Genomic DNA, 52,050 nt, shown 5'->3' with positions numbered 1-52,050 from the left:
CTCGTCGCCGTGACTGTGCTGTCCCTCAGGCTCACGCCGCGCAGCGTGCACCAGGCCAATGAATTCGGCTGGGGGCCGATGCAGGAAGTGGCCAAGCTGTTCGCGGGCATCTTCCTGACCATCATTCCCGTGATCGCCATGCTCAAGGCGGGAACGGCCGGACCCTTCGGCGCCATCGTGGGGGCCGTGACGCGCGCCGACGGCACGCCCGATCCGCTGATGTATTTCTGGGCCACGGGCCTGCTGTCCTCGTTCCTGGACAACGCGCCGACCTACCTGGTGTTCTTCAATACGGCGGGCGGAGACGCCGCTCAGATGATGACGGCCATGGCCTCGACGCTGGCCGCCATCTCGGCGGGCGCGGTGTTCATGGGCGCCAACACCTATATCGGCAATGCGCCCAACCTGATGGTCAAGGCCATTGCCGAGGAGCGCGGCGTGAAGATGCCCAGCTTCTTCGGCTACATGGCCTGGTCGCTGTGCATTCTGGTGCCGCTGTTCGTATTGATGAGCTTCATCTGGTTCCGCTGAAGAACCGCCTAACGCCAAGACAAGGAAAGAGACAGACATGGCAAGCAAACCCCGCATCCTGATCGCCCGTGCCATCCCGCCCGAAGTGGTGCGCAAGCTGGAGCAGCACTTCGAGGTCGAGTCCAACCAGGATGACGTGGTCTGGAGCCCGCAGGAACTGGCCCGGCATCTGCAGGACAAGGACGGAGTGCTGACCACGGGCTCGCAGACCATCGATGCGGCGCTGCTGGCCGCCTGCCCGCGCCTGAAGGTGGTGGCCAACATGGCCGTGGGCTACAACAACTTCGACGTGCCTGCGATGACGGCTGCAGGTGTGCAGGGCACGAATGCCCCCGACGTGCTGACCGAGACCACGGCCGATTTCGGCTTTGCCCTGCTGATGGCCACGGCCCGCCGCGTGACAGAGAGCGAGCACTACCTGCGCGCAGGAAAGTGGAACTCCTGGCGCTACGACCTGTTTGCCGGCTCGGAAGTGCACGGCAGCACGCTGGGCATCATCGGCATGGGCCGCATCGGCCAGGGCATCGCCAAACGCGGGGCGCATGGCTTCGGCATGAAGGTGGTCTATCACAACCGCTCGCGCCTGTCGCCCGAGCTGGAGGCCGAATGCAAGGCCGGCTACGTGGGCAAGGATGAACTGCTGGCCATGGCCGACCATGTGGTGCTGGTGCTGCCCTACACCAAGGAAAACCACCACACCATAGGCGCGGCCGAGATCGCCCGGATGAAACCCACGGCCACGCTGATCAACATCGCGCGCGGCGGCATCGTCGATGACGCGGCGCTGGCCAGGGCACTGCGCGACAGGACCATTGCTGCAGCAGGCCTGGACGTGTTCGAGGGCGAGCCCTCGGTCCATCCCGACCTGCTGACCGTGCCCAACGTGGTGCTGACCCCGCACATCGCCAGCGCCACCATGGGCACGCGCAGCGCCATGGCCGAGCTGGCGGCCGACAACCTGATCGACTTCCTGTCCGGCAAGGTCCCGCGCACGCCCGTGAACCAGCCCGAAGCGGCGGCCGCCGGCGCGCGCGCCAAGGCCTGAACACCGTGTTGTGACAATCGCGGGAAGGCTGGCCGTGGCCGCTTCCCGCTGCATGGAGCGCAAGCAAAATCTTGACCCAGATATCCGGAGTGTGGTGGGCGGCCTGGGCCGTGCTGCTGTTGGGGCAGGCGGCCGTGATCTGGCTGCTGTGGAGGCGCTCGGCGCAGCGCGAGGACGGGGTGGCGCCCCAGCAGGTGCTGCAGGCGCTGCAGATGCTGGACGTGCGGCTGCAGCAGCTCGAGCGCGGTGCCCAGGCCACGCAGATGGCCGTGGCCAAGAGCGATGGCGGGCTGGACCGCGTGTCGCAGCAGCTGCAGGCCCATCTGGCCCAGGCCCAGCTCGATGCCCAGGCGGCGCGGCGCGAGCAGGGCGAGGCGCTGGCAGCCTTTCGCATGGAACTGGGCCGGCTCACCGTGCGCCTGGCCGCCGACAGCGCCCAGGCCCGCGAGGCCCAGGGCGAAAGCACGCAGCGCTTCAACGCCCATGTGCAGGAGCGCTTCGAGGCGCTGGCGCAGACCACGCGCAGCACGCTGGACTCCCTCAAGAATGACATCCAGCAGCAGCTGGGCGGACTGGCGCAATCCAGCCAGGTCCATGCCGAGCAGCTGCGCGGCACGCTCAACGAGCGGCTGGCCACCATCCAGTCGGACAACGCGGCGCGGCTGGAGGAGATGCGGCGCACGGTGGACGAGAAGCTGCATGCCACGCTGGAGCAGCGCCTGGGCGAATCGTTCAAGCTGGTCAGCGACCGGCTGGAGCAGGTGCACAAGGGCCTGGGCGAGATGCAGACGCTGGCCGGCAGCGTGGGCGATCTCAAGCGCGTGATGACCAATGTGAAGACGCGCGGCACCTGGGGCGAACTGCAGCTGGGCGCCATCATCGAGAACGTGCTCACGCCCGAGCAGTACGCGCGCAACGTCAAGACCGTGCCCGGCAGCGACGACATGGTGGAGTTCGCCATCCGCCTGCCCGGACGCAGCGACGAGACGCCGGTCTGGCTGCCCATTGACGCCAAGTACCCGGTGGAGCAGTACCAGCGCCTGCTCGACGCCCAGGATGCGGCGGACAAGGCGGCCATTGTCTCGGCAGGCAATGCCTTCGAGGCATCGATCAAGTTCGAGGCGCGCAAGATCCACGGCAAGTACGTGAGCCCGCCGCACACCACGGACTTTGCCGTGCTCTACCTGCCCACCGAAGGCCTGTTTGCCGAGGTCATGCGCCGCCCCGGCCTGGTCGAGGCCGTGCAGAACGGCTGCCGCGTGATGGTCACCGGCCCGGCCAACCTGGCCGCCATGCTCAGCAGCCTGCAGATGGGCTTCAAGACGCTGGCCATCGAAAAGCGCTCGTCCGAGGTCTGGGCGGTGCTCGGCCAGGTCAAGACCGAGTTCGCCAAGTTCGGCGAAGTGGTGGATGCCACGCGCAAGTCCATAGACGCGGCGGCCAAGCGCTTCGAGCAGGTGGGTGTGCGCACGCGCGCCATCCAGCGCCAGCTGCGCGACGTGCAGGAGTTGCCCGCGCCGACCTCTAGTGCAGCGCGGCCCGGCCTGCCGGATGACAAGGACGCAGCGGCCGGAATGGAGCCGGGATCGGAGCAGGATTGAGATGAACCTGGCCCTGTTCAAGGTCATCATGGCGCAGGTCAGCGTGCATGCCACCATGGCCGGCATGCGGCTGGCAGCGCCTTTGCTGGCGCTGCAGCAGGGCTATAGCGCGGCGGCCGTGGGCATCTTGCTGGCGCTGTTCGCGCTGACCCAGGTGTTCCTGGCGCTGCCGGCCGGGCGCTTCGCGGACAAGCATGGTTTTCGAAAGCCGTTTTTCCTGTCCATGCTGGCGGCCAGCGGGGGCTGCGCGCTGGCGCTGGCATTGCCGCTGTATCCGGTGCTATGCCTTGCGGCGTTGTTGTCGGGCGGAGCCAGCGGCGCCGTGGTGATTGCCGTGCAGCGCCATGCGGGCCGTGTCACCCACGATGCGGTGGCGCTCAAGAAGGTGTTCAGCTGGTTGGCCATAGGCCCGGCCATCTCCAACTTCATCGGGCCCTTCAGCACCGGGCTGCTGATCGATCACGCGAATTTTGGCGGCGAGGGCAGCACCATGGGCTACCGCGTCGCCTTCGGCCTGCTGGCCCTGGTGCCCGTGCTGGCCTGGAGCTGGGTGCGCCACACGCAGGAGCTGCCGCCCGTGCGTGCGCCCATAGGCGGCCCCAGGCAGCATGCCTGGGACCTGCTGCGCGACCGCAATTTCCGCAACCTGCTGCTGGTCAACTGGCTGCAGTCCGCATGCTGGGACGTGCACACCTTCGTGCTGCCGCTGCTGGGCCATGAGAAGGGCCTGAGTGCCTCGGTCATCGGAACGCTGCTGGGCATTTTTGCCGTGGCGGCCGCCGCCATCCGCCTGGCCATGCCGCTGGTGGCCGAGCGCTTGCGCGAAGGCGCCGTGATCTCCGGTGCCATGGCCATCACCGCCTTCGTCTTTGCGCTGTACCCCTTCATGGACTCGGCGCTGACCATGGGCATGTGTTCAGTGATGCTGGGTTTTTCACTGGGATCTGTGCAGCCCATGGTCATGAGCATGCTGCACCAGATCACGCCCGAGCACCGCCATGGCGAGGCACTGGGCCTGCGGCTCATGGCCATCAATGCCTCCAGCGTGGCCATGCCCGTGCTGTTCGGCTCGGCGGGGGCATTGATCGGCGTGTCTGCGCTGTTCTGGGTGGTGGGCGCGGCCGTGGCCTCGGGCATCCGCACGGCCTGGTTCATGGGGCTGACGCCGCGCAAGCCGGAATGAAAAAAAGCGACCTGCGCCTTGGTGCGCAGATCGCCTTGCGATGCGGTGGCGGCCTGCCGGCCGCTGCGGCTCACCAGCCGCCAGCGTGGAACTGCTTGATCAGCGCCCAGGCCTCGACCGGATCATCGGTATAGCGGAACAGCTGCAGGTCCTTGGGCGAGATCGTGCCTTCCTCGATCATCAGGTCGATGTTGAGCAGGCGCTTCCAGAACTCGGTGCCAAAAAGGATCACGGGCACCGAATGCGTCTTGCCGGTCTGCATCAGGGTCAGCACCTCGAACAGCTCGTCCAGCGTGCCGAAGCCGCCGGGGAAGGCCACCAGGGCCTTGGCGCGCATCATGAAATGCATCTTGCGCAGGGCGAAGTAGTGGAACTTGAAGCTCAGGTCCGGCGAGATGAAGCGGTTGCCGTTTTGCTCGTGCGGCAGCTCGATGTTCAGGCCGATGCTGGGCGCGCCCACGTCATGGGCGCCTCGGTTGGCCGCCTCCATGATGCCGGGGCCGCCGCCGGTGCAGATGTAGAGGCGCTCCTCGGGCGGCTGGTTCAGGCTGTCGGCGGCCACGATGCGCGTGAAGGCGCGGGCCTGTTCATAGCGGTGCGCATTGCGCACGGCGCGCTCGGCCAAGGCAACGCGCTGGGGATCGCCGCTGGCCTGTGCGTCGGCCAATTGCTGCTCGGCCTGCTCCAGGTCCACGAAGCGGGCGCTGCCATAGACCACGACGGTGTGCTCGATGCCGCGCTCGATCTGGGCCAGGTCCGGCTTGAGCAGCTCCAGCTGCATGCGGATGCCGCGGGTTTCGCGGCGGAACATGAATTCCGGGTCCGCGAAGGCCAGGCGATTGGAGTTCTGCTGCAATGCCATGCCGTTGTGTGCCTGGTTGTGAAGGGCCGACCAGCCGTTGGCCAGATCGGTATCGGTCAGGGGGGAAGAGATTTGCATGAACCCTCGTACACAGGAAAAACCAGGGCGGCCACGCCTGTGGCCGTTCCATCAAATACGTTGCCAGCGCAGATGATGACTGCACTATACGCTCACAAACTCATAGCCGCGGGGCTCGCGCACCGGGTGCTTTGGCGCATTGACGCAGCCGTGGGCGAATTCGTATGCTGGACAGTTGGCAGTAGGGCTTTTGCCTGCCGCTGCCTGCCGCATCGGCGGGTATTTTCAGGCCCGATTGCGCTTCAGACGTCCGGGTGTTCGGCCGGCTCGTTGCGCACGACGCTGCTCAGCGGCGGCGGCACGTCCTGGCCCGCACGGCGTGCGCGGAACAGGGCTGCACGCATCAGGAAGATGGTCGTGATGGGAACGGTCACCGAGATGAACACCGCAATCAGCAGCGCATGCACGGCCAGGCTCTGGCCGCTGACGGAAAAGTAGATCCAGGTGGCATGCATGATCAGCCAGCAGCCCATGGTGGCGATGATGGAAGGCGCATGCACGCGCTCGAAATAGCTGTCCAGGCGCCACAGGCCCATGGAGCCCAGAAAGGCGATGATGGCGCCGCCCAGCGCCAGCGCAGCCACCAGGATCTGGCACCACAGCGGCAGCGTGGTGGTTTCCGGCATCATTCGATCACCTCGCCGCGCAGCAGGAACTTGGCCATGGCCGTGGAGCCCACGCAGCCGAACAGCGCAACCAGCAGGGCGGCCTCGAAATAGCTGGTGCTGTCATAGATGATGCCCATCAGCAGCATGGCCAGCATGCCGTTCAAATACATGCAGTCCAGCGCCAGCACGCGATCCTGGGCGTGCGGGCCCTTGAGCAGGCGCAGCACGGCGCAGCCCATGGCGGCGACCAGCAGGCCCAGCGCGAACATCAAAGTCCAGTGGAACCAGGGCATCATTCGAAAATCTCCATCAGGGGGCGCTCGTAGGAGCGCTTGACGTGCTGGACGATCTCTTCGGGATCATCGACCTCCAGCACATGCAGCATGAGTTGGGAGCGGTCGCGCGAGATCTCGGCCCAGGCCGTGCCGGGCGTGATGCACACGATCATGGCGAGCACGGCCAGGCCGTTGGGGTCGCGCAGTTCCAGCGGGATGCGCACGAAGTTGGCCGGGTGCTTGCGCATGCCCGGAAACAGCATGAACCGCACGACGTTGAAGTTGGACACCGAGGTGTCCCAGACCACGCGCAGCCCCAGGCGCACGATGGTCAGCGGATGGCGCACGCGCACGGGCAAGGGGCGCAGGCCGCGCAGCAGCAGCGGCAGCAACAGGCCCAGCAAGGCGCCCAGCAGGATCTGGCCGCTGCTGAACGAGCGGTTGAGCAGCAGCCACAGCAGGAACAGCGCCACCGACAGCAGCGGCGCGGGCAGCAGGGTTTTCATCATCGGGAATCCTCCTTGCCGGCCGTTGGGCCTGCATCGCCTATGCCTGCGGGCATGGGGGCGCCGCTGGCCTGGGCAGCGGCGCGCGCGGCGCCTTCGGGGCCGGCTTCCAGCCGCGCCTTCTTTTCTGCCGGGCTCGGCTCCGGCTGCGTGCCCATGACGGAGCGCACATAGACATCGGGCGCCAGCAGCGCATCGGCCGCACGCTGCGTGTAGCCCATCAGCTGGCCACCCTGCACGGTGAGCGTCACGCAGCAGGCCAGCAGCACGGCGATGGGCAGGCCTTCGGCCACACGCAACGAGGGCGAGTTCTGCTCCTCGGTCGCCCAGAAATGGCGTATGCCGGCGCGCACCAGCGACAGCAGGGCCAGCAGCCCGGTGATGATCATCAGCGCCACCAGCACCCAGCCGGCCCAGCCGGCCTGGAAGCCGCTGGAGTTGCCCAGGCCCAGCGGGTTGAGCAGGGCAGACAGCATGGCGAACTTGCCCACAAAGCCCGAAAGCGGGGGCAGGCCGGTGACCACCAGGGTGGCCAGCATGAAGCTCAGGCCGATGAAGGCGGCCGCTGCGGGAATGGCGCGGCCGATCAGCACCTCTTCGGATTCGTCGAGGTTGAAGCCCTCCGTGGGCAGCAGTTCGGCGTTGAGGAAGGGAGCCTCGTCATCCTCATAGGGCTCGCCCGCATCGTCATCCACGCGCCAGCGGTCCACCACGTCGGCGATCAGAAACAGGGCGCTCACGGCCAGGGTGGAGCTGGGCAGGTAGTACAGCAGCCCGGCCGTCAAGGCGTTCTGGCCAAAGCCCGTGGCGGCCAGCAAGGTGCCCGAAGAGAGAACGGCCGCAAAGCCCGCGATATGCGTCAGCCGCTGCGAGCCCAGCATGCCCAGGCCGCCGAAGGCCATGGTCAGCATGCCGCCGACGATCAGCCAGGTGCTGCCGAACAGGGCGGAGGCGCCGGCCTCGGAGCTGAACAGCAGCGTCCACAGCCGCAGCACCACGTAGACGCCCACCTTGGTCATGAGCGCGAACACGGCGCCCACGGGAGCGGTGGCTGCGCTGTAGGCCGGCACCAGCCAGAAGTTCAGCGGCCACATGGCTGCCTTGGTCAGGAACGCAATGCCCAGGATGGCAGCGGCCGAATGCAGCAGCCCGCGGTCGTCGCTGCTGACCTGGGGGATGGCACGTGCCAGGTCGGCCATGTTCAGCGTGCCGGTCAGGCCGTAGAGCATGGACACGCCGATCAGAAACAGCGACGAGGCTGCAAGATTGATGGCGATGTAGTGCAGGCCCGCCTGGATGCGTGTCCGCCCGGAACCATGCAGGACCAGTCCATAGGAGGCCGCGAGCATGATCTCGAAGAACACGAACAGGTTGAACAGGTCCGCCGTGAGGAAGGCGCCGCTCAGGCCCATCAGCTGAAACTGGAACAGCGAGTGAAAGTGCATCCCCGCGCGGTGCCAGCGGGCGCTGGAGAAGACCAGCGAGGCCAGGGCCACCGTATAGGTCAGCACCAGCATCATGCCGGTCAGGCGGTCCAGTGCCAGCGAGATGCCGAAGGGCATGGGCCAGTTGCCCGGCATGTAGACGCCCAGGTTGACGGGCGCGCCGGCCTGGTCGGTCCACAGCATCAGCATCACGGCCACGCCCAGCCCCATCAGGGTGGATACCAGTCCAAGAGCGAATTTGAGGCGCTGGCGCTCTTCGCGCAGCAACAGCATCAGCGCTGCCGAAAGCATGGGCAGCACGATGGGCGCCAGCATCAGGTGCGGCATGAGACGGGCGGTCAGCTCGTTCATGGCATCTCCTGCTCGGTGCGGGAATGGGCTCCGTCCACATGGTCGGTGCCCGTGGTGCCGCGCGAGGCCAGCAGCACCACCAGGAACAGTGCCGTCATGGCAAAGCCGATCACGATGGCCGTGAGCACCAGCGCCTGCGGCATGGGGTCCGCATAGTGCGCAAGATCCTGCGGCACGCCGGCGCGCAGCACGGGCTCCTTGTCGATGGCCAGGCCCTGGCGGCCCATGCTGAAGATGAACAGGTTGACTGCGTAAGACAGCAGGGCCAGGCCCATGATGACCTGGTAGGTGCGTGGGCGCAGCAGCAGCCACACGCCCGAGCCCGTCAGTACGCCGATGGCAATGGCAAGCACGACTTCCATCAGAAACCTCCTCGTGCAAGCGCTGCAGCGGTGGCCTGCTGCACGGCAGCTTCGGCCTCTTCGGCCTGTTGCTGCTGCTCCTCCAGCAGACGGGCGTGGTAGCGGTGGCTGCGCACCGATTGGTGGGCGATGGCCGTCAGAATGAGCATGGTCGCGCCGACCACCAGCGAGAACACACCGATGTCGAAGAACAGGGCGCTGGCGAGATGCACGTCGCCGACGACTGGCAGGGTCATATGGAAGGTGTGGCTGGTGAGAAAGGGATAGCCGGCCACGATGGAGCCCATGCCGGTACCCAGTGCGAACAGCAGGCCGACACCGATCCATCGGCGCGGGAAGATCGGCAGGTGGGCCTCGACCCACTGCGTGCCGGAGATGATGTACTGCATCAGCAAGGCGACCGAGAACACCAGGCCGGCCACGAAGCCGCCGCCGGGCTCGTTGTGGCCGCGCATGAAGATGTAGACGGAAACCAGGGCGGCAAACGGCAGCAGCAGCCGCACCAGCACGGCGGGCACCATCAGGTAGCCCACGGCCGTATCGCCTGCGTTGCGCGGATTGAACAGATCGGTCTGCAGGTCGCCAGGCATGTAGCGCTGCTGCTCGGGCAGGTCCAGCGTCTCGCGGGCCGGGCGAAAGCGCCTGAGCAGCGCATAGACGACCAGGGCCACGATGCCCAGCACCACGATCTCGCCGAAGGTGTCGAACCCCCGGAAGTCCACCAGCATGACGTTGACCACATTGGTGCCGCCGCCATCGCTGAGCGCATGTTCCAGGAAGAAGGTGGAGGCCCCGTCATAGAAGGGGCGGCTCATCATGGCGAAGGCCAGCCAGGCCATGCCGCCACCTGCAACCAGCGACAGCAGCAGGTCACGCATGCGGCGCGAGCGGGCGCGCAGCTCGGCGGACAGCACGGGAATGTGCAGGCTTTTGTCGCGCTTGGGCATCCAGCGCAGGCCCAGCAGCATCAGCACCGTGGTGGCGACCTCGACGACCAGCTGGGTCAGCGCCAGGTCAGGCGCCGAGAACCACAGGAAGGTCAGGCAGGTGCACAGGCCGGCGCCGCCCAGCATGATCAGCGCCGTCAGCCGGTGGTACTTGGCCTTCCAGGCCGTACCCAGGGCGCAGAGAATGCCCACGGCCCACAGCATCACGAAGGCGGGCGACAGCGGCAGCATGCTCCGGTCTCCCAGCTTGATGCCTTGCAGCCACAGCGGCAGAACGCCCGCCAGCACGGCGGTGCAGACCAGCCACAACATCTGCCACTGCAGGCGCATGGTGGACAGGCGCCGGCGCGACCAGCGGCCCAGCAGGGACAGGCGGGCCAGCAGGTTCTCGAAAACACGCTGGCCGCTGAGCGTGCCCACCAGCGGCGCGGTATCCATATGGCCGGCCTGGCGCTGCCAGCGCAGCAGCATGTACAGCAGGATGCCGCCAATCAACGCCACAAGGCTCATGATCAAGGGCATGTTCCAGCCGTGCCAGATGGCCAGGCTGTACTCGGGCAGGTCGCCGCCGACCACGGGCGTGGCGGCCGCTGCAAGGAAGCTGCCCACCGCCCACGCCGGCAGCATGCCCACCACCAGGCAGGCCAGCACCAGCAGCTCGACGGGCACGCGCATCCAGTGCGGAGGCTCGTGCGGGTCGTGCGGCAGGTCGGTGGCCTTGGGGCCGAAGAAGACGTCGATGGTGAAGCGCAGCGAATAGGCCACGCTGAACATGCCCGCCACCGTGGCTGCCACCGGCAAGGCCGTGCGCACCCAGGGAGCGGCATCCAGGTAGACGGTCTCGGCGAAGAACATCTCCTTGGACAGGAAGCCGTTGAGCAGCGGTACGCCCGCCATGGCCGCGCTGGCCACGCAGGCCAGCGTGGCCGTGATGGGCATCATGTGCCGCAGGCCCGAAAGCCGGCGGATGTCGCGCGTGCCGCTTTCATGGTCGACGATGCCCGCGGCCATGAACAGCGAGGCCTTGAAGGTCGCGTGGTTCATGATGTGGAACACCGCAGCCACGGCGGCCAGCTTGCTGTTCAGACCCAGCAGCAGCGTGATCAGGCCCAGGTGGGAAATCGTCGAATAGGCCAGCAATCCCTTGAGATCGTGCTGGAACATGGCCAGATAGCCGCCGATGAGCAGGGTTGCCGCGCCGGCTCCGCCCACCAGCCAGAACCAGGCATCGGTGTCACCGAGCACGGGCCACATGCGCGCCAGCAGGAACACGCCGGCCTTGACCATGGTGGCGGAGTGCAGATAGGCCGACACCGGCGTGGGCGCGGCCATGGCGTGCGGCAGCCAGAAGTGGAACGGGAACTGCGCACTCTTGGTCAGCGCGCCCAGCAGGATCAGCACCAGGGCGATCAGGTACAGCTGGTGGTCACGCACCTGCTGGCCGGCGATGAGCACGTTGTCCAGGTCATAGCTGCCCACGATGTGGCCCAGCACCAGCATGCCGGCCAGCATGGCCAGGCCGCCCGTGCCCGTCACCGTCAGCGCCATGCGCGCGCCGCGGCGTGCATCCTTGCGATGGTGCCAGTATCCGATCAGAAGAAAGGAGAAGAGGCTGGTCAGCTCCCAGAAGAAGGCAATCTGGATGATGTTGCCCGACAGCACCACGCCAGCCATCGCGCCCATGAAGGCCAGAAAGAACGAGAAAAAGCGCGGCACTGGATCGGCCGGCGACATGTAGTAGCGCGCATACAGCACGACCAGCGAGCCTATGCCCAGCACCAGCATGCAGAACATCCAGGCAAAGCCGTCCATGCGGATCACCAGGTTCAGCCCCAGTGCCGGCAGCCACTCGATCTCCTGGCGCAGCACTTCCCCATCGGCGATCTGTGGAAACAGCAATGCGGTCTGTATGGCACAGCCCAATGCGATCGCGCCGGCCAGAGTCGACTCTGTATTGCGCGCATTGGCGGGCAGCATTGCGGCAATCAGGCTGCCGATGAAGGGTAGGAGTATGAGGGTGATCAGGGGCATGGGCGGTCCATTTTACGGGCAAGGTTTTTTGCTTCGCTATGAAAACCTGAGCATGTTTCAGGCTATGGCCGCGCATACCCCGAGGGTCGTACGCATGAAAAACCCGCCGAAGCGGGTTGGATAGAGACAGTTCGCGTCTTCAGGAGGCCGAGCCGGCCTTGGCTGGAGTGGCCGGCTTTGCCGCCTGCTCCTTGGTCGGTTTGGCGCCCTGGGCGGCCGTGTCCTTGCCCCCCTTGGCCGCAGTGTCCTTGGCATCAGGCTTGGCGCTGTGGCCTTTGTAGCTGCTGCCGTTGACAGTCAGGCCTTCGCCCGAAAACTTGGTGGCTGTCGGTTCCGCCACACCCTTGACCCGTGCGATGAAGTCGGGCCAGTCCTTGAAGGGGGCTGATTTGCGTTCCTCGAGAATGCGTGCCGACATGGCCGGGCCTATGCCCTTGATGGATGTCAGTTCGGCTTCATTCGCCTTGTTGGCTTCCACAGCGGCCAAAGCCATCACGGACCACAGCAGCGCAATGAAGCCAGCCATCAATTTTCTGAACATACAAACCTCCTGATCCCTCAATGTTGAGGGCCGCAACATTGCGACCCAGAAGCATCTTATGCAGGCCTCTGGCGTGCCGCCAGGCAGTCGCGGGCTCCAGGAGGCCGGCGCAGGCACGGCCGCACGCGCCCAAAGCCAATGGCCACGCGCCCTCCAGGGCGGTTTCTAGGAATACTCTGAAAATACACTGGCCATGCCGTGTTTGCCAATGGGGGTGACGCGATGCCGGGGATAGGGCCGCCTTTCGCCACCCCGGCCCATCACAGCTCCTCGACGCGCCGGGCCGGGTAGCTGTCCCAGCTCTGGCAGCCGGGGCAGTGCCAGAAATGCTGGCGAGCCTCGAAGCCGCAGGCCGCGCAGCGATAGCGGGTCAGCGGTTTGGCGGCGTGGTCCAGCGCGCGTTGCACGGCTGGGTGGTATTGCTCCTCGGACAGTTTCTCGCCAGCCAGCCACTGCGCAGCAGCCACCAGGGAAGGTTCCCGGTCCAGATGCTGGACCAGGCGGGCGCGTCCCGGTGCCTTGGTTTCACCATCGGTGCTCTGTTCTTCAATTTGAGCGTCCAGCGCAACCAACGCCTGCAGCAGGTCCAGCGAAGGTGCCTGGGCGTATTGCTGGCTGAGCAGCTGGTGGACATGCTGGCGTTGGCCTGTGGCGGCTGCGATGTCCACCAGCAACTGGGCTGCCAGCGGCAGCGCGGCGGGGGACTGCTCGGCCAGGCTTTCCAGCGTTTGCAAGGCCTGGGCCGATTGCCCCATGCGATGCTGCAACTGGGCATGCTCCAGGCGCGGTCGCGCAGCCTGGGGTGCTGTGGTGATGGCTTGCTGCAGCCGCTGCAGCGCCTCGGCCTGCTGGCCCTGCGTGAGCAAGGACTGGGCGTCTTCGCACAGGTAGTGCGCCAGCCGGCCACTGAAGTCCCCCTGGTTGGCATCCTGCATGCGGCGAGCAATGGCGGCGGCCTGTGTCCAGTCGCGCGAGCGCTCGTAAATGGCCAGCAGGGCCAGGCGGGCCTCGGCCTCGAAGGCCGTGCCTTCCAGGCGGCGCAGCGCGTCCTCGGCGCGATCGAGCAGGCCTGCCTTCAGAAAGTCCTGGGCCAGCGCGTGCTGGGCGCGGTCGCGGTCCACGCGGCTGAGGTCGCCGCGCGACAGCAGGTGCTCATGCACGCGCACGGCGCGGTTGTATTCGCCGCGGCGGCGAAAGAGATTGCCCAGGGCGAAGTGCAACTCCGAGGTGTCGGGGTCGTTCTGCACGGCTTCGATGAAGGCGTCGATGGCCTTGTCCTGCTGCTCGTTGAGCAGGAAGTTCAGGCCCTTGAAATAGGCCTTGGGTGCCTGGCGGTTTTCGGCGCGAATCTGCCTCAGGTCCCAGCGCGAGGCCAGCCAGCCCAGCACGAAGGCCATGGGCAGGCCCAGCAGTATCCAGCTCAGATCAAATTCCATGCACGTCGCCCGGCAGGATGGGGGAGGGGGGCGCCTTGGGCGCCGTGGATGGCGCCGCTCCTTCGGCTGCAGGCGCGGGGACCTGGGTCGAGCGCGCGGCATTGCGGTGCTTGAGCCAGCGCGGCACCATGCCCAGCACGCCCACGATCAGGCCCAGGGCGAAGGCCGCCAGCACCACCAGTACCAGCGGCGCAGTCCAGGAGGTGCCGAAGAAGAAGTGCACCGTCGCGTCCTGCTGGTTGTTCAGTGCGAAGGCGAACAGCGTAAAAAAAATGGCCGCCTTGAGCAGCCACAGGAAGTACTTCATGTGTTCCCTTGTGTGACGGGAACGATTCTAGAGCCTGGCGGTGACGACGGCTGCAGTGCGCGCAGCCGGCAAGCCGGCTTTCAGGCGGCAGGGCCGGTGCCTGCGGAGCTGGCGGCAACCGTGTCGGGCGCCGCGCCGGGGCGCAGGTCCACGGCTTCGCGCAGGGCCTTGCCGGGCTTGAAGTGCGGCACGCGCTTGGACGGAATGTGGACGGCCTCGCCGCTGCGGGGATTGCGGCCCATGCGGGGCGGGCGGTGGTTGACCGAGAAACTTCCAAAGCCGCGGATTTCGATGCGATGGCCGCGCACCAGGGCATCGCTGACGGCGTCAAGAATCGTCTTGACGGCCTGCTCGGCGTCGCGCTGGCTCAGTTGGCCAAAGCGTGCTGCGAGTTCTTCGACGAGATCGGATCGGGTCATCAAGGATAGGAATCAGGGGTTGAAATGGCGACGGGCGCCCGGAGGCACCCGTCGCATCCGACCTTCAGCGGTCAGCAGACTGGCTGCTGATTACTTGTCGGAGTTGTCCAGCTTGGCGCGCAGCAGGGCGCCCAGGCTGGTCGTGCCGGCGTTTTCCTTGGCCGACTGGGCGGACAGGGAAGCCATGGCTTCTTGCTGGTCAACCTGGTCCTTGGCCTTGATCGACAGCTGGATGTTGCGGGTCTTGCGATCCACATTGACCACCACGGCGGTGATCTCGTCGCCTTCCTTCAGCACCGAGCGGGCATCTTCCACGCGGTCAACGGCGATTTCCGAAGCGCGCAGGTAGCCGACGATGTCTTCGCCCAGGTCGATTTCAGCACCGCGTGCGTCCACCGTCTTGACCTTGCCCGACACGATCTGGCCCTTGTCGTTCACGGTCACGAAGGTCGTGAAGGGATCGCTGTCCAGTTGCTTGATGCCCAGGGAGATGCGCTCGCGCTCGACGTCCACGGCCAGCACGATGGCTTCGACTTCCTGGCCCTTCTTGTAGTTGCGCACGGCAGCTTCGCCGGGCTCGTTCCAGGACAGGTCGGACAGGTGCACCAGGCCGTCGATGCCGGCAGCCAGACCCACGAACACGCCGAAGTCGGTGATCGACTTGATCGGGCCCTTGACGCGGTCGCCGCGCTTGGTGTTCTGCGCGAACTCTTGCCAGGGGTTGGCCTTGCACTGCTTCATGCCCAGCGAGATGCGACGCTTGTCTTCGTCGATCTCCAGCACCATGACTTCGACTTCGTCACCCAGGGTCACGAGCTTGGTCGGAGCAATGTTCTTGTTGGTCCAGTCCATTTCGGAGACGTGCACCAGGCCTTCGATGCCGGGTTCCAGCTCGACGAACGCGCCGTAGTCGGCAATGTTCGTGACCTTGCCGAACAGGCGGGTGCTCGAGGGGTAGCGGCGCGAAACGCCCATCCACGGGTCGTCGCCCATTTGCTTCAGACCCAGCGAGACACGGTTCTTCTCGGTGTCGAACTTGAGGATCTTGGCCGTGATTTCCTGGCCAGCCTGCACGACTTCCGAAGGATGACGCACGCGGCGCCATGCCATGTCGGTGATGTGCAGCAGGCCGTCGATGCCGCCCAGGTCCACGAACGCACCGTATTCGGTGATGTTCTTGACCACGCCTTGAACGATGGCGCCTTCCTTCAGCGTCTCCATCAGCTTGGCGCGCTCTTCGCCCATCGAGGCTTCGACCACGGCGCGGCGGCTCAGCACCACGTTGTTGCGCTTGCGGTCCAGCTTGATGACCTTGAACTCCATCGTCTTGTTTTCGTACGGAGTCAGGTCCTTGATCGGACGGGTGTCGATCAGCGAACCGGGCAGGAAGGCGCGGATGCCGTTGACCAGCACCGTCAGACCGCCCTTGACCTTGCCGGAGGTCGTGCCGGTCACGAATTCGCCCGATTCCAGGGCCTTTTCCAGAGCCAGCCACGAGGCCAGGCGCTTGGCGGTGTCGCGCGACAGGATGGTGTCGCCGTAGCCGTTTTCGATCGAGCCGATGGCGACCGACACAAAGTCGCCCACCTGGACTTCGATTTCTCCCTGGTCGTTCTTGAATTCGTCGATCGGCACATAGGCTTCCGACTTCAGGCCAGCGTTCACGACGACGAAGTTGTGCTCGACGCGCACGACTTCAGCGGTGATGACCTCGCCAGGACGCATTTCCGTGCGTTGCAGCGATTCTTCAAACAGGGAGGCAAAAGATTCAGACATGTATTTCCTTGCCCGCAAACAGGTTTCCGTTGGCACCATTGCCAAGCGTTTCTAGGACTGTTTGCGGAGGTGTTGTGGGTTCAACCACGGGGTTGGAGTCTATGAACCTCGGGCCGTACACGGGGCGGTGCCGCCATGTCTGGGCCCTGAGGGCGGGTTGCCGACCGTGCGGCGCAACTGGCAATCAGTCGCGGCCGAACGGCTGGCGTTCCTGCCACCATGAAAGCACCTGCTCTGCCACCTCTTCGATGGAAAGCTCGGAGCTGTCAAGCAGCATGGAATCCTGGGCGGGCTTGAGGGGTGCAACGCTGCGGTTCATGTCCCGCGCATCGCGTGCTTCAAGGTCTGCCCGAAGGGCGCTTATGTTAGCGGCAATTCCTTTGGAAATCAACTGCTTATGCCGGCGCTCGGCGCGACAGGCGGCGGAGGCCGACAAATAGACCTTGAGGGGAGCATGGGGAAAGATCACCGTGCCCATGTCGCGGCCGTCGGCGACCAGCCCCGGCAGCTGCTGGAAGGACAGTTGCAGGTCCACCAGTGCATCGCGCACGGCCGGCAGGGCCGAGACGCGCGAGGCGTTCATGCCCGACTCCTCGCTGCGCAGGATCAAGGTGACATCCTCGTCGCCCAGCCAGATGCGCTGCTCGGCATCAAAGCGCACGGGCAGCGCGCGCGCCAGCGCGGCAATCTGCGGGGCGTGGGATTCGTCCAGCACCATGCCGGCCCGCGACGCGGCCAGTCCTGTGAGGCGGTACAGCGCGCCTGAGTCCAGCAGGTGGTAGCCCAGGGCCTCGGCCACCTCGGCGGCGATGGTTCCTTTGCCGGAGGCGGTGGGGCCATCGATGCAGATCACGGGGATGCACGCACGGGCCGTCTCGCAGACCGAGAACAGGGCCTCGAAGTAGTCGGGGAAGGTCTTGGCGACGCACTTGGGGTCTTCGATGCGCACCGGCAGGGCGGCCGGGTTGAAGGCCGCCAGCGAGAAGCACATGGCCACCCGGTGATCGTCGTAGGTGTGGATGCTGGCCGCGCGCCATGCGGCGGTGGATGCGGGTGGTGTGACGCGGATGAAGTCCGCGCCTTCCTCGACTTCGGCGCCCAGCTTGCGCAGCTCCTTGGTCATGGCCGCGATGCGGTCGGTCTCCTTGACGCGCCAGCTTGCGATGTTGCGCAGCGTGGTCGTGCCATCGGCATACAGAGCCATGACGGCCAGCGTCATGGCGGCATCGGGGATGTGGTTGCAGTCCAGGTCGATGGCCTTGAGCGGCCAGGCGCCACGGCGGATGCGCAGCCAGTTCGGGCCTCCCTCCACCTCGGCGCCCATTGCGCGCGCGGCTTCGACAAAGCGGATATCGCCCTGGATGGAATCCAGTCCCACGCCGAGGATACGGATGCCTTCGGCGCTGTCCGAGGCGATGGCGCCCAGTGCGATGAAGTAGCTGGCCGACGAGGCGTCTGCCTCGACATGGATCTCGCCCGGCGAGCGGTAGCGACTGCCGGCCGGGATGGTGAAGCGCTGCCAGTTCTCGTTGTGCACGGCGATGCCGAAGCGGGCCAGCAACTCCAGCGTGATATGGATGTAGGGCTTGGAGATCAGCTCGCCCACGACTTCGATGGTGATGTCGCGCGTGGTGGCCAGCAGCGGCAGTGCCATCAACAGCGAGGTCAGGAACTGGCTGGAGACATCGCCACGCACCTGGATGGGGCTGTGCGGCAGCTGCGAGAAATCGGGCTGGCGGATGTGCAGCGGAGGAAAGCCCTCGTTGCCCAGGTAGTCGATGCGGCAGCCGAGCTGTCGCAGCGCATCGACCAGATCGCCGATGGGGCGCTCATGCATGCGCGGCACACCGCTGAGTTGGAAGTCGCCGCCCAGCACGGACAGGGCTGCCGTCAGCGGCCGCATGGCCGTGCCGGCGTTGCCCATGAACAGCTCGGCACTGGCGCCGGAGGGCAGGACGCCGCCCAGGCCGGTGATGCGCACAGGCTTGCCGAGGGTGATGGTCGCGGGCTCCACCGTGCAGCCCAGTTGCTGCAGGGCCTGGAGCATGACGCGCGTGTCGTCCGAGTCAAGCAGGTCGTGGACCACGGTCGTGCCCTGGCTCAGCGCTGCCAGCAGCAGCACGCGGTTCGAGATGCTCTTGGAGCCTGGCAGGCTCACCGTGCCCTGAGCGCGGGAAAGAGGGGGGATATCGAGGAAGGCGGTACTGAACATGGCAATTCGGAGGCAAACAGGCTGTCGGAAGGCATTGCGGCCGCGCTGGCCGCAATCCACAGATGCGCTCGGGGGCGCTTGGAGCGCGGCCGGCGTTGCGCGTCAGCGGCGCGGTACGCCCATGCGCCAGTGGGCACGCGCCGCGCTGGCCAGGGTCAGGTGGTCTTCCAGGCCTTGGCCGTCGCCGGCCTGGATCAGGCATTCGAGTTGCTGCAGCGCCTGCTGGAACTGGCGCGACTGCGCCAGCACCTGTTCGCTGTTGGCCAGCAGCACATCGCGCCACATCTTGGGGTCGCCTGCTGCAATGCGCGTGAAGTCACGGAAGCCGGGGCCGGCCAGGGACAGCACCTCATCGGAATCGGGCTGGGTGATCACGCTTTGCATCATGGCGAAGGCCAGCAGATGCGGCAGGTGGCTGACCGTGGCAAAGGCGCTGTCGTGGGCTTCTGGCGACATGGCGCGCACGCGGCAGCCCAGCAGCTCCCACAGGGACTGGGCCTTTTGCAGGTGCTCGGTCAGTGTGCGTTCCGTGGGCGTCAGGATGACCTGTGCGCCCTTGTACAGCTGGGGGTCGGAATGCTCGACGCCCGAGACTTCCTTGCCCGCAATGGGATGGGCCGGCACGAAGGAGCCGAGCTGGTCGCGCAATGCCGAGCGGGCGGCATGCACCACATCGACCTTGGTGGAGCCCACGTCCATGATCATCATCCCGGGCGTGACCAGGTGCTTGATGGACTTGAGCGTGGCCTCGGTGGCCGCCACGGGCACCGCCAGCAGCACCAGGTCTGCGCCGGCGGCGGCCAGCAGGGCCGAGGGTGCCTCCACATCGATGACGCCCATCTGGCGTGCGCGCTCGGTGGTAGACGGGGATTTGCTGTAGCCCACGACACGCTTGACCAGCCCGGCCTGCTTGAGCGCCAGCGCGAACGAGCCGCCCATGAGGCCGCAGCCGATCAACCCCAGTTGTTCGAACGGCTGCATCACTTGGAGACCGGATAGGTGCCCAGCACCTTGTAGAAGGCGCACAGCTCGCGCAGCTCCTGCAGCGCGCTGGCCACGTTGGGCTGGGCCGGGTGACCTTCGAGGTCGATGTAGAAGTAGTACTCCCACTGGCCGGTGCGTGCGGGGCGCGATTCGAAGCGCGTCATGGAGACGCCGTGCCGCTTGAGCGGTACCAGCAGGTCATGCACGGCGCCGGGACGGTTGGGCACGGAGATGATGATGCTGGTGCAATCCTGCCCGCTGGGTGCGGGCGTCGCCAGCGTATGCGGCAGGCAGATGACGGCGAAGCGCGTACGGTTGTAGGCATCGTCCTGAATGGCATGCGCCACCACGTGCAGGCCGAATTGCTGGGCCGCGCGTTCGCTGGCCAGGCCGGCGATGTCGGGGTGCAGCGCCGCCAGGCGGGCGCCTTCGGCGTTGCTGGACACCGGGCGGCGTTCGGCATGTGGCAGATGCTTGGACAGCCAGCCCTGACATTGGGCCAGGGCCTGGGGGTGAGCTGCAACCACCTTGATGCCTTCGGTCGTGTTGGTGCTGCGCAGCAGGTTGTGGCGCACCAGCAGGCTGACCTCTCCCACCACGTGGCAGGGCGTATGCAGGAACATGTCCAGCGAGCGCGTGACCACGCCTTCGTTGGAGTTCTCCACGCCCACCACTCCGTACTGCGCGCTGCCCGCGGCCGTGGCGTGGAAGACCTCGTCGAAGCTGTTGCAGTACATCAGGTCGGCCGCGCCGCCGAAATACTGGATGGCCGCTTCCTCGCAGAACGTGCCCGCCGGGCCCAGCACGGCCACGCGCTGGGGTGACTCCAGTGCCAGGCAGGCCGACATGATCTCGCGCCAGATGGCCGAGACATGGGCGTTCTTGAGCGGGCCGGGGTTGGCGGACTCGATCTTCTGGATGACCTGGGCCACGCGGTCAGGGCGGAAGAAGGGCGTGCCTTCCCGCTTCTTGACCTCGCCGACCTGCTCGGCCACGCGGGCGCGTCGGTTCAGCAGATCCAGCAGTTGCTGGTCGATATCGTCGATCTGCACGCGCAGATGCGCCAGATCGGGAGAGGCTTGGGGTGGGGTGCTCATGGAAGGGGGTGTGGTCGGTCAGGCGTTGCGCTGTTCGAATTCGCGCATGTACTCCACCAGCGCCTGCACGCCAGCGATGGGCATGGCGTTGTAGATGCTGGCACGCATGCCGCCGACGGACTTGTGGCCCTTGAGCTGCAGCAGGCCGCGTTCCCGGGCTCCGGCCAGGAAGGCGTCATTGCGCGACTCGTCGCGCAGGAAGAAAGGGATGTTCATGCGCGAGCGGCAATTGGCAGCGACCTTGTTCACGTAGAACGAGGACTGGTCCACGTACTGGTAGAACAGGTCGGCCTTGGCGATATTGCGCGCCTGCAGGGCCGCCACGCCGGTCAGGCCGCCTTCGGTCTGGCGCTTGATCCACTGGAAGGTCAGGCCCGCGATGTAGATGCCCCAGGTGGGCGGCGTGTTGTACATCGACTGGTTGTCGGCCACGGTCTTGTAGTCGAAAGCCGAAGGGCAGGCGGGCAGGGCGTGGCCCAGCAGGTCCTCACGCACGATGACCAGGGTCAGGCCGGCCGGGCCCAGGTTCTTTTGCGCACCGCCAAAGGCCAGGCCCACGCGGCTCCAATCGACGGGGCGCGAGGCCACGTGCGAGGAGAAATCCACCACCAGCGGAGCATCGCAGCCCAGCGCCTTCAGGTCGGGCAGTTCCTGGAACTCCACGCCATGGATGGTTTCGTTGCTGCAGATGTGCACGTAGCTGGCGCCACGGCTCAGTTGCCAGCTTTCGGGGGCGGGCAGGGTGGTGAATTGGCTGTCCTCGCCGCTGGCTGCGATGTGTGCATCGGCCACGTACTTGCGTGCTTCCTTGGCCGACTTCTGGCTCCAGCTGCCGCTGAGCACGAAGTCCACCGTGCCGGCGCGCGACAGGTTCAGCGGAACGATGGCGTTCTCGGCCAGGCCGCCGCCCTGCATGAACAGGATCTTGAATTCGGGCGGCACGGCCAGCAGCTCGCGCAGATCGGCCTCGGCCTGTTCGTAGATGGAGATGAACTCCTTGCCGCGGTGGCTCATCTCCATCACGCTCATGCCGGACCCGTGCCAGTCGAGCATTTCGGCGGCTGCCTGCTGCAGCACTTCGGCGGGAATGGCGGCAGGGCCGGCGGAGAAGTTGTAAGGGCGGTTCATGGAGTTCACTGTCAAGTCACGCGCAGGCGCCAGGTCGGGCAGGGCCTGCAACTGTCAAAAATCTGGGCCGCCGCTACGGCTGCGCTCCCGGTGTGGGAGGCAGCCCCAGCGGCGGCCGGGTCATCATGCGGGCTCGCCCGTGCCTTCGGCAGCGGCTTCGTCGCCGCCCGGGGCTTCCTCGCCCGTGGCCTCGCCCTCGACTTCGTTGGCATCGTTTTCGACGATGCGCTGCAGGCCGCCCAGCTTGGCGCCTTCGTCCAGCGAGATCAGCGTCACGCCCTGGGTGGCTCGGCCCAGCTCGCGGATTTCCGACACCCGGGTGCGCACCAGCACGCCAGTGTCGGTGATCAGCATGATTTCGTCATCGGCGTGGACCAGGGTGGCGGCGACCACCTTGCCGTTGCGCTCGGACTGCTGGATGGCGATCATGCCCTTGGTGCCTCGGCCATGGCGCGTGTACTCGACGATGGACGTGCGCTTGCCGTAGCCGTTTTCCGTGGCCGTGAGCACGCTTTGCGATTCGTCCTCGGCCACCAGCATCGCGATCACGCTCTGGCCCTCTTCCAGGGTCATGCCCTTGACGCCACGCGCATTGCGGCCCATGGGGCGCACGTCGTTTTCGTCGAATCGAACGGCCTTGCCGCCGTCGCTGAACAGCATTACGTCATGCTTGCCGTCGGTGAGGGCTGCGCCGATCAGGAAGTCGCCCTCGTCCAGGCCCACGGCGATGATGCCGGCCTTGCGCGGGTTGGAGAACTCGTCCAGCGCCGTCTTCTTCACGGTGCCCATGCTGGTGGACATGAACACATAGTGGTCGGCCGGGAAGCTGCGGTACTCGCCCGTCAGCGGCAGCACCACGTTGATCTTCTCGCCATCCTGCAGAGGGAACATGTTGACGATGGGGCGTCCGCGCGAGCCGCGCGAACCTGCGGGCACTTCCCAGACCTTGAGCCAGTACAGGCGGCCGCGGTTCGAGAAGCACAGCAGGTAGTCGTGCGTGTTGGCGATGAACAGCTGATCGATCCAGTCGTCTTCCTTGGTGGCCGTGGCCTGCTTGCCGCGGCCGCCGCGCTTTTGCGAGCGGTACTCGGACAGCGGCTGGCTCTTGATGTAGCCCGTGTGGCTGAGCGTGACCACCATGTCGGTGGGCGTGATCAGGTCCTCGGTGGACAGGTCCTGCGCGCTGTACTCGACCGTGCTGCGGCGGGCTCCGACCTTGCTCTGGCCGAACTCGGCCTTGATCTGCTTGAGTTCGTCGCCAATGATGGCCGACACGCGCTCGGGCTTGGACAGGATGTCCAGCAGGTCCTCGATGACGGACATCACGTCCTTGTACTCGGCGACGATCTTGTCCTGCTCCAGGCCGGTCAGGCGCTGCAGGCGCATCTGCAGGATTTCCTGGGCCTGGGTCTCGGACAGGCGGTACAGTCCATCTGCCTGCATGCCGAATTCGCGCTCCAGGCCATCGGGGCGGTAGTCGTCGGCATTGACCACGCCGCCGTCGGTACGGGTGCGCGTCAGCATCTCGCGCACCAGCTTGCTGTCCCAGTTGCGCGTCATCAGCTCGGCCTTGGCCACAGGTGGCGTGGGCGCGTTGCGGATGATGGCGATGAAGTCGTCGATGTTGGCCAGCGCGACCGCCAGGCCTTCCAGCACATGGCCGCGCTCGCGCGCCTTGCGCAGTTCATAGACCGTGCGGCGCGTGACCACTTCGCGGCGGTGCTGCAGGAAGACCTCGACCAGATCCTTCAGATTGCACAGCTTGGGCTGGCCATCGACCAGCGCCACCATGTTCATGCCGAAGGTGTCTTGCAGCTGGGTCAGCTTGTACAGGTTGTTGAGCACGACCTCGGGCACTTCGCCGCGCTTGAGCTCGATCACCAGGCGCATGCCCGACTTGTCGGACTCGTCCTGGATGTGGCTGATGCCCTCGATCTTCTTTTCGTGCACCAGCTCGGCCATGCGCTCCTGCAGCGTCTTCTTGTTGACCTGGTAGGGCAGCTCATCGACGATGATGGCCTGGCGCTGGCCGCGGTCGATGTCCTCGAAGTGGCACTTGGCACGCATCACCACGCGTCCGCGACCCGTGCGATAGCCCTCCTTGACACCGTTGATGCCATAGATGATGCCGGCCGTCGGGAAGTCGGGCGCGGGGATGATCTCCATCAGCTCGTCGATGGTGGCCTGGGGCGTCTGCAGCAGGTGCAGGCAGGCGTCCACCACCTCGTTGAGGTTGTGCGGTGGAATATTGGTGGCCATGCCCACGGCAATGCCCGAGGAACCGTTGACCAGCAGATTGGGCAGCCGCGCAGGCAGCACCAGCGGCTCGCGCTCGCTGCCGTCGTAGTTCGGGCCGTAATCGACCGTTTCCTTGTCGATATCGCCCAGCATTTCATGGGCAATCTTGGACAGGCGGATTTCGGTGTAACGCATCGCCGCCGCGCTGTCCCCGTCCACCGAACCGAAGTTGCCCTGACCGTCCACCAGCATGTGGCGCAGCGAGAAATCCTGCGCCATGCGCACGATGGTGTCGTACACCGCACTGTCGCCGTGCGGGTGGTATTTACCGATCACATCACCGACGATACGCGCCGACTTCTTGTACGGCCGGTTCCAGTCGTTGTTGAGCTCGTGCATGGCAAAAAGCACGCGCCGATGCACAGGCTTGAGACCATCTCGCGCATCGGGCAGCGCCCGGCCCACGATCACGCTCATTGCGTAATCGAGATAGCTGCGACGCATCTCCTCTTCGAGGCTGATGGGCAGGGTTTCTTTAGCAAACTGGGTCATGTGTGGCGATACTCTGACGGCGGGAAAAGGCCCATTTTAGGTCGAATGACGTGTAGCAGCCGAGCAACATAACCCTGGAATTCCGCCGCTGTCCTACTTGTTGGCCCCCGCTTGGCGGTCCGTCTGCATGTGACGTATGGCACAATCAATTCAACGTTTTTGGTGATGGTCACTGATGACGTCCACAGATTCGCAGCCCTGCTGCGGCTTTTTCCCCAAGAGGAGAACCATGAAGAAACTGAACAAAGTGGCGATGTTGTTTGCCTCTGCCGCCCTCGCAACGGCCGCTGGCGCACAAGTGAAGGCTGCTGACGGTGGCAAGACCATCGACAACTGGCAAAACGGCACCAGCGAACTGGTGTGGAAGAACGGCACGAACGAACTGTGCTGGCGCGATGCCAACTGGACGCCCGCCACTGCAGCTGCTGACTGCGACGGCGCTCTGAAGCCTGTGGCCGCCGCTGTGGCTCCCGCCGCAACGCCCGCTCCGGCAACTCCCGCACCCGCACCGGCACCCGCTCCGGCCGTGGCCTCCAAGGTGACCTTCTCTGCCGACGCTTTCTTCGACTTCGACAAGTCGGTTCTGAAGCCCGAAGGCAAGGCCAAGCTGGACGACCTGGCCTCCAAGGTCAAGGGCATCAACCTGGAAGTGGTCATCGCCGTGGGTCACACCGACTCCGTTGGCTCTGACGCCTACAACCAGAAGCTGTCGGTTCGCCGCGCTGAAGCCGTGAAGGCTTACCTGGTGTCCAAGGGCATCGAAAAGAACCGCGTCTACACCGAAGGCAAGGGCGAAAAGCAGCCTATCGCCGACAACAAGACCAAGGAAGGCCGCGCGAAGAACCGTCGCGTGGAAATCGAAGTGGTCGGCACCCGCGCCGCCCAGTAATCTTTCGATTGCTTCTCGCAAAAGCCCCGGCAACGGGGCTTTTTTTATGGCTGAACGGTCGCCGCAATCGCCGACAATCGACGCCATGAGCAACGCAATCAACCTCAACGCCGACCCGGCGGAGCTGGAGAAATTCTCCAGCCTGGCCCATCGCTGGTGGGACCCGGAAAGTGAGTTCAAACCCCTGCATCAGATCAATCCGCTGCGGCTGGACTGGATCGATGCGCAAGTTCCCTTGAAGGGGCGCAGAATTCTGGATGTCGGGTGTGGCGGCGGCATCCTTGCCGACTCCATGGCGCGCAAGGGTGCGCGCGAAGTGGTTGGCATCGATCTGGCCACCAAGGCATTGCGCGTGGCCCAGCTGCATGCACTGGAGACGGGTACGCCCAACATTCACTACCACGAAGTGAGTGTGGAGCGTCTGGCCCAGGAGCAGCCTGGTTCCTTTGATGTGGTGACCTGCATGGAGATGCTGGAGCATGTGCCCGATCCCGCCTCCGTGGTGTCGGCCTGTGCTGAGCTGGTCAAGCCTGGCGGCTGGGTGTTCTTCTCCACGATCAACCGCAGTGCAAAGGCCTTCGGTCTGGCCATCGTCGCGGCAGAATACCTGCTCAAGATGATTCCCAAGGGAACGCATGAGTACGCGAAACTGATCCAGCCCAGCGAACTCGCCATGTTCGCCCGTCAGGCTGGCCTTGATCTGCAGGCCAGCAAGGGCCTGCAGCACAACCCCATCACCGGGCGCTACTGGCTCAGTGCAGACACATCTGTGAACTACATGCTGGCCACGCGCCGGGCCGAAGGGTAAGCCGCATGTGGAAAGAAGTCCGAGCCGTGCTGTTCGATCTGGACGGCACCTTGATCGACAGTGCACCAGACCTGGTTGCAGCCGCAGACAGGATGCGTACGGATCGGGGGATGCCTTCAATTCCCTATGAGCGATATCGACCCATGGCGGGCGCGGGGGCGCGGGGCATGCTGGGGGTGGGGTTCGGGCTCACGCCCGACTCGCCCGAGTTTGCGCAGATGCGCGAGGAGTTCTTCCGCAACTACGAGCAATGCATGACAGAGCGCACCTATGCGTTCGAGGGTGTCGAGGAACTGATTGCACGACTCCAGGCTGTGTCCATGCCCTGGGGCGTGGTCACGAACAAGTCCATGCGCTTTACCGATCCGCTGACGCAACAGATGCCGCTGTTCGCAACTGCGTCAGCCGTCGTCAGCGGCGACACCACGCCCCACGCAAAGCCCCATCCTGCACCCTTGCTGGAGGCTGCCGCGCGTATCGGCCTTCCTCCCGAGAGTTTTGTCTATGTCGGTGACGACGAGCGCGACATCGTTGCAGGCAAGGCCGCAGGCATGAAGACCGTGGCGGCTTGCTACGGCTACCTTGGCGCAGCCGGCGATACGCTGCACTGGCAGGCGGATGCGCAAATCAATTCTCCGCTGGAGCTCTTGAAACTGCTGGAAAGAGGCTAAGATAGGAGCCTTGGGGCTGTCCTGGTTTCGACGTGGGTTCGGGACCGGTGTGGTGCATGTCGAGCTTGATTGACGCTCGTAAATCTCCATTCAAAAAACTAACTGCAAACGACGAACGTTTCGCACTCGCCGCTTAAATCCGGTGAGCCTTGCAACAGCACGCTGATGGGCTGGGCAAGGGGGTAGCAATACCTCCCGGCTGCAAGGGAATTCACATCAGCTGGCTGCGTGCTGGGCTTCTTAGTACGTGGCAAGATCCAAGGAAGCTGGCATCCCGGGTAGCGTGCGCCTGCGCGACTCGGGAGGCGAGACTCAAAACAGAACGCTAAACATGTAGATCTGCCCGGCGAAGGCTTGCGGACGCGGGTTCAATTCCCGCCAGCTCCACCATCCAAGACAACGCCACACAACGGAGAACCCGATGTGTGGCGTTTTTTCTTGCCCGCTCGTTGCCTTGTGTTGCCCTGAAATTCACACCGGAATCACACCGGATTCACACGGGCTCAGTTCACCGCCTGGAGCGTGGCCCGGGGCTTCTGGTAGTCCTCGCGGATGAACTTCCCGTAGGTGCGAAAGACCATCTCCACATCTTCGTGGCCCAGTTGCTGGGCGACATACCACGGGTTGGCACCGGCGGTCAGGATCGAAGAAGCGTAGGTATGCCGCACCTGATAGGGGTTCCGGTATGGGATGCCGGAACGCTGCATGATGGGCATCCATGCGGTCTTGCGCACCTGGGCATCAGTTGTCCACGGCTCGAGCGTCCGAGGGTTGAGCCAAACCCGTGCGCCGCGGAGCATGCTGTAGGCCTTCTGTGTTCGCAGGGCCTCCATGGCCTCGAAGTTCAGGTCCACGCTGCGGATGCCTGCGGCCGTCTTTGGTGCCTTGAGCACACCCACGACCTGGTTTTGCTCGATCCGGGCCGTTGCCTTCTCCCAGTCTATGTGTCTCCATTCGAGGGCCTGCAGTTCGCCCGGCCTCAGACCAGTGTTGAACCAGAACTGAACCATCGGCCGCTCATCGTCTCTGCACGCCAGCAGGATCTGCTCCCGCTCCGCCTGAGTGAAGGGCTGGATCACATAGTCGCTTGCCTTGCTCGTCTGGCGGATGAGCTTGGTGAGCGCGAGCCGATCGAAGGGATTGAACTCGACTAGTCCGTCGTTCAGCGCATCTTCAAACACGCTGCGCAAGGGAATCAGCATGTTCCGGATAGCCTTGCTGGTGCAGTCCATCCCGCTGATCCACTCCCGGAGGGCGGAAGGGGTGACTTCATGGAGCTTGAGACCATGCCATCGCCGCATGCGCTCCCCGCTGATGCTTTTTTCGTAGCCACGGAATGTGGCTGGCGACATCTTCCCGTTCTCGACCTGCTTGCGGTACAGCTCCAATTGCTTCACCAACATCTCTTCCATCAGGCAGGAAAGCGGATCTGGCGCGCGGGCCTTCGCACTGGCCGGGAAGTACTCGGCATACACAAACGTGCCATCTGTGATTTTGCGCCGGATCTCAGCGCGCAGGTTTGCTGCGTACTGGATGCTGCCCTTGTTGACCGGCCCAGGGGGTAGCAGTTCGCGGCATTGCTGCCCGTGCCACGAGAACGCGATCTGAATTCGAGCGCCCGTGGCCATTTCCCGGACTGTCACGCCTGCCGGAGTTGATGGAGCTGGTTTTTTATCCACTGATCTGCTTCCTTTACGTTTACATAGAGGTGTCTGCCCACGACGCCGCAATGCGTGCCATCCAGCCAAATGCCGGCGCGGCGGCGGTTATGGACGGTCATCGGCGTGATGCCAGTCATTTCCTTGTATTTCGTGGCAAGCACCCAATCCGCGCCCTGGGATGGCACGGTATTTCCTGGGGCGCAAGGTTCTGTAACTGTGTGTTTCATGTAATCCACCGAATTTGGGGCTCAAAACGGGTTCTTTCCGCGCACCCTGGGTTGATTTATCCAAGTGAAATGCGGCGGCGTACCGGCATTGAGGTATTGAGTCCAGAGCGTCTGTCCAGCGGGGCAACGTTCCTGCCGACCAGGCAGGAACCCAGCTGCGCAACACTCGGGACACGCGAAGTGATGGGCCAGGTAGGCCTTGTCAGCAGCCTCCCAAGCATTGACAGGCGTGGTCATGGCGCAGGGACACCATCCCAGGTGCGACCATCGAGTAGCCGGCCAGCGGCCTTCTTGCCGAGCTTGAACGTCTGCATCGCGCCAGTCCCCTGCAGGAATGTCATCGGCTCCGTGATGTCGTGCACAGATCCATCCAGATGAACGACTGTGTACGGGACCGTGCAGCTGCGGCCGTAGCAGTCATCCAGGTTGTCCTGGTTCTCGTGCGGCTTCGCTTGCACGTTGGACCTGTACAGAGCCCGGTGCTCGGGCTCTGCCATCTGGCTGATGGGCTTCCACTCGCCCCACTGCTTGAACAAGATGGGCACGCCGGCAGCGTTGCACTGGTCGCGCAGGCTGCTGGCCCAGTCTGGATGCATGGGCCGAGCGCCGGGGCCGCTCTCGCCGCCCACGATCACCCAATGGATTCCGCTCTGGATCAGCCAGGGCTGGCAGATCTTCGAGCCTCCGCCTTGGTCAAGGTCACGCCCGGGGCGAGGACGCTCCAGATTCACCGGCCCCAGCAGCGGCTCCATGCTCAGGAAGCGCACGCGCGCCGGCACTGCCAGCAGCTTCGGGATGTCGCGGTCGGCCTCGGCCTGGTTCACGATGGTGGCGCCCAGCCACACGTTGCTCGGCGGGGTGTCGTCTTCGGTCCAGTCCTGGAGCCACTGCGACAGCGGCTGCGCATCCACGGCCGGCCAGTTGTCCAGCACCCAGTTGTGGGCCTCCTGCAGACGCTGCCGCACGATGCCAACACGCTTGGTCAGCAGCAGCCAGTCGAGGTGCGGCGTGGTGCGCACCAGCTCGAGCAGGTCCACCAGCCATTCGATAGGCACTGAGTTGTCCGCCCAGTCGGCCAGCGATGCGCAGAACACGCGCTGGCGGCGGCCATGCTGCGCCATGAATACATCGGCCTGAGTGTTCCAGCGGCGCGGCATGGCCCAGGTGGCAGGGCTGGTGCGGCGGCGCGGTGCGCCTGGGCCCCAGTTCACGGCCTGGCCGCCGCCGAAGCGCGCATTGCGCGTCTCGGCATAGCAGTGGTCACAGCCTGGGCCCACCTTCTGGCAGCCTTCCCAGGGGTTGAACGTGTGGTCGGTCCATTCGATCTTGCTGTTCTCGGACATAGGGCCCTCCAGAAATGAAAAGCCCCGCGCAAGGGCGGGGCTGGGTGACGGGTGTTTTCGGCGGCGCTATGGCAGCCGGCAGTAGGGCGTGGTGCGCTGGATCGCCGCAAGGTCGGAGGACAGCCGCATTTCGGCCAGGTGCCGCGCGCACGCCGCCTCGATGGTGCTGGCCACAGCCGCGCGGGCCTCGCGCTCCAGGCGTGGGAGAAAGTCGGCGCGCTGTGCTTGCAGCAGGCGCAGCCCGGCCAGTAGGTCTGGATGCAGCGCCAGGCAATCGTCTGCAGGGTCCAGGATTTCGTTACGGTCCCAGCAGATCACGTAGCACATGCCGCCGATCACGCGGTTGGTGAAGCCAGGCGCGCGATCCAGGAGGCTGTCAAGCACGTCGTAGAGGCGGCGCAGGTGCTTGCGGTCATCAGGATCGAAGTAGGTGGCGTCCTCGCCCCCATCCCATGGGCAGTACCCGCTGGAGAGGTCGTTCAACAGGGAGAGCAGTTCCCCGGCCGCGTTGATGTCGCGTTCGCTGGGCCTGGCGATCTTCATGATGATCCTTCGACAACAGCTTGAGCGCCCTCCAGCACCCTGGACACGCGCAGCCACTCGGCTTCGACAATGGGGCCTTGGCTGCAGATGGTGGAATCGAGAAGCTTGCGCTGTTCGTGGTTGATAACTTGGAGCGCGTGGACCGCACGCGCCATCGTGGTCACTACATCCAGCAGGCCGAGCATGTCGCTCGGGTTGACGCAGACGCACTGCCCACTGCCTTCGGCGGCTATGGAGAGGTCGCGTAGGCGCTGCAGTTCCTCTTTGGTCATGACAATCCTCCGGTGATGCCGTGGGCGACCTCGCCGTGGCGAATGCCGTTGATGAAGTCCGCGCGGCTCTCGGCGGATGCACCCAAGTAGCCGGCCTCGGCCATCAGCTCATCCACGCGCGCGGGCGGCAGCGGCTTGCGCGCCTCCAGCTCTTCCTGCTCCTGGCGCTTGAGGATGCTGTTCTCGGAGGCGAGGTCCAGGGCGTCCATCTCCAGCTTGTGGACCTGGGCGAGCAGGCGGCGCAGTGCCTTGGCCACATCGAGCAGTTCCGGCACGCCCATGGCATCCCAGTCCTGCTCCAGCCACTGAGCCAGTTCTTCGGCCCGGGAGGGTGTTGGTGCTGTGGTCACGGGGTCTGTCCTTTCTCTGCGGACGGCGCGAGCTGCTGCAAGGCCTCACGCACCGCATTGCAGATTCGTTCCAGGTAGCCGTATTCCGGGTTCGACTCCGTGGCTTGCACGGCCATCATGGTGCCGTCAGGCCCGAAGATTTCCTCCAGCAGCTCGGCCTTGGACCAGCACTGGCTTTCGGTTTCGCAGTCGGCAAGCTCATCGACGCGCCTCATCAGCTCTTCGGCTTGCGCCTTCGTCAACGGGTCGTACTCGAATCTGCAGGCGGCCGTGCCCTTGCGACGCCCACGGATGGTCTTGCGTGCCAGGGTCACCAGCGCATCGGCGCTGTAGCGGCTGGCGTGCAGGTCCGGGGCGAGGTTGCTGATCAGGTAGTGGTTATCGCAGCTGGCGAAGAACTGCGCGATTCCCTGGTCGCCCATGGCGCCCCAGTACGACGCCCAGGCCTTGCCGTAGCACTCGATGGTGATTCGGCCGCGCCCTGGCTCAATGTCATCCAGCGTGACCCGTACGGGGTCCAGTCGGTGGGATTGCATGATGTCGCTGATCGTGAGGTGCACGACCGCGTTTGAACGCTCAACCTTCATGTGGTCCTTTCTGCTGCGCCTGGGCGCGCTCGAACTCCACGACCCAGACCCAAGGGTTCTTTGCCCATGCACCGGGCCCGTTGATCTGCTCCCAGAGGCGCTGGAACGATGCGCGGTAGGACCATTCGTGATCGCCGTCAGGCGGAGGCGCGTCAAGACCTTCCTCATATCCCGGAGCGCCTTCCGCCTTGGCATCCTCCTCGCTGATGTCCTGCAGGCGCTCCACGCGCACGGCCTTGATGTCCAACGTGATGCGGCTGGCGGCGCGCAGCATGTGTATGGATGGAATCCACCGCTCGCCCGGCTCCAGCTCGTATCCATCGGCTGCGAACGCGGCGACGTGCGAGAAGATGCGGGGTCCTTCCGGGTTTGCGGGGTCCAGCTTCCACCAGTTCATGTGCGTCTCTCGCACCCAGAGCCGGTCGCCAATCTCTCCTTGAGGGCAAGGCATCCACACGTCGTCGTCGCAGTCAGGATGCTCTGCCCATGGCCACAGGGTGCCGTCATCGCGCTCTTCGAAATCAAAGCCCCACTTGAGCTTCAGAATCCGGCGCGTCTGGGTCTTCGTCCCGGACAGGATGGCGCGGACCATCGGCCCGCTGAACAGGATCGGTCGTTCTTTCATGTGCTCTCCTTGTGCCCAGTGGGGCGCTGGAAAAGGGGTAGGGCGTGGGCCTCGGCACGCACTGCAGCGGCGGCCTCGGCGCCGTAGCCCCAGATGTCGCCGTTGGTAGGGTCGATCCGGCTCGGTGCGATGTACTCGGGGTGCAGCAGCTCGCCGCGCAGGACGTAGCCTCGCAGGGCCTCCACCAGCGAGCGCAGCGTGCCCCCATGGCTGAAGCCGCGCCAGCGGTGCGGATAGCCCATCACCTTGCCCGTGTAGACCCGCGAGCCCCGGTATTCGTCAATCCACCAGAGCCGGCCGCTAGCATCCAGCTCCAGGCGCGCGATGGCGCCGGATTCGCGGTTGCGGAAGAAGCGGCGGCCATGCCGGCTGATGATCTCGATCAGGGCATTGGCATGCCCCAGACGTTCGGTTTTGCTCACGATGCCGCCCCCCTTGGCTGCTGCCTGGGCTGCGATGGCCGCGTCAATGGCCGCCCGAGCGGTTTTAAACGCGCCCTCCTGATCCCTGGATTGTTCGTAGTCGAAGTCATTGATCCAGCAGACCCAAAAGCCCTTCGATCCCAGCCATACAACGCAGTTTTCCTTGATGAGCCAGTTCAGTCGGCTCGTATCGTTGGGTTGGCATTTCGGATTCCTGCTCATTGGTCACCGCCTTCCTTGGCCTGGGCTGCGAGAGCGGCGCGCAGGGCTTCACGCGGGGTGTTGCCGCTGGCGATGGGGTGCGCCTCCGCTTCATCGTTGAAGATCTCAGCGTCCCATGGACCCTCGAACTCGGGCACGAGCGCGATGCGGTGCCGCTGCATGGCATCCAGCAGGTCAGTGTCGCTGGCATCCACTGCAGGCGCAGCAGGTGCTGCCGGGGCGCCGCCGATCAGCGCGGACACCGCATTCCAGCGCGTGGTGTCGATCTTTGCGAAGGCCTCATCGCCCAGCACGTCGGACAGGTGGCCCATCAGTTCGCGCACGGGGCCCGCCCATGTCGAGGGCGCAGCAGGTGCCTGGGGCGCTGCCGCCAGCGCGGCGACATACAGAGTCGATGAACGGCGCAGTGGATCTGCGAGCCATGCTTTTTGGGCGGCGCCGAGCATTGCGTCTGTTGGCTTCGCGGGCACCAGCTTCCAGCCGGCAGGGGCTGCAGGCGCTTCCAGGGCGGGCGCGGCCGGGGCAGACTGGCGGCCTAGGTCGAAGTAGGCGCGCAACTGCTCAGAGGTGAAGAGTTCAGCGCCATGCACAATCCCGCGACCGTGCTTGAATCCGTAGTCAGTTGGCCGGCCGATGACCTCCCCACCGACCTGCTCGATGCACATCACCCCTTCGGGCAGCTGCGGGTACTCGCCCTGGGGCGCCACAGCGGCAGGAGCTGCCACGGCGTAGAGCGGCGTCCAGGCGCCAGAGGTCTTGCGTGCTTCGCAGATCTGGCTGTGCATGATCGGCCCCTCGGTGCTGCCATCGCTGCAAAACCGAATCCAGCATACGGGCTGGGCCGGCTCCTCGATCTGGGCCAGGCACTTCGAGTCGCGCGCCGCGGCACGGTCTGCCACCAGTTGCGTGTAGCGGTCCAGCTGATGCTTCTCGGCTTGCACGGCCGCCAGTGGCCGCGCCGGCAGATCGTCTTCAATCAGCGTCGAGTGCTCTATCCATATGCCGGCTTGGCGCATCAGCTCTTCTTGCGTCTGCGGGTCAATGCGTGCGGTTGTCGTGGTTGCTGTCATGAGGCTTCCTTGGTGATGCGCCAATGCGCTGCAGTGGTTTGGATGACGTGGCCTGCGCGCTGCAGCAGCTCGCAGGTCGGGGGTGGGGTCGGGGTCAAGCGGCGACTCCATAGATCAGCGCCTCGTGGGCGAAGTTGGCGCGCGCCAGGGCCTCGGCCAGCGGCGGGCAGACGCTGTTGCCGCACATGCGGACCTGTGCGGTGGTGCTCAGGTCGATGAGGGGCACGTCACGCGGGTCGGCGGCTTGCTTGCCACCTCGGAACAGCAGGGCCGGGTCGGGCACGCGCTCGAAGTGGTAGTCGCGCGGGAAGCCCTGGGCGCGGAACAGCTCGCGCGGCTTGAGCATGCGCAGCGTGATGTCAACAAGCACCCACCACTGGTCCGCGTGCCACATGAGCACCAGCTCGGCGGGGTTGGGGAAGTGCTCGGGCAGGTGCTTGTGCAGCAGTTCGGCGCACAGCCGGGCCCGCTCGGCGTGCTCGGGCGCCAGCGTTGCGGCCGGCACCTGGCAGGTATGCACCAAGCCCATGCGCGCCTTCGTTGGCACGGTGTGCATGGGCTCGCTGCAGGCGCTGTCCTGGCCGCCCTCGCTGTAGTACTTCACCAGGTAGGCCGTGATCAGGCGCTGCTGCGTGCCGCTGGAGGTGATGGTGGACATGGGGTCAGCCGCGCTGCGGCCGTCGCCGTCGTAGAACCCGCCGTTGGCTTGCTCCAGGCACGCAGCCACCATGGCCTGCTCTCCTCGGTTGGCGCCGGTGACGGTGCGCAGCGGTTCGCGCGGGTCGTTGCCGGTGCGTTCGCCGTGGTGCGTGAGGTGGGTCAGGTGGACGGCAGCCAGCGCGCTGGTGCCGCCGCTGGCGGTCACGGTGTTGAGCGGCACCTCCAGGCTGCGGATGCCGTGGCTGAAGCGCTTACCGCCAGCCGGTCCTTCTCCGTGGCCCATGTCCACCAGGTGTGCGGCCACCATTCCCATCTGGATGCCGGTGCTGGGCCGCTTCGGCGTGCCGCCGGCCGTCACTGTCGGCAGGGGCGCATCAATGGCGCTGCCCACGCTCCCCGTGTTGAACTTGGTGATGTGGGCCATGGCCAGGGCGCTTTTGATGCCCCCGGCCACCACGGTGCCCAACGGTGCATCGATGTCCTGCACGCGCGGTTGCTGGCCCTCGCGCTCGCCGTAGCCGATGGTGACCAGGTTGGCGCCCACCAGGGCGTGGTGTGTGCCGCTGGCCGCCACGGTGGATAGGGGAGCATCCACGGAATGGCCGACCAGGTGCTGCTCGGACGTGCCGCGCAGTGGGGCCAGCGTGGGCGCCACCACGCTGAAGTGCCCGCCCTTGACCTGGGCGCATATGGTGCGCAGCGGCGCGTCGGCGGGCATGGTGCGCTGGTTGCTGGCGTTCGCGTGCTCGTTGAGATAGGGCGCCTGGGCGCCGACGATGTACGGGTTGGCACTGGTGAGGACATGCTTCCAAAGGCCCTTCGCCACGCGGCGCATGGTGTTGTCCACCAGGGCACGCTTGCGGCCGAACACGCTCTCGGCATGCAGGTCAAAGTCGATGCACTCGGCGGCCGTGCGGTGCGCAGCCAGCTTGCCGGCGATCACTCGGCGGTCCGTGGGCTCGGCATGCGTCTGCTCGGGCCAGACAATCGGCAGCCCGTCGCGGCGGGCGACGAGGAACAGGCGCTTGCGGATCGTGGGCGTGCCGTGGTCGCTGGCGCGCAGCTCGCGCCAATCCACCTGGTAGCCGTGGGCCTTGAGCTGGCGCACGAACGACTGGAAGGTCTTGCCGCGGCGCGCGGGGTCCGGCCGGGCCTGGCCATCGGGGCCTACCAGGATCGGGCCCCAGGTCTGAAACTCCTCGACGTTCTCAAGCATCAGCACGCGGGGCTTGCACATCGCCACCCAGCGCATACCCACCCATGCCAAGCCCCGGATGTGCTTCGAGACGGGCGTGCCGCCCTTGGCCTTCGAGAAGTGCTTGCAGTCCGGCGACAGCCAGACCAGGGCCACGGGCTGGTTGCCGGTGACCTGGATGGGGTTCACATCCCACACGCTCTCGCACAGGTGCAGCGTATGCGGGTGGTTCGCGGCATGCATCGCCAAGGCTTCCGGGTCGTGGTTGATGGCAATGTCCACGGGCCGGCCGAAGGCGGCTTCCAGCCCGGTGGACGTGCCGCCGCCGCCGGCAAAATTGTCAATCACCAACTCATTGGGGAATGGCAGGGCCATGGAGAACTGGTCTCGCTTCATGTGCGTTCTTTCCTGGGTCTTTGGTGGCCGCGCCAAGGCTTGCCGCGGAGAAGGGGTTTGCTGACGGCGATGTCCATGGGGGCGCCCGCCTTGAGCCGCCGCCACAACGTTCCAACTGCCAGGCCGTAGCGCTCCGCCCAGGCCGCAATGGGCAGGGACTCGCCCCGGAACTCGATCAGGACGTTGTTCGATCGATTGCGGGCCTGCTGCTTCGGGGTTGCCCAGATGCAGTTGCTCAGGCAATACGGCTGGCTTCGGTCAAGGCGTTCGATAGACAGGCCCGGCGGGGCAGGGCCCATATCCGCCAGGAAGTTCTCGTAGCTTTCCCAGCGTGCGCAGACGCTCACGCCAGCGCCGCCGTAATTTGGATAGCTGATGTGCTTCGGGTTGCTGCACCGGGCACGCATCCCGCGCCAGATCGATCTGGTTCTGTCGCGCTTCATCGGTTGGAATTCCTTCGGGCGAAAAAAGAGCCACTCGCGGATTGGGGCCGGGTGGCTTCTGGGGTGTTGATTGGATGCGTTCCCCTCCATGGAGTGAGGGGGCTTGACAGCCATGGTTTAATTAAATCTCAAGCCGTTTGCGAGAAATCGTGAGCGGCTTTTTTCGTCAGCGTTCCGCTGGTTTACATAAACAATAAGAAAAAGGAATAAGAATGAAAAAGACATCCGACAAGAACAACGAGATAAGCAATGCAAACGAAAGTGTTGAAGGCGGTGCTAATAGTCGATCTAGTGCTTTCAAGTGGGGGCGCATCCTGCTTAGGGTCACAGTGCGAATTAATCGTATGGTTGATTGGTTTCGAACCAAGGATCATGAGCAAAGTGAAATACCGTCAAGCGACCTGTGGTCCGATTTCAGTTGGGCTGATTGGGAGTGGCCGCTATGACGCAGCAGGGCCAAATCGGCCCTGCATTTGAATCTGCCTCAAGCCGCTTGGACAATCAAGAAAGGCGTGCGGTCCTTCCCATTGATCCAGTTCGGTGGCTTGCCCCGGCCCGTCCACGTCGCGCCGGTGGCGGGGTCGCGGTACTTCGGGGTGCCCACGCTGCCTTTGGACTTCGCGGGCGGGAAGACATCGGCAGCGGTCAGGCCGTGCTCCTGGATCAGCGCGCGGGCCGCGGCGATGCCCTCGGCTTTGCGCTCGGCCTGGGCCTGGGCGATCTGGGCTTCGAGTTCGGCCTTGCGGGCCAGCAGGTTCTGGTAGTCGGTCATGTCAGGGGTTCCTTTCTTGGACGGGGTGGTCAGTGGCCGCAGGGCAGGGCATCGCCGCGGTGATGGTCTTCGGGCAGTTCGGCGCCACAGCCGAAGCAGTGCGTGGGCTTCTGCTCGTCCCACCAGATGGCGCGGGCACGTTCGGCGGCGCGGCGCGCGGCTGGCAGATCGCGCTCGGCGCGCGTGGGCTGGTGTTCGGTGTCTTGGTTCATGCTGTTGAGGCTGGGGCCGCCGGCCGCATCCAGATGCTGGCCAGCATGTCGGTGGCGCGCGGGCGGGAGGGGTTGCGGATGCGATAGCGGCGGTACTTGTCACATACGCAGGCGTTGCACTGGTCGGCCAGCCCGTCGGGGCTTTTGACCAGGGCGCGAAAGAAGCCCACGTCGGCGGGCCATGGCTCGCCGCAGGTGGTGCAGACCTTTTCAGGTGGTGTGGCCATGACGGGGGAGTTCGCAAAGGGCGCCCAAGATAGGTGCCCCCGCAATCAGTTGCGCGCGGTGTTCGGCGCGCCGTTGAGGATCTGCAGCTCGGTGGCGGCGGCGATCTTTTCGCGCAGGTCCTTCACGGCCTGCTCAACAACCTTGTGCGGACGGACCAGCTCCAACCACATGACGAGGTTGCCGCCGTCGATGCGGTAGCGGAAGCGCACATCCACACGCCACTTGTCGCCGTTCTCGAAGACGGGAATGCCCAGGCTGAACTGCTCGGGCACCTGAAGTTGGCCCTGGCGCGCGCTGCCCTGCACGTCTTCGTCGTAGGTGAACTGGGTCGAGCCGTCCGAGAGGCGTACGCTGCTCTTGAAGTCCACCTTCTTCTTGGCTTCCAGCGTGCGGCACACCTCCAGCAACGTAGAGCCGTCCGGGCTGCCAGGCTCGCGCGTGGCAGGGTCGGCCGCGATGTAGACGACATCGACCAGGTTGCTCTCGATGAACTGCGCGAGATCGACCTGGCCCACCTTCTTGCCATCCATGCCTGTCCACGCCTTCCACTCCGGCGAGAGGGGAGCGTTGTAGCGAGCTTGGTGATCGCCCCAGCCACTGCCGAACGCGATGTGATTGAACACGGCAGTGAAGGTGGGCGGGTCGATGGTGCTGAACAGACGAGTGGATTCACCCTTCTGGTCGTTGACCACGGCGATGAACGATTCGGCATCGTTCAACTGCACCGTGCCCTTCTTGCGGGTCGGAGCCGCGAGCGTGTAGCTCAGGTCTTCAGCAGTGAAGCCTTCGGGGAGCAGCACGATGGGTGCGCCGGCGCCGACAAAGCGGATGTGTTGGTGGGTGGCCGCCTGGATTTCACGGCTGGCGGTTTCGGTCTTGGTGTCTTGCAGGTCCACGGGGTTCTCCTCAAGGGACTGGGTTGGGGGAGTGGGAGTCAGCCGACGACGCGGAGGCCGGGCTGCTGCTCAGGGGCTGCGGCGGTTTGGCGCAGCTCCTTCTGGGCAATGGATTCCTGCGACACGTCGCGCACGCCATCCAGCGTTTGCTGGCGGGGATCGCTGCGCTGCAGGTTGTTGTCGGGGGTGGTGAAGAGGATGGTTCGGCCCTTCGTAGGCGCGGGCAGCTTGGTCTTCACGTCGGTGTCCAGCTCCATCTGGCCGGCCTTGCCGCCGATCGGCTTCATCTTGATGGTCAGAGTCAGCGAACCAGCTTTGCCCGTTTCCGTGGTGGCGTGCACCAGGTCGTTCAGGGCCTCGGTGGCTTCCTCGCCCAGGAAGGGCGCGCTGTTTGCCAGGAAGTCGGCGAAGGCCTGGCGCCTGGATTTGAGGGTGGGATTGATGAGCTTGCTCACTGGGTGCTCCTATCTGGTTGAGGCAAAAAAATGCCCACCAGGTGGTGGGCTTTGAGGGAGAGCAGGGGAGGGTCGGCTATATCGCGCCGCCTTCGGTGTCGTCGGCCGGCAGGTGCTGGATGGCGGGCACAGGGATCGCTGGCGCGCGCGGCGCGGGCCCGGCCAGGAATTCCTCACGCTTCTGGTAGAGCCGGTCGATCAGGGCGTCGGCCAGGCGCGGCAGGTCGCGGGCGTTCATCAGCACAGCGTTGCGGTCCTTCTCAAAGGGCACGCCCAGGGCTGCAAGGTTTGCCGCATTGAGCTGCAACACGGGCGCGAAGGCCGCGCAGATCTGCGAGAGGTTGAGCTTCTCGGGATTCGCCATGGTGATCAGTGGGCCTGTGCCTTGACCTGGGACTCGCGCATTGCCTGGTAGCCGGCGAGCATGGGTTCGAGCTGCTGACGCAGATCCACGCCGGGCTCCAGGTTCGCGCCGACGCTGGCCAGGGCGCAGCCCATGGCGTACAGGCCGCCATACAGGGCAAACGTGTTGCCGTTGCGCTGGCCATAGGCGCTCAGGATTTCGATGATCGGCTCAGCCACATGCGTCATGGCATGGGCGTGGTGGTTGGACGTGATCTCGTGGGTGACGCGCACGCCTTCGATGGGGTCTGTGAATTGGCTCATGAGCTGGTGCTCCAGGTTCAGAAAAGGGGTGCTCCGGAGATGGCGACCGCAGCAGCAAAACCGGCGGCCGAGAAGGCCGACCAGAGGAAAAAGCCGAGGAGTTTGGTCATGGGAACTCGCGTAGGCATTCCATCGATTGCGGGCCGGTCCACACGACTGCATGACCGGGCGGGCAGGCCTGGGCGGCGCTGTGCGCGCGCTGCACGTCCGCTGCGCTGGGCACGGGGTCCTGGGCCGCGCCAGCATCGGCACATGCGCTGAGAGCCAGGGCCACCAGCAGGACAAGGCACAGCAGCAGCCAGCCACCATGCGTGGGCGCTGGGCCCGGCTCGGAAACAGGGCCAGGACGCGAGGCCTCGCGGAGGAAGCGCGCATCGGGATCGGGATTGAAGGGCTCGGAGGGGATCACTCGTTGCATTTGGGCTCTCCGGAAACAACAAATCCGCCGGGAGGCGGATTCGTGGGGTTTGTGGCTTGCTGCTGTCGGCGCTGGGCTGCAGCCTCTGCCAACAGGCGCTCTTCTTCTTTCCATTCGGCAAGTGAGCGCGGCTCATAGGCGGCTTGGCCGCGATCGCCGCGCAGCCGGGTGAATCTGGATCTCATGGTGGATTCCAAAAAAAGCGCCCGCCCCACATTGCTGCAGGGCGGGCCAAATGCCGCACAAGGCGACCCACGAAACAAAAAAGGCCCTGCAACTGGTGAAGCTGCAGGGCCTTGATGGAAAGTGCCGATGCCTTGAAAGGCGCGCCTGGGAAGTAGAGAGGGAGGGAGGAGGATGCCCAGGCTCGGCGTGGAAACTGATTGCGTCCACGATACTCTGCCTACGGCCGGGCAAATGTGAACGGAGAGTAAAAGGTGCAGGGCTTCCACCTGCTGCGGCTGGTAAGGCCTCTGCGACCCCGTGGCCAGGGTATGGATTGATGGCCGGCCGTATTCGCCCCGGCTTTCCTTCTATTGACGGTTTGGCGGACTCTCACCGCTTGCGGGTGGGCAACTACCCGTCACGATTGGCCATCACAGATAGGGGCCGGTGCTGATCTCCGGCTTGGCGGCGTTACAAGGTACGGTTGCGACCCGTTTGTCCTATCCGCCCGAGGTTCCTTCTGTCGCATCAGCCTGCGCACTCCCTATCTGTGATGGCCCCGGCGCATGGCCGGGGGCGTTTCGATCCCGCTGTCAATCCGCTCAATCGGGATTGGCAGCGTCGCGCGCCAGCTCCACCAGCTCGCGCAACAGGCCGGTCTGCTCGCGCATCTGGGCCAGCATCTCGGCCAGCACCGGCTGCGCAGCTGGCTGCTCGGCGGCGAAGTCCTCGCCCAGGGTCTGGGCCAGGCGGTGCAGGATTTCCGCGTTGAAGCTGCGGCCCTCGTTCTGGGCCGAGTTCCACAGAGCCTCATAGATCCCCAGCGGGAAGCGGATCATGGATTTGTGGCTCTCGCGACCAGCACCACGCTGGTCAATCTTGCGTTCTGATGGCGCCTTCATCCTCATCACAGCGCCAGGCGCTGCTCCAAGTCCCGCAGGACGGCGCAGTCCTGGCGCAGCTGGTTGGCCAGCTCGTTCAGCCGGCGCACCAGCGGCGTGGAGGATGCAGGTTCAGCCTCGTGCGCACTGCCCTCGGCTGAGATGCCGGCAGCCGACATCACGGGTTCCAGGCGGCCCGAGATGCGCCTGATGGTGTTCTTCAAGTCATCCATGCCTGCATCGACGTTGCTGAGCGCGGCTTCGACGTGGCTGACGGGTTGGGCCTGGGCAGCGGCGTGCAGGGTGCTGACTCCGCGGGCAGGGGCGGCGCCGAGATGGGCGAGGGATTGGGATTGGTTCACGGTGATCTCCTGTGGTGGTGGCGGAAACAGAAAAGGCCTCCCGAATCGAGAAGCCTCTTTTGTTTCGCCCGTTCTTTCCGGGCTGTCAGCGCTTTCGCGCAGGGCTTTGCTGATCTTGGTATCCCTGTAAACCTCAACATGTTTCTGATCTTGGCAATCCTGTTTGCCTCACCAAACTGCCCGTCTACCGCGCTTTGGCGGACTGTGGCCTGGCAGGACTGCCAGAGCAGAGCAGCGGCCCATGCCCGCTGATGCGTGTGCCGGAATGCCCCGCAGGTGGGGCAAGCATCGGCTGCAACTTTTGAAAGACCGGGGCTTGCCCGGTCGATGCCGTGGTGCCCAACTCCCCTGCCGGTCCGCGATGTGCGGTGGTCAGGTACGTTGAGGGCGATAATAAGGCGATGCCTAATTTCTTGCAATAGGCGTTGCCTTATTATTTTTGATGCACTGCCGATGCGCTCAGTGCAGACGGACTTCAAAGTAGGCCTCCTCCACAGCGATCCCCTGGAGTCCGGCTTGCTGGGCTGCCTCATAGGCTTTCTGCCAGGAGAGCGCCACTGGCTCGTTGGCCTTCCCGATTACGCCGCCCTCGGCCGCATCGTTGAAGAGCTTGTAGGCCCGGGTCATGGCCTCTTGGTTTGGGAAGCTTCGTTCAATGACCTTGGCGAAGCGGGCTTCGGCCTTGGCCTTGATGTCGTGCTCGATGCCGATGCAGTCTTGAAGAGTGACTCGAAGTGAGGTGAGGGCGGAAGTGGTCATGTGCATCCTTGGTGCTGGTTAAAAACACAGTTCTAGTATGCATGACAACTGTATGCGTGTACAGTAATTTGTTACATGGCGCGCCGCATGCCTGCCGCCGACCATGAAAAAGCCCGCTCTAGGCGGGCTGGCTTCTGGGGGCAGGGCAGTGCGCTATGGTTTTGGTGTCACGCCCGGAGATGGCACATTGATGATGATGGGTTGTTGGGGCGAAGATGGTGCGGACTGGGGTGGCGGCTTCCCAGCCGTCCAGATTGTCGAAATAACGCCGATGATGCCAGCGACTGCAATCGTCCCAATGCCGATAAGTGCCCCGTGGGTCCAACGGTGGTTGTCCGCGATTGCCTTGTGCATGTCGGCTTGGCTCTTCGCTATGTCTGCGCGTAACGCAGCGAAGTCTGCCTTAGATGCGTTGGTGAACTCCGACCACTCCGCCTTCGTTTCACGACGCAGCGTATCCAAATCTGCCTTGGTGGGCAGATTTTTGATGGCCTCTTCTAAGGCGGCGACGCGTGCTTCCATGTCCCCATTATCAGTTGGTGGCCCGCCGCCTTTCAACCTCTGCCCGGAGTGCGCCTTCAGCTCCAGCCCTCGCATTATCTGCTCTCTCTTGCGAGAGACTTCGTCTATGTGCTCAACCATTTACGAGCTTCTCCAACGCGGCAATAAGTTCGTCGGTTCGCTCTTCTGCCTCTGCAATTTGATCTGAGGTCTTCTGGCGTACCGCTTCTAGCCTTCCAATAGCCTGATGCGAAACGCTTGGCATCTCTTGGAGTAGTTCAATAAGTTCTTCCACGGCACTCTGCAGGGCTCTTGTGGTCACTTGTTGGGAAAGATGAAGCCGCACACTTGCGAGTGCAAAGTCTTGAATTGTTCCATCTATAGTCATGAGCAACTCGTTTTTCAATGCTTCATAGTCCACCAGGCTAGCACCTTGCCAGCTATGTTGATGCACTCAGAAGCCTTGCGAAGATCAATTCGCTCTTCGTCGGGGTAGTCCACGATGTTGTCACTGCGAAGGACCAGGGTGCCGTCAGAAAGTATTAGGGCTTTCTTTAACAAGAGGCGGTTGTAAACATCGATGACGTAAATACCCTGTGCGTCAATGGTCCGCTGTCCCATATCTACAAATACCAAGTCTTCATCTTGAATAGTTGGTTTCATGCTGTGGCCGTTGCCCGTCATGATCTTGATGCGCTCAGGGTTGACGGTCCCGATCTTCTTGCGGACCCAGCTTTCCAAGACATCGAGGTGGCGGACGATCTGCACCGCCTCATCCATGTGCGAGCCCGGACCCATCGACGGCCGGACAGACAGATGCTGCAGGCGGACGTAGCCAGGCGGCGGGGTGTCATCGATGACCTGGATAACGTTCTCCCCATGTTTTGAGTTGTCGGCGGTAGTCCCTGGCGGGTAATCGGGCAGCCCCCAGTGCGCTGGCTGGACCACGTCTGCGAAGTAGCTCCAGAGCTTAGGGAGCTTGTCCTTGCTGATGGTCCCGCGATTCACCCAGTCTTGGATGGATGGGGGCCTTACCTCAAAGTGCTCGGCCACCTCCTTCTTGGAGACGCCCTTCAGTTCGATGGCTTCAGCGATGGCTTGGCCTAATTTTTCACCAGTAAGCATTGCCTAATGTTCCATGTGTGGGTGTGCGTAGGCAATGCCTATTGATCAAAATTAGGCAGAGCCTTATCATGGGGTATGACGTACTCACACCCCGGACTTGCGGTGCAGGCGGTTGTCGACCTTGTCGGCAGCCAAGCTGCCCTGGCTCGTGCCTTACAGGTATCCGCGCCCACTGTGAACCAGTGGATCAAGAGGCGGCGTCCTGTTCCGAAGGCGCTTAGCCCCAGGATCGAAGCGCTCTCCAGCGGGACGGTCTCCCGCCGAGACCTCCGCCCCAACGACTGGCAGGACATCTGGCCCGAGCTTGCACAGCCCGCCGCACAGGAGCAGGGCCATGCATAAGGCTCGCACTGTCAAGCGTCCCGGCCCGCTGCCGCACCAGCAGCGCCTGCACAGCGCCCTGCAGCGCCACCGCAATACAGCTCTGCAGCGCTGGGAGTCTGAAATCACCTACTACGAAGCCTTGCAGACGGCGGGGTCCGCGCCGGTGACTCCTGCTGTGCTGGGCACCTACGAGGCGCAGGAAAAGCACATCGGGGCTGCAGAGGGCGAGGTCACATGGAGCTTCTCCGAGTTCCCCGATGCACCTTCCTCGTTGTGCCGGCGCGCCATCTCCATCACCGACCTTGAGGACCGCATCGTCATCAAGGTGGGCTTCGCCGAGCTGCGCCTGACCCGTGAAGAGGCCGCGCGCCTGTTCTCGATTGGCCGCGACACCGGCGGCGAGCAGCAGGGGTAGGTGGGAGGGATTCCCATCCTCCCACGCCTGCTGCCAATCCCTCTCATTCATTCCTAGGAGTAGTCCCGCATGCGTGACACCCACGAAAAGCTGAGCCGGGCTGAAGCGGCTGCATTCAGGGCGATCCAGGTGATCCTGGCCGACCTCGACGCTGAGCAGGCCGAGCGGGTGCTGGCCCGTGTCCAGGACCAACTGGACGAAGACGCTGGCGGGCCCATGTTCGCGCGCGGCATTGCCGGTCCCCTGGGCAAACTGGACATCCCGCTGCGCACCAAGGTGGACGAGGCCACGGCCGACCTGTTCCTGCGCCACTGCGGCCAGCAGGCCACGGACACATCGATGGTGCTGCGCGACTGCGTGTACGCCCTGGTCTACGGCAAGACCTATCGGCAGATGGTGGTGGAGAAAGTGAACCATGACGCGCAGCGTACCCAGGCGCTGGCCAAGCTCATAGGGCCTTTTGGTAGCCCCGAATTCGGAGGGCATGCCCAATGAACGCGATCACAGCAATTTCCGCAGCCGTGCTGATGATGAGCAGCCGCCAGATCGCTGAAGAGACAGGGAAAGAGCATTTCCACGTCATGCGAGACCTGCGGGCCCTGAAGGATCAACTGGGCCCCATGTTCAAGGGGTCTATCCAGAACTGGATACACCCCCAAAACGGACAGAGCTACGAGGAGTTCTTGATCGACAAGGACACCTGCCTGACCCTGCTGCTGGGCTACGACGCCGTGGCGCGCATGAAGGTGGTGAAGCGGTGGCAGGAGCTGGAGGCTCAGGCCGCGCCAGCGGTGCCGCGCACGATGTCTCAGGCGCTGCGCTTGGCCGCTGAACAAGCCGAGCAGATCGAGCAGCAGCAGGCCGCCCTGGCACTGGCCGCGCCCAAGGCCGAATACGTGGATCGCTACGTGGCCGCCAACGGCGCGAAGGGCTTCCGTCAGGTGGCCAAGCTGCTGGGCGCGAACGAGCACGCATTCCGGGCCTGGCTGCAGGACGAAAAGATCATGTACCGCCTGGGCGGCGAGTGGACTGCGCACCAGTGTCACATCGATGCCGGCCGCTTTGTCGTGAAGACGGGTGTGGCCCAGGCCAACGAGCATGCCTTCAACACCACGAAGTTCACCCCCAAGGGCGTGAACTGGGTAGCCGGCCTGTGGGGCCAGCACCAAGCCCGCCTGGCGCAAGGGGAGCGTGCATGAACCTCGCTTCCATGCTGGACCGTCCAATTGCCTTCCAGCGCTCGTTCGTTCACCTTGGCGCTGGCATCACTGGCGCGCTGATGCTCTCCCAGGCTGTGTATTGGGCCAACCGTGGTTCTGACGACGATGGCTGGTTCTTCAAGACGCAGGTGGAGTGGGAGGATGAAACCGGCCTGAGCCGCACTGAGCAGGAGACCGCCCGCAAGAAGCTGCTGTCGCTGGGGCTCATGGAAGAGGCTCGCCGGGGTATCCCTGCCAAGCTGTATTTCCGAGTCAGCATCGATGCGCTGGTGAGCCAGTTGGAAGGCCTGGACACCCCCTGCAAACAAGATTGCAGGAATCCTGCAATCAAGGATGCTGGAACCCCGCAAACAGGTTCGCAGAAAACCCGCAAACAGGTTCGCGGGAAAGCTGCAAACAGGTCTGCAGGAATCCCGCAATCTAAACTAAGTAAGACTACAACAGAGACTACTTCAGAGACTACAGCAGAGAGTATTGCGCCGGGGGCTGAAGCCCCCCACGCTGCTGCTGAGCCGATGCGTGTGACGGCACCCAACGGGACCATCCACGAGATCCCTGCTGAGCTGCGCTACCCCGGTCCGGACACCAAGTCCCACAAGACCTGGATCGCATACGCCATTGCCTACGAGGGCCGGTATCGCAGCTGGCCCGTCTGGAACCAGACGGTGGGCGGCCAGATCTGCAACTTCATCGACCGTGTTGGCGCCGAGGTCGCCCCCCGCATCGCCGTGCACTACGTGCGCCGTGTGCAGGAAGACTTCATCGTCCGGGAGATGCACCCCGTCCGCCTGCTGCAGCAGAACGCTGAGAAGTGGGCAACGCAGTGCCAGACCGGCGTTGGGATGACCAGCACACAGGCCCGCCAAGCCGACCAGACCAGCGCGAACGCTGGCGCCATCGAAGAAGCCAAGCGGCTGATGCGCGAGCGTGCGGGCGCTGCCCAGGCCGCAGGCGCGGGTGCCGAACAAGGCCAGGGGGAGGTGATCGATGTCTGACCCCCACGCCACCGACTGGCTGCTGGAGGAGCTGGGCGCCACGATGGAGCTGAGCGGCCAGCAGGTCCGGCCTGCAGCGCTGCTGCTGCTGGCGGAAGATCTGGCCCACATCGACAAGCCTGTGCTGCGCCTGGCCCTTGCCCGCATCCGCGCCGAGCATCGCGGCCCGATCCTCACCGGCACCGTGCTGCAGTACGTGGACCACGCCATGGGCCGCATGCTGCCGGCCGAGGCCTACGCCCTGGCGCTGACCAGCGCAGACCAGCAGGCCACTGTGGTGTGGACCGATGAGATCGCCCAGGCCTGGGCCGTGGCCGCGCCGCTGCTGGATGCCGGCGACAAGTTCGGCGCCCGGCAGGCCTTCATCGAGGCCTACGGCAGGATCACCGGCGAGGCCCGTGCACTGCGCCGTCGTCCTGTGGTTCAGGTTAGCCTGGGGCACGACCCCGAAGCCCGCACGCGCGCCGTGCAGGAAGCCATCACGGCAGGCAGGCTGCCGGGCGGGCTGGAGGGCCTGACTGACGACCTGCGCGAGCAGCTGCAGCTGCCGGCCCCGCGCGCCGCCCTGGCGCTGCCGGCACCTGAGTCCATGCCCAGCGGCCCGAAGCGTGAGGTGCTGTCCAAGCTGGCCGCCCTGCGCGAAGCCTTTGCACTCAAGGCCGCGCGTTTCACGCCCGTGCAGGTCCAGGCCCGCGCCGGCCGCATGCGCCTGAGTCAGGCAAAGCGCCGCGCTGCCGCCGCCGTGGCGCAGCACCAGCAGGGGAGCCAGCCATGAGCGCCATCCATTCCGCCGTGAGCCGCGACTACCTGCGGCTGCCCTACACCTACACGCTGGCACAGGAGCTATCGGCCAGCGAACGGCAGCCGCTGCACCAGCGCAAGCGCGAGCCCTTGGCTGCTGCAGTCCTGGCCGCCGTGCATGCCGTCGGCTATGCCGCTCCCACCGTCCAGCACTGGCGCGACCTGGCCGACGCCGCGAACCTGTCCGAAACGCTGCTGGGCATGGGCGTCTTCACAGAGCCCGAGGCCGAGAGCCTGTTTGCTGATGCCTTGGTGGCCGTCGTGGACCTGGGCCGCAAGCACGGCCACGGACAGGAGATGCGCCTGAACGCCGTGCAGCTGGGCCACCTGGTCGAGTTCGGCGAGGCCTACGGCCAGGTGCTGGAGGTGATCCCGGCACGCACCTTCATCCGCGCGCACCGCGCCACCGAACGCCGTCTGCGCGAGCTGCTGGTCAACAGCCACGGCAGCGACACCCATGAATTCATCGTCGTCTGATCATCAATGGCAGCAACACCAAATCAATCTCAGCGCGGCAGCCGTGGCGCACCTCGTCAAGCTGACCCAGCAACCCGGGTGGTGGGAGTACGTCAAGGCCAGGGCCAGGAAGCTGGACAGGGACGAGTCCCGACTGTTCGTGGACATCGAGCAGCAGGTGGTGCAGCAGCTGCAGGCGCTCGCGTGGCGCCCGCCGCCCCGCGCGTGACGGTGCCGGCTGGCCACCAAGGCCCGATTACGGTGCTGGGCATGGACCCGGGCAAGCACACGGGGCTGGCCTGGATCGTGGACGGCCAGCTGCAGGCGCTGGAGGAGATTGCACCAGCGCAGATCCTGCAGACGCTGCAGGGCAGGGCGCCCACGCTGGTGATCTTCGAAGACAGCCGCAAGGCGCGGAAGACCTGGACCGGCCAGGGCAGCGCCGCGGCGCGGGCCAAGATGGCGCGTAACGTGGGTGAGATCGATGCTTGGTGCGTGCTGATCGAGACCCTATGCGCCAGCCTCGGCATTGCCTGCCACGGCATGCCGCCCAGCGCGAAGGCCGGCAGTGCCCACGGCGCCAAGATCGATGCCGCCACCTTCAGTCGCCTGACCGGCTGGGCCGGTCGCAGCAATCAGCACCAGCGTGACGCCGCCATGATCGCGTGGTCCTTCCGGAGGGCACGGCCATGAAGCGCATCTACATCGCCGGCCCGATGACAGGCCTGCCAGAGTTCAACTACCCGGCCTTCAACCGCGCGGCCGCCGTGCTGCGCGCCCAGGGCCACCACGTCGAGAACCCTGCGGAGAATCCCGCGCCAGCGTGCGGCAGCTGGGCCGGCTACATGCGTCTGGCGCTGCCGCAGCTTTGCACCTGCGATGCCGTGCACCGGCTGCCGGGCTGGAAGCAGTCGCGCGGCGCCCGGTTGGAGAGTTTTGTGGCGCGCGTGCTGGGTCTGGAGGTGCAGGACTTCGATGCCAGCGCAGGGGAGGGCGGCGCACATGCTTGATTTCCGCCCCGACCTTCCGCGCCGTGGCCAGCGCGGCCCCGTGCGCACCGCGCCCCAGCACCCGCCCCTGTGGCGTGGCGCCGCAATGCGCGAGCGCATTGAAGGCCCCGATATCCTGGGGCGCTACCGCTTCTCCGTCTGGTCGGAAAACCGCTGCTGCCGCCTGGAACAGTACGGCCCCACGCGTGTGTGCGTGATGGGCGACCACGGCTTTCTGGTGCAGGTGGATGTGGAGGGCGACATCCGATGATCCAGAACCGGAGCACCTGGCCCAGCCGCGGCTTCGGCCGCCGGCTCGCCGTCGCGCCAGCGCAGGACCGCGAAGAGCGCCTGGCGCAGCGTGCGGCCCGCGCCATGGACAGCGCCCGCGCCACTGCCGGCATGGCGTGCACCAGCATCGTTGTGATGGGCGGGGCCAGCACGGGCTTGGTCGTGCCCAAGGCCGAGAGCCTGGAATGCGAAGCCTACCGCCGCGCCGTCGCCGCGCTGCCTTGCATCTGGTGCGGCATTTTCGACTACAGCCAGCACGCCCATCTGAACCTGGGCAAAGGCTTCGCGCTCAAGACAGACGACCGCACCGGATTCCCGCTGTGCTGCACCCGGCCGGGCATCGAGGGCTGCCACGTCGCTTACGACCGATACCGCCTTGTTGACGGCGGCCGCGAAGCCCATCGGGACTACGGCCTCGAATGGGGCCGCATCACCCGCCACACGATTCTTGAATCCGGCCAATGGCCACAACGTCTGCCCCTCTGGAGTGAAACCGCATGAACCAAGCCACCACCAGCACCATCCACAAGACGCCCGGCGGCAATCCGGACACTGGCGCGGTCGAGGCCGTGCCCACGCTGACGCAGGTCTATGAGGCAATCCGCCAGCTGCACGAGGCCGGTGAAGAGCCCACGCGCGACCGCATCCACAAGATGACAGGCCTGAACCTCACCACGGTGGACGACCGCATCAAGGTGCTGCGCGGCGAGGGAATGATTGCGGCGGTGAAGCAGTGTTACCGCCCGGTGCACCAGCATGGGCCAGCGCGGGATGTCGTCATCGTTCACCTCAACGATGGGCGGACCTTGGTGGAGATTGGGGAGCATGTGTTGCATCTGGTCCGCCCCGAAGCCGCGCGCCTCGGTCAGGGACTGGCAGGCGTGGCGCTGGAGCACACGGCCCTGACGCGCGTCACGGAGTTGCAGGACCAACTGCTGGAGGAGGTGGCCAGACGTAGAGACCTGGAGCGCGAAGTGAAAGCGCTAAAAGCTCAGCGGCGTGTTGACGGACGTCAGGGTGATCTGCTCAGTGCGCTGTCGGGCCAAGCTGCAGCGTAGGGTCAAGAAAAAGCCAGATGCGCGCGGGCTTTTTCGAGTCAAACGGCCCGCGCAGTCTGCAAGGCGGCCAGCACCTTGCGCTGGTCCAGCGTTGAGGCGGCGCCGCCCCGCAGCATGCACAGCTGTCCCGAAAGTGTGTTGCGCGCCAGGGCGCCCACATCGCCGCCGCGCTGCACGGTGCCCAGCATTTCCCAGCCCGGCAGCTCAATGTGCTGATACAGCCGCCAGGGGCCTCCTGGTGTGACGATCAAGCGGCCCCGGGGGCTCATGCGGACAGCTCATCCGCCTGCAGGCGGCGATAAGCGTCTGCCGGCGATGCGGCATCGGTCCACAGCGTGGCGCCGTTGCTACCGTTGCCCACGTAGACCAGGCCGGCCCGGTTGTACTCGGCGTTCCACAGCACCTGCCACACGCCATCGGCGTCATCAGCGGCCACCTCGTGCAGTTCCCAGCCTTGCGTGGCGCCTTCGAGGTCGGCCAGCAGGTTGGCATCGAGTTCGATGATTTCAATCTTGCGCATTGGGAATCCTTTTATGGTTTGCCCCTCATTGACGGGAGGCGCCGCTGGCGGCGGTGTGCTGCCATGGAGTCAATATTAATGCGCAATCATTGCGCAGTCAACGCCTTTTTTCAGAAGCCACTCAAGCCGCGTTTGCGCGCTCCACTTCCCAGCCCAGGCAGGCCAGGGCCACGGTGCGGGGCACGGGCTTCTCGCCGGTCAGGTAGTACAGCAGCATGCGGCGTGAGATACCCAGGGCCTCGGCTGCAGCGGTCTGCGTGAGGCCATTGCGCTGCATCCATTCCGTGATTTCTTCGGCTGTGTGGGCGGTGGGGGGTTTGGCTGTCATGCCGGAATTCTATGCGCAACTGTTGCGCAATGTGGCGCGTCGCGCGGAGCGCCCCGGCTAGGGTTCGACGGCCCTAGGCCATGCCGGAACACTTCCGGCCATGGCCCAACGTCCTGCCGGCAAGTCCGAGCCTCCAAAGAAACCTCTCCCCAAGAAGCCTGCTGCCCCCAAGAAGGCCGCAGGCTCTGCCGTTCCTGCGAAGCGCCCAGCGGCCAAGAAGCCTACGAGCGCGACCGCGAAACCCGCATTGAAGAAGGCCCCGGCAAAAAAGGCCGCCCGCATCAAGAGCACGGATGCCCAGGCGCTGACCGCGA

69 protein-coding genes and 1 other RNA gene (2 of these 70 only partly in view) are annotated in these 52,050 nt (G+C 65.0%); 23 read left to right on the top strand and 47 right to left on the bottom strand.

All coding sequences use genetic code 11. The features are described from left to right. The 4 genes from PO605_RS21250 to PO605_RS21235 form a co-directional block, all read left to right on the top strand. On the top strand, positions 1–531 hold the final stretch of the coding sequence (locus PO605_RS21250) for a sodium:proton antiporter (protein WP_047218008.1). It extends 897 nt beyond the left edge of the window; only the last 531 of its 1,428 coding nucleotides appear in the window; the start codon falls outside the window, past its left edge; its stop codon occupies positions 529–531. A gap of 37 nt (positions 532–568) precedes the next feature. Further along, entirely contained in the window at positions 569–1,576 is a 1,008-nt protein-coding gene (locus PO605_RS21245; RefSeq protein WP_047470514.1) for a 2-hydroxyacid dehydrogenase, read from the top strand. A 110-nt stretch (positions 1,577–1,686) separates the two neighbouring features. Further along, positions 1,687–3,177, top strand: coding sequence for a DNA recombination protein RmuC (gene rmuC / locus PO605_RS21240; RefSeq protein WP_046238057.1), 1,491 nt, complete (start codon positions 1,687–1,689; stop codon positions 3,175–3,177). 1 nt (position 3,178) lies between these two features. Then, positions 3,179–4,360: an MFS transporter gene (locus PO605_RS21235; protein ID WP_047470517.1), complete on the top strand. Its 1,182-nt coding sequence runs from the start codon at positions 3,179–3,181 to the stop codon at positions 4,358–4,360. 70 nt (positions 4,361–4,430) lie between these two features. Here PO605_RS21235 and PO605_RS21230 read toward each other — a convergent pair whose 3' ends face one another. The 17 genes from PO605_RS21230 to gyrA form a co-directional block, all read right to left on the bottom strand. Next, positions 4,431–5,300 (bottom strand): LOG family protein, encoded by an 870-nt coding sequence (locus tag PO605_RS21230; protein ID WP_016450495.1) that lies wholly within the window; start codon positions 5,298–5,300, stop codon positions 4,431–4,433. A 242-nt stretch (positions 5,301–5,542) separates the two neighbouring features. Further along, entirely contained in the window at positions 5,543–5,929 is a 387-nt protein-coding gene (locus PO605_RS21225) for a monovalent cation/H(+) antiporter subunit G (RefSeq protein WP_017404730.1), read from the bottom strand. Beyond that, the gene (locus PO605_RS21220) at positions 5,926–6,204 is read right to left on the bottom strand and encodes a K+/H+ antiporter subunit F (RefSeq protein ID WP_012206532.1); all 279 of its coding nucleotides are present in this window, start codon (positions 6,202–6,204) and stop codon (positions 5,926–5,928) included. Before PO605_RS21220 ends, PO605_RS21225 begins: the two co-directional genes overlap by 4 nt. Next, positions 6,201–6,692: a Na+/H+ antiporter subunit E gene (locus PO605_RS21215; RefSeq protein WP_016450497.1), complete on the bottom strand. Its 492-nt coding sequence runs from the start codon at positions 6,690–6,692 to the stop codon at positions 6,201–6,203. The genes PO605_RS21220 and PO605_RS21215 overlap by 4 nt, the downstream gene beginning before the upstream one ends. Further along, entirely contained in the window at positions 6,689–8,485 is a 1,797-nt protein-coding gene (locus PO605_RS21210; protein WP_047470521.1) for a monovalent cation/H+ antiporter subunit D, read from the bottom strand. The genes PO605_RS21215 and PO605_RS21210 overlap by 4 nt, the downstream gene beginning before the upstream one ends. Then, the gene (locus tag PO605_RS21205; RefSeq protein WP_016450499.1) at positions 8,482–8,847 is read right to left on the bottom strand and encodes a Na+/H+ antiporter subunit C; all 366 of its coding nucleotides are present in this window, start codon (positions 8,845–8,847) and stop codon (positions 8,482–8,484) included. The genes PO605_RS21210 and PO605_RS21205 overlap by 4 nt, the downstream gene beginning before the upstream one ends. Then, complete coding sequence (locus PO605_RS21200) at positions 8,847–11,825, bottom strand: monovalent cation/H+ antiporter subunit A (protein ID WP_272206854.1); 2,979 nt, start codon at positions 11,823–11,825, stop codon at positions 8,847–8,849. Before PO605_RS21200 ends, PO605_RS21205 begins: the two co-directional genes overlap by 1 nt. 139 nt (positions 11,826–11,964) lie before the next feature. Further along, positions 11,965–12,366 carry a ComEA family DNA-binding protein gene (locus tag PO605_RS21195; RefSeq protein ID WP_016449520.1) on the bottom strand — a complete coding sequence of 134 codons (402 nt, stop codon included), beginning with the start codon at positions 12,364–12,366 and terminating at the stop codon, positions 11,965–11,967. A 260-nt stretch (positions 12,367–12,626) separates the two neighbouring features. Continuing rightward, positions 12,627–13,802 (bottom strand): lipopolysaccharide assembly protein LapB, encoded by a 1,176-nt coding sequence (gene lapB, locus PO605_RS21190; protein ID WP_047470525.1) that lies wholly within the window; start codon positions 13,800–13,802, stop codon positions 12,627–12,629. Continuing rightward, positions 13,792–14,109: a LapA family protein gene (locus PO605_RS21185; protein ID WP_047470529.1), complete on the bottom strand. Its 318-nt coding sequence runs from the start codon at positions 14,107–14,109 to the stop codon at positions 13,792–13,794. Before PO605_RS21185 ends, lapB begins: the two co-directional genes overlap by 11 nt. Positions 14,110–14,189: 80 nt before the next feature. Further along, positions 14,190–14,528, bottom strand: coding sequence for an integration host factor subunit beta (locus PO605_RS21180; RefSeq protein WP_017404723.1), 339 nt, complete (start codon positions 14,526–14,528; stop codon positions 14,190–14,192). Between the two features lie 90 nt (positions 14,529–14,618). Further along, positions 14,619–16,343, bottom strand: coding sequence for a 30S ribosomal protein S1 (gene rpsA, locus PO605_RS21175; RefSeq protein ID WP_255247313.1), 1,725 nt, complete (start codon positions 16,341–16,343; stop codon positions 14,619–14,621). A gap of 145 nt (positions 16,344–16,488) precedes the next feature. Further along, on the bottom strand, positions 16,489–18,516 hold the full coding sequence (locus tag PO605_RS21170; RefSeq protein ID WP_047470532.1) for a bifunctional 3-phosphoshikimate 1-carboxyvinyltransferase/cytidylate kinase: 2,028 nt from the start codon (positions 18,514–18,516) through the stop codon (positions 16,489–16,491). A 102-nt stretch (positions 18,517–18,618) separates the two neighbouring features. Next, the gene (locus tag PO605_RS21165; protein WP_016449514.1) at positions 18,619–19,497 is read right to left on the bottom strand and encodes a prephenate dehydrogenase; all 879 of its coding nucleotides are present in this window, start codon (positions 19,495–19,497) and stop codon (positions 18,619–18,621) included. Next, positions 19,497–20,597 carry a prephenate dehydratase gene (gene pheA, locus PO605_RS21160; RefSeq protein ID WP_016454364.1) on the bottom strand — a complete coding sequence of 367 codons (1,101 nt, stop codon included), beginning with the start codon at positions 20,595–20,597 and terminating at the stop codon, positions 19,497–19,499. Before pheA ends, PO605_RS21165 begins: the two co-directional genes overlap by 1 nt. 18 nt (positions 20,598–20,615) lie before the next feature. Further along, complete coding sequence (serC, locus tag PO605_RS21155; protein ID WP_016454363.1) at positions 20,616–21,725, bottom strand: 3-phosphoserine/phosphohydroxythreonine transaminase; 1,110 nt, start codon at positions 21,723–21,725, stop codon at positions 20,616–20,618. A gap of 123 nt (positions 21,726–21,848) precedes the next feature. Further along, positions 21,849–24,515 carry a DNA gyrase subunit A gene (gene gyrA / locus PO605_RS21150; protein ID WP_046238042.1) on the bottom strand — a complete coding sequence of 889 codons (2,667 nt, stop codon included), beginning with the start codon at positions 24,513–24,515 and terminating at the stop codon, positions 21,849–21,851. 229 nt (positions 24,516–24,744) lie between these two features. On the opposite strand from gyrA, the gene ompA reads away from it, so the two are divergent. The 4 genes from ompA (at position 24,745) to ssrA (ending at position 27,273) form a co-directional block, all read left to right on the top strand. Then, the gene (ompA, locus tag PO605_RS21145; protein ID WP_016449510.1) at positions 24,745–25,404 is read left to right on the top strand and encodes an outer membrane protein OmpA; all 660 of its coding nucleotides are present in this window, start codon (positions 24,745–24,747) and stop codon (positions 25,402–25,404) included. An 85-nt stretch (positions 25,405–25,489) separates the two neighbouring features. Next, positions 25,490–26,212 carry a bifunctional 2-polyprenyl-6-hydroxyphenol methylase/3-demethylubiquinol 3-O-methyltransferase UbiG gene (ubiG, locus tag PO605_RS21140; protein ID WP_017406940.1) on the top strand — a complete coding sequence of 241 codons (723 nt, stop codon included), beginning with the start codon at positions 25,490–25,492 and terminating at the stop codon, positions 26,210–26,212. Between the two features lie 5 nt (positions 26,213–26,217). Further along, positions 26,218–26,883: an HAD-IA family hydrolase gene (locus PO605_RS21135; RefSeq protein ID WP_047475189.1), complete on the top strand. Its 666-nt coding sequence runs from the start codon at positions 26,218–26,220 to the stop codon at positions 26,881–26,883. A gap of 12 nt (positions 26,884–26,895) precedes the next feature. Then, positions 26,896–27,273: a transfer-messenger RNA gene (ssrA, locus tag PO605_RS21130) on the top strand. Positions 27,274–27,386: 113 nt separating this feature from the next. On the opposite strand, the gene PO605_RS21125 is transcribed toward ssrA, so the two are convergent. From PO605_RS21125 to PO605_RS21070, 12 genes are all read right to left on the bottom strand, one after another. Then, positions 27,387–28,511, bottom strand: coding sequence for an Arm DNA-binding domain-containing protein (locus PO605_RS21125; protein ID WP_410172261.1), 1,125 nt, complete (start codon positions 28,509–28,511; stop codon positions 27,387–27,389). Positions 28,512–28,522: 11 nt separating this feature from the next. Beyond that, complete coding sequence (locus PO605_RS21120; protein ID WP_227472640.1) at positions 28,523–28,729, bottom strand: excisionase; 207 nt, start codon at positions 28,727–28,729, stop codon at positions 28,523–28,525. A gap of 275 nt (positions 28,730–29,004) precedes the next feature. Beyond that, positions 29,005–30,114, bottom strand: coding sequence for a phage Gp37/Gp68 family protein (locus tag PO605_RS21115; RefSeq protein WP_272206853.1), 1,110 nt, complete (start codon positions 30,112–30,114; stop codon positions 29,005–29,007). A 66-nt stretch (positions 30,115–30,180) separates the two neighbouring features. Then, a complete protein-coding gene (locus tag PO605_RS21110; RefSeq protein WP_272206852.1) occupies positions 30,181–30,657 on the bottom strand; it encodes a hypothetical protein in 477 nt (158 codons plus the stop codon). Beyond that, on the bottom strand, positions 30,654–30,929 hold the full coding sequence (locus PO605_RS21105) for a hypothetical protein (protein WP_272206851.1): 276 nt from the start codon (positions 30,927–30,929) through the stop codon (positions 30,654–30,656). Before PO605_RS21105 ends, PO605_RS21110 begins: the two co-directional genes overlap by 4 nt. Continuing rightward, on the bottom strand, positions 30,926–31,279 hold the full coding sequence (locus PO605_RS21100; RefSeq protein ID WP_272206850.1) for a hypothetical protein: 354 nt from the start codon (positions 31,277–31,279) through the stop codon (positions 30,926–30,928). The genes PO605_RS21105 and PO605_RS21100 overlap by 4 nt, the downstream gene beginning before the upstream one ends. Continuing rightward, positions 31,276–31,866 carry a hypothetical protein gene (locus PO605_RS21095; protein ID WP_272206849.1) on the bottom strand — a complete coding sequence of 197 codons (591 nt, stop codon included), beginning with the start codon at positions 31,864–31,866 and terminating at the stop codon, positions 31,276–31,278. Before PO605_RS21095 ends, PO605_RS21100 begins: the two co-directional genes overlap by 4 nt. Next, the gene (locus PO605_RS21090) at positions 31,856–32,491 is read right to left on the bottom strand and encodes a hypothetical protein (protein WP_272206848.1); all 636 of its coding nucleotides are present in this window, start codon (positions 32,489–32,491) and stop codon (positions 31,856–31,858) included. The genes PO605_RS21095 and PO605_RS21090 overlap by 11 nt, the downstream gene beginning before the upstream one ends. Continuing rightward, on the bottom strand, positions 32,488–33,135 hold the full coding sequence (locus PO605_RS21085) for a hypothetical protein (protein ID WP_272206847.1): 648 nt from the start codon (positions 33,133–33,135) through the stop codon (positions 32,488–32,490). The genes PO605_RS21090 and PO605_RS21085 overlap by 4 nt, the downstream gene beginning before the upstream one ends. Beyond that, positions 33,132–34,205 (bottom strand): hypothetical protein, encoded by a 1,074-nt coding sequence (locus tag PO605_RS21080; protein WP_272206846.1) that lies wholly within the window; start codon positions 34,203–34,205, stop codon positions 33,132–33,134. Before PO605_RS21080 ends, PO605_RS21085 begins: the two co-directional genes overlap by 4 nt. 94 nt (positions 34,206–34,299) lie before the next feature. Continuing rightward, positions 34,300–36,456 (bottom strand): DNA cytosine methyltransferase, encoded by a 2,157-nt coding sequence (locus tag PO605_RS21075; RefSeq protein ID WP_272206845.1) that lies wholly within the window; start codon positions 36,454–36,456, stop codon positions 34,300–34,302. Beyond that, positions 36,453–36,899, bottom strand: coding sequence for a hypothetical protein (locus PO605_RS21070; RefSeq protein ID WP_017404165.1), 447 nt, complete (start codon positions 36,897–36,899; stop codon positions 36,453–36,455). Before PO605_RS21070 ends, PO605_RS21075 begins: the two co-directional genes overlap by 4 nt. A gap of 212 nt (positions 36,900–37,111) precedes the next feature. Between PO605_RS21070 and PO605_RS21065 the strand changes: the two genes are divergently transcribed. Then, positions 37,112–37,345: a hypothetical protein gene (locus tag PO605_RS21065; RefSeq protein WP_272206844.1), complete on the top strand. Its 234-nt coding sequence runs from the start codon at positions 37,112–37,114 to the stop codon at positions 37,343–37,345. Between the two features lie 38 nt (positions 37,346–37,383). On the opposite strand, the gene PO605_RS21060 is transcribed toward PO605_RS21065, so the two are convergent. From PO605_RS21060 to PO605_RS20990, 15 genes are all read right to left on the bottom strand, one after another. Further along, positions 37,384–37,671: an H-NS histone family protein gene (locus PO605_RS21060; RefSeq protein WP_272206843.1), complete on the bottom strand. Its 288-nt coding sequence runs from the start codon at positions 37,669–37,671 to the stop codon at positions 37,384–37,386. Between the two features lie 29 nt (positions 37,672–37,700). Beyond that, the gene (locus PO605_RS21055) at positions 37,701–37,883 is read right to left on the bottom strand and encodes a hypothetical protein (protein WP_046238030.1); all 183 of its coding nucleotides are present in this window, start codon (positions 37,881–37,883) and stop codon (positions 37,701–37,703) included. Further along, on the bottom strand, positions 37,880–38,110 hold the full coding sequence (locus tag PO605_RS21050) for a hypothetical protein (protein WP_034369360.1): 231 nt from the start codon (positions 38,108–38,110) through the stop codon (positions 37,880–37,882). The genes PO605_RS21055 and PO605_RS21050 overlap by 4 nt, the downstream gene beginning before the upstream one ends. Positions 38,111–38,155: 45 nt before the next feature. Further along, positions 38,156–39,007 carry a YfdQ family protein gene (locus tag PO605_RS21045; protein WP_272206842.1) on the bottom strand — a complete coding sequence of 284 codons (852 nt, stop codon included), beginning with the start codon at positions 39,005–39,007 and terminating at the stop codon, positions 38,156–38,158. A 38-nt stretch (positions 39,008–39,045) separates the two neighbouring features. Then, positions 39,046–39,462 carry a hypothetical protein gene (locus PO605_RS21040; RefSeq protein ID WP_034369364.1) on the bottom strand — a complete coding sequence of 139 codons (417 nt, stop codon included), beginning with the start codon at positions 39,460–39,462 and terminating at the stop codon, positions 39,046–39,048. A 76-nt stretch (positions 39,463–39,538) separates the two neighbouring features. Continuing rightward, on the bottom strand, positions 39,539–39,826 hold the full coding sequence (locus PO605_RS21035; RefSeq protein ID WP_272206841.1) for a hypothetical protein: 288 nt from the start codon (positions 39,824–39,826) through the stop codon (positions 39,539–39,541). A gap of 5 nt (positions 39,827–39,831) precedes the next feature. Further along, the gene (locus PO605_RS21030; RefSeq protein ID WP_272206840.1) at positions 39,832–40,128 is read right to left on the bottom strand and encodes a hypothetical protein; all 297 of its coding nucleotides are present in this window, start codon (positions 40,126–40,128) and stop codon (positions 39,832–39,834) included. Positions 40,129–40,234: 106 nt separating this feature from the next. Beyond that, entirely contained in the window at positions 40,235–40,546 is a 312-nt protein-coding gene (locus PO605_RS21025) for a hypothetical protein (protein ID WP_047475203.1), read from the bottom strand. Beyond that, positions 40,534–40,731 (bottom strand): hypothetical protein, encoded by a 198-nt coding sequence (locus PO605_RS21020; RefSeq protein WP_133073514.1) that lies wholly within the window; start codon positions 40,729–40,731, stop codon positions 40,534–40,536. The genes PO605_RS21025 and PO605_RS21020 overlap by 13 nt, the downstream gene beginning before the upstream one ends. Before the next feature lie 582 nt (positions 40,732–41,313). Continuing rightward, the gene (locus PO605_RS21015; protein WP_272206839.1) at positions 41,314–41,550 is read right to left on the bottom strand and encodes an Arc family DNA-binding protein; all 237 of its coding nucleotides are present in this window, start codon (positions 41,548–41,550) and stop codon (positions 41,314–41,316) included. A 68-nt stretch (positions 41,551–41,618) separates the two neighbouring features. Continuing rightward, positions 41,619–41,954 carry a hypothetical protein gene (locus PO605_RS21010; RefSeq protein ID WP_272206838.1) on the bottom strand — a complete coding sequence of 112 codons (336 nt, stop codon included), beginning with the start codon at positions 41,952–41,954 and terminating at the stop codon, positions 41,619–41,621. 459 nt (positions 41,955–42,413) lie between these two features. Further along, a complete protein-coding gene (locus tag PO605_RS21005) occupies positions 42,414–42,713 on the bottom strand; it encodes a hypothetical protein (RefSeq protein WP_272206837.1) in 300 nt (99 codons plus the stop codon). Positions 42,714–42,866: 153 nt separating this feature from the next. After that, the gene (locus PO605_RS21000; RefSeq protein ID WP_272206836.1) at positions 42,867–43,355 is read right to left on the bottom strand and encodes a hypothetical protein; all 489 of its coding nucleotides are present in this window, start codon (positions 43,353–43,355) and stop codon (positions 42,867–42,869) included. Beyond that, positions 43,348–43,635 carry a hypothetical protein gene (locus PO605_RS20995; protein ID WP_272206835.1) on the bottom strand — a complete coding sequence of 96 codons (288 nt, stop codon included), beginning with the start codon at positions 43,633–43,635 and terminating at the stop codon, positions 43,348–43,350. The genes PO605_RS21000 and PO605_RS20995 overlap by 8 nt, the downstream gene beginning before the upstream one ends. Further along, a complete protein-coding gene (locus PO605_RS20990) occupies positions 43,617–44,339 on the bottom strand; it encodes a S24 family peptidase (protein ID WP_052195900.1) in 723 nt (240 codons plus the stop codon). Before PO605_RS20990 ends, PO605_RS20995 begins: the two co-directional genes overlap by 19 nt. A gap of 75 nt (positions 44,340–44,414) precedes the next feature. Between PO605_RS20990 and PO605_RS20985 the strand changes: the two genes are divergently transcribed. The 13 genes from PO605_RS20985 to PO605_RS20925 all read left to right on the top strand — a co-directional run bounded on the left by PO605_RS20985 (position 44,415) and on the right by PO605_RS20925 (position 50,888). Beyond that, positions 44,415–44,681, top strand: a complete 267-nt coding sequence (locus PO605_RS20985) for a transcriptional regulator (protein ID WP_047475207.1) — start codon at positions 44,415–44,417, stop codon at positions 44,679–44,681. Then, positions 44,674–45,078, top strand: coding sequence for a hypothetical protein (locus PO605_RS20980; RefSeq protein WP_047475209.1), 405 nt, complete (start codon positions 44,674–44,676; stop codon positions 45,076–45,078). Before PO605_RS20985 ends, PO605_RS20980 begins: the two co-directional genes overlap by 8 nt. 69 nt (positions 45,079–45,147) lie before the next feature. Further along, positions 45,148–45,573, top strand: coding sequence for a hypothetical protein (locus PO605_RS20975; RefSeq protein WP_272206834.1), 426 nt, complete (start codon positions 45,148–45,150; stop codon positions 45,571–45,573). Further along, positions 45,570–46,277: a phage antirepressor KilAC domain-containing protein gene (locus PO605_RS20970; protein ID WP_272206833.1), complete on the top strand. Its 708-nt coding sequence runs from the start codon at positions 45,570–45,572 to the stop codon at positions 46,275–46,277. The genes PO605_RS20975 and PO605_RS20970 overlap by 4 nt, the downstream gene beginning before the upstream one ends. After that, complete coding sequence (locus PO605_RS20965; protein WP_272206832.1) at positions 46,274–47,293, top strand: hypothetical protein; 1,020 nt, start codon at positions 46,274–46,276, stop codon at positions 47,291–47,293. The genes PO605_RS20970 and PO605_RS20965 overlap by 4 nt, the downstream gene beginning before the upstream one ends. Then, complete coding sequence (locus tag PO605_RS20960) at positions 47,286–48,068, top strand: hypothetical protein (RefSeq protein ID WP_272206831.1); 783 nt, start codon at positions 47,286–47,288, stop codon at positions 48,066–48,068. The genes PO605_RS20965 and PO605_RS20960 overlap by 8 nt, the downstream gene beginning before the upstream one ends. Beyond that, positions 48,065–48,571: a hypothetical protein gene (locus PO605_RS20955; protein WP_272206830.1), complete on the top strand. Its 507-nt coding sequence runs from the start codon at positions 48,065–48,067 to the stop codon at positions 48,569–48,571. Before PO605_RS20960 ends, PO605_RS20955 begins: the two co-directional genes overlap by 4 nt. After that, positions 48,552–48,779, top strand: coding sequence for a hypothetical protein (locus PO605_RS20950; protein WP_272206829.1), 228 nt, complete (start codon positions 48,552–48,554; stop codon positions 48,777–48,779). Before PO605_RS20955 ends, PO605_RS20950 begins: the two co-directional genes overlap by 20 nt. Further along, positions 48,755–49,243, top strand: a complete 489-nt coding sequence (locus tag PO605_RS20945; RefSeq protein ID WP_272206828.1) for a hypothetical protein — start codon at positions 48,755–48,757, stop codon at positions 49,241–49,243. The genes PO605_RS20950 and PO605_RS20945 overlap by 25 nt, the downstream gene beginning before the upstream one ends. Then, positions 49,240–49,560 (top strand): DUF4406 domain-containing protein, encoded by a 321-nt coding sequence (locus PO605_RS20940; RefSeq protein WP_026062991.1) that lies wholly within the window; start codon positions 49,240–49,242, stop codon positions 49,558–49,560. Before PO605_RS20945 ends, PO605_RS20940 begins: the two co-directional genes overlap by 4 nt. Beyond that, a complete protein-coding gene (locus tag PO605_RS20935) occupies positions 49,553–49,810 on the top strand; it encodes a hypothetical protein (RefSeq protein WP_272206827.1) in 258 nt (85 codons plus the stop codon). Before PO605_RS20940 ends, PO605_RS20935 begins: the two co-directional genes overlap by 8 nt. Next, positions 49,807–50,331, top strand: coding sequence for a hypothetical protein (locus PO605_RS20930; protein WP_272206826.1), 525 nt, complete (start codon positions 49,807–49,809; stop codon positions 50,329–50,331). The genes PO605_RS20935 and PO605_RS20930 overlap by 4 nt, the downstream gene beginning before the upstream one ends. Beyond that, positions 50,328–50,888 carry a hypothetical protein gene (locus PO605_RS20925; RefSeq protein ID WP_034364647.1) on the top strand — a complete coding sequence of 187 codons (561 nt, stop codon included), beginning with the start codon at positions 50,328–50,330 and terminating at the stop codon, positions 50,886–50,888. Before PO605_RS20930 ends, PO605_RS20925 begins: the two co-directional genes overlap by 4 nt. Positions 50,889–50,926: 38 nt before the next feature. On the opposite strand, the gene PO605_RS20920 is transcribed toward PO605_RS20925, so the two are convergent. The 3 genes from PO605_RS20920 to PO605_RS20910 form a co-directional block, all read right to left on the bottom strand. Continuing rightward, positions 50,927–51,157 (bottom strand): hypothetical protein, encoded by a 231-nt coding sequence (locus PO605_RS20920; RefSeq protein WP_272206825.1) that lies wholly within the window; start codon positions 51,155–51,157, stop codon positions 50,927–50,929. Continuing rightward, positions 51,154–51,408 (bottom strand): hypothetical protein, encoded by a 255-nt coding sequence (locus PO605_RS20915; protein ID WP_272206824.1) that lies wholly within the window; start codon positions 51,406–51,408, stop codon positions 51,154–51,156. Before PO605_RS20915 ends, PO605_RS20920 begins: the two co-directional genes overlap by 4 nt. 121 nt (positions 51,409–51,529) lie before the next feature. Beyond that, the gene (locus PO605_RS20910; RefSeq protein WP_244387975.1) at positions 51,530–51,736 is read right to left on the bottom strand and encodes a helix-turn-helix domain-containing protein; all 207 of its coding nucleotides are present in this window, start codon (positions 51,734–51,736) and stop codon (positions 51,530–51,532) included. 100 nt (positions 51,737–51,836) lie between these two features. On the opposite strand from PO605_RS20910, the gene PO605_RS20905 reads away from it, so the two are divergent. After that, positions 51,837–52,050, top strand: the start of a protein-coding gene (locus tag PO605_RS20905; protein WP_272206823.1) for a terminase small subunit. Its footprint extends 758 nt past the window's final position; 214 of the gene's 972 nt are visible here — the first part of the coding sequence; it begins with the start codon at positions 51,837–51,839; its stop codon lies off the right edge, out of view.

The organism is Delftia sp. DT-2 (assembly GCF_028401915.1).
Classification (GTDB): Bacteria; Pseudomonadota; Gammaproteobacteria; order Burkholderiales; family Burkholderiaceae_C; genus Comamonas; species Comamonas tsuruhatensis.
This window is presented reverse-complemented; position numbering and strand designations above follow the sequence as displayed.

What these genes read in the sequence shown, in the direction of transcription:
- PO605_RS21050 (WP_034369360.1), bottom strand. Translation starts at nt 38,110, where the DNA reads ATGGCCACACCACCTGAAAAGGTCTGCACCACCTGCGGCGAGCCATGG.
- PO605_RS21020 (WP_133073514.1), bottom strand. Translation starts at nt 40,731, where the DNA reads ATGAGATCCAGATTCACCCGGCTGCGCGGCGATCGCGGCCAAGCCGCC.
- PO605_RS21230 (WP_016450495.1), bottom strand. Translation starts at nt 5,300, where the DNA reads ATGCAAATCTCTTCCCCCCTGACCGATACCGATCTGGCCAACGGCTGG.
- ompA (WP_016449510.1), top strand. Translation starts at nt 24,745, where the DNA reads ATGAAGAAACTGAACAAAGTGGCGATGTTGTTTGCCTCTGCCGCCCTC.
- PO605_RS21110 (WP_272206852.1), bottom strand. Translation starts at nt 30,657, where the DNA reads ATGAAGATCGCCAGGCCCAGCGAACGCGACATCAACGCGGCCGGGGAA.
- PO605_RS21115 (WP_272206853.1), bottom strand. Translation starts at nt 30,114, where the DNA reads ATGTCCGAGAACAGCAAGATCGAATGGACCGACCACACGTTCAACCCC.
- PO605_RS20980 (WP_047475209.1), top strand. Translation starts at nt 44,674, where the DNA reads ATGCATAAGGCTCGCACTGTCAAGCGTCCCGGCCCGCTGCCGCACCAG.
- PO605_RS21165 (WP_016449514.1), bottom strand. Translation starts at nt 19,497, where the DNA reads ATGCAGCCGTTCGAACAACTGGGGTTGATCGGCTGCGGCCTCATGGGC.
- PO605_RS21030 (WP_272206840.1), bottom strand. Translation starts at nt 40,128, where the DNA reads ATGAGCCAATTCACAGACCCCATCGAAGGCGTGCGCGTCACCCACGAG.
- PO605_RS20970 (WP_272206833.1), top strand. Translation starts at nt 45,570, where the DNA reads ATGAACGCGATCACAGCAATTTCCGCAGCCGTGCTGATGATGAGCAGC.
- PO605_RS20925 (WP_034364647.1), top strand. Translation starts at nt 50,328, where the DNA reads ATGAACCAAGCCACCACCAGCACCATCCACAAGACGCCCGGCGGCAAT.
- PO605_RS21075 (WP_272206845.1), bottom strand. Translation starts at nt 36,456, where the DNA reads ATGAAGCGAGACCAGTTCTCCATGGCCCTGCCATTCCCCAATGAGTTG.
- serC (WP_016454363.1), bottom strand. Translation starts at nt 21,725, where the DNA reads ATGAACCGCCCTTACAACTTCTCCGCCGGCCCTGCCGCCATTCCCGCC.
- PO605_RS20955 (WP_272206830.1), top strand. Translation starts at nt 48,065, where the DNA reads ATGAGCGCCATCCATTCCGCCGTGAGCCGCGACTACCTGCGGCTGCCC.
- PO605_RS20920 (WP_272206825.1), bottom strand. Translation starts at nt 51,157, where the DNA reads ATGAGCCCCCGGGGCCGCTTGATCGTCACACCAGGAGGCCCCTGGCGG.
- PO605_RS20990 (WP_052195900.1), bottom strand. Translation starts at nt 44,339, where the DNA reads ATGCTTACTGGTGAAAAATTAGGCCAAGCCATCGCTGAAGCCATCGAA.
- PO605_RS21095 (WP_272206849.1), bottom strand. Translation starts at nt 31,866, where the DNA reads ATGAAGGTTGAGCGTTCAAACGCGGTCGTGCACCTCACGATCAGCGAC.
- PO605_RS20960 (WP_272206831.1), top strand. Translation starts at nt 47,286, where the DNA reads ATGTCTGACCCCCACGCCACCGACTGGCTGCTGGAGGAGCTGGGCGCC.
- PO605_RS20950 (WP_272206829.1), top strand. Translation starts at nt 48,552, where the DNA reads ATGAATTCATCGTCGTCTGATCATCAATGGCAGCAACACCAAATCAAT.
- ubiG (WP_017406940.1), top strand. Translation starts at nt 25,490, where the DNA reads ATGAGCAACGCAATCAACCTCAACGCCGACCCGGCGGAGCTGGAGAAA.
- PO605_RS21105 (WP_272206851.1), bottom strand. Translation starts at nt 30,929, where the DNA reads ATGACCAAAGAGGAACTGCAGCGCCTACGCGACCTCTCCATAGCCGCC.
- PO605_RS21225 (WP_017404730.1), bottom strand. Translation starts at nt 5,929, where the DNA reads ATGATGCCGGAAACCACCACGCTGCCGCTGTGGTGCCAGATCCTGGTG.
- PO605_RS21080 (WP_272206846.1), bottom strand. Translation starts at nt 34,205, where the DNA reads ATGACAGCAACCACGACAACCGCACGCATTGACCCGCAGACGCAAGAA.
- PO605_RS21055 (WP_046238030.1), bottom strand. Translation starts at nt 37,883, where the DNA reads ATGAACCAAGACACCGAACACCAGCCCACGCGCGCCGAGCGCGATCTG.
- PO605_RS21070 (WP_017404165.1), bottom strand. Translation starts at nt 36,899, where the DNA reads ATGAAGCGCGACAGAACCAGATCGATCTGGCGCGGGATGCGTGCCCGG.
- PO605_RS21005 (WP_272206837.1), bottom strand. Translation starts at nt 42,713, where the DNA reads ATGACCACTTCCGCCCTCACCTCACTTCGAGTCACTCTTCAAGACTGC.
- gyrA (WP_046238042.1), bottom strand. Translation starts at nt 24,515, where the DNA reads ATGACCCAGTTTGCTAAAGAAACCCTGCCCATCAGCCTCGAAGAGGAG.
- lapB (WP_047470525.1), bottom strand. Translation starts at nt 13,802, where the DNA reads ATGGAATTTGATCTGAGCTGGATACTGCTGGGCCTGCCCATGGCCTTC.
- PO605_RS21065 (WP_272206844.1), top strand. Translation starts at nt 37,112, where the DNA reads ATGAAAAAGACATCCGACAAGAACAACGAGATAAGCAATGCAAACGAA.
- rpsA (WP_255247313.1), bottom strand. Translation starts at nt 16,343, where the DNA reads ATGGTGCCAACGGAAACCTGTTTGCGGGCAAGGAAATACATGTCTGAA.
- PO605_RS20940 (WP_026062991.1), top strand. Translation starts at nt 49,240, where the DNA reads ATGAAGCGCATCTACATCGCCGGCCCGATGACAGGCCTGCCAGAGTTC.
- PO605_RS21170 (WP_047470532.1), bottom strand. Translation starts at nt 18,516, where the DNA reads ATGTTCAGTACCGCCTTCCTCGATATCCCCCCTCTTTCCCGCGCTCAG.
- PO605_RS20935 (WP_272206827.1), top strand. Translation starts at nt 49,553, where the DNA reads ATGCTTGATTTCCGCCCCGACCTTCCGCGCCGTGGCCAGCGCGGCCCC.
- PO605_RS20915 (WP_272206824.1), bottom strand. Translation starts at nt 51,408, where the DNA reads ATGCGCAAGATTGAAATCATCGAACTCGATGCCAACCTGCTGGCCGAC.
- PO605_RS21205 (WP_016450499.1), bottom strand. Translation starts at nt 8,847, where the DNA reads ATGGAAGTCGTGCTTGCCATTGCCATCGGCGTACTGACGGGCTCGGGC.
- PO605_RS21125 (WP_410172261.1), bottom strand. Translation starts at nt 28,511, where the DNA reads ATGGCCACGGGCGCTCGAATTCAGATCGCGTTCTCGTGGCACGGGCAG.
- PO605_RS21085 (WP_272206847.1), bottom strand. Translation starts at nt 33,135, where the DNA reads ATGAGCAGGAATCCGAAATGCCAACCCAACGATACGAGCCGACTGAAC.
- PO605_RS21015 (WP_272206839.1), bottom strand. Translation starts at nt 41,550, where the DNA reads ATGATCCGCTTCCCGCTGGGGATCTATGAGGCTCTGTGGAACTCGGCC.
- PO605_RS21185 (WP_047470529.1), bottom strand. Translation starts at nt 14,109, where the DNA reads ATGAAGTACTTCCTGTGGCTGCTCAAGGCGGCCATTTTTTTTACGCTG.
- PO605_RS20930 (WP_272206826.1), top strand. Translation starts at nt 49,807, where the DNA reads ATGATCCAGAACCGGAGCACCTGGCCCAGCCGCGGCTTCGGCCGCCGG.
- PO605_RS21220 (WP_012206532.1), bottom strand. Translation starts at nt 6,204, where the DNA reads ATGATGCCCTGGTTCCACTGGACTTTGATGTTCGCGCTGGGCCTGCTG.
- PO605_RS21000 (WP_272206836.1), bottom strand. Translation starts at nt 43,355, where the DNA reads ATGGTTGAGCACATAGACGAAGTCTCTCGCAAGAGAGAGCAGATAATG.
- PO605_RS21035 (WP_272206841.1), bottom strand. Translation starts at nt 39,826, where the DNA reads ATGGCGAATCCCGAGAAGCTCAACCTCTCGCAGATCTGCGCGGCCTTC.
- PO605_RS21245 (WP_047470514.1), top strand. Translation starts at nt 569, where the DNA reads ATGGCAAGCAAACCCCGCATCCTGATCGCCCGTGCCATCCCGCCCGAA.
- PO605_RS21210 (WP_047470521.1), bottom strand. Translation starts at nt 8,485, where the DNA reads ATGAACGAGCTGACCGCCCGTCTCATGCCGCACCTGATGCTGGCGCCC.
- PO605_RS20965 (WP_272206832.1), top strand. Translation starts at nt 46,274, where the DNA reads ATGAACCTCGCTTCCATGCTGGACCGTCCAATTGCCTTCCAGCGCTCG.
- PO605_RS21235 (WP_047470517.1), top strand. Translation starts at nt 3,179, where the DNA reads ATGAACCTGGCCCTGTTCAAGGTCATCATGGCGCAGGTCAGCGTGCAT.
- PO605_RS21195 (WP_016449520.1), bottom strand. Translation starts at nt 12,366, where the DNA reads ATGTTCAGAAAATTGATGGCTGGCTTCATTGCGCTGCTGTGGTCCGTG.
- PO605_RS21060 (WP_272206843.1), bottom strand. Translation starts at nt 37,671, where the DNA reads ATGACCGACTACCAGAACCTGCTGGCCCGCAAGGCCGAACTCGAAGCC.
- pheA (WP_016454364.1), bottom strand. Translation starts at nt 20,597, where the DNA reads ATGAGCACCCCACCCCAAGCCTCTCCCGATCTGGCGCATCTGCGCGTG.
- PO605_RS21200 (WP_272206854.1), bottom strand. Translation starts at nt 11,825, where the DNA reads ATGCCCCTGATCACCCTCATACTCCTACCCTTCATCGGCAGCCTGATT.
- PO605_RS21215 (WP_016450497.1), bottom strand. Translation starts at nt 6,692, where the DNA reads ATGATGAAAACCCTGCTGCCCGCGCCGCTGCTGTCGGTGGCGCTGTTC.
- PO605_RS21180 (WP_017404723.1), bottom strand. Translation starts at nt 14,528, where the DNA reads ATGACCCGATCCGATCTCGTCGAAGAACTCGCAGCACGCTTTGGCCAA.
- PO605_RS21135 (WP_047475189.1), top strand. Translation starts at nt 26,218, where the DNA reads ATGTGGAAAGAAGTCCGAGCCGTGCTGTTCGATCTGGACGGCACCTTG.
- PO605_RS21025 (WP_047475203.1), bottom strand. Translation starts at nt 40,546, where the DNA reads ATGCAACGAGTGATCCCCTCCGAGCCCTTCAATCCCGATCCCGATGCG.
- PO605_RS21090 (WP_272206848.1), bottom strand. Translation starts at nt 32,491, where the DNA reads ATGAAAGAACGACCGATCCTGTTCAGCGGGCCGATGGTCCGCGCCATC.
- PO605_RS20975 (WP_272206834.1), top strand. Translation starts at nt 45,148, where the DNA reads ATGCGTGACACCCACGAAAAGCTGAGCCGGGCTGAAGCGGCTGCATTC.
- PO605_RS20985 (WP_047475207.1), top strand. Translation starts at nt 44,415, where the DNA reads ATGACGTACTCACACCCCGGACTTGCGGTGCAGGCGGTTGTCGACCTT.
- PO605_RS20910 (WP_244387975.1), bottom strand. Translation starts at nt 51,736, where the DNA reads ATGACAGCCAAACCCCCCACCGCCCACACAGCCGAAGAAATCACGGAA.